At 69.3% G+C, this 46,409-nt stretch carries 43 protein-coding genes; 20 read left to right on the top strand and 23 right to left on the bottom strand.

The window, feature by feature from the left end; translation table 11 throughout:
• The first annotated feature begins 44 nt into the window (after positions 1 to 44).
• The gene (locus V6U86_RS26045) at positions 45 to 773 is read left to right on the top strand and encodes an ATP-binding protein (protein ID WP_334507541.1); all 729 of its coding nucleotides are present in this window, start codon (positions 45 to 47) and stop codon (positions 771 to 773) included.
• 125 nt (positions 774 to 898) lie between these two features.
• Positions 899 to 2,890 carry an aa3-type cytochrome oxidase subunit I gene (ctaD, locus tag V6U86_RS26050; protein ID WP_334507543.1) on the top strand — a complete coding sequence of 664 codons (1,992 nt, stop codon included), beginning with the start codon at positions 899 to 901 and terminating at the stop codon, positions 2,888 to 2,890.
• 65 nt (positions 2,891 to 2,955) lie between these two features.
• Here the strand turns inward: ctaD and V6U86_RS26055 are convergent, their stop codons facing one another.
• Positions 2,956 to 4,098 carry a SigB/SigF/SigG family RNA polymerase sigma factor gene (locus tag V6U86_RS26055; protein ID WP_334507545.1) on the bottom strand — a complete coding sequence of 381 codons (1,143 nt, stop codon included), beginning with the start codon at positions 4,096 to 4,098 and terminating at the stop codon, positions 2,956 to 2,958.
• 222 nt (positions 4,099 to 4,320) lie between these two features.
• Positions 4,321 to 5,763 carry a hypothetical protein gene (locus V6U86_RS26060; RefSeq protein WP_334507547.1) on the bottom strand — a complete coding sequence of 481 codons (1,443 nt, stop codon included), beginning with the start codon at positions 5,761 to 5,763 and terminating at the stop codon, positions 4,321 to 4,323.
• 147 nt (positions 5,764 to 5,910) lie between these two features.
• Here V6U86_RS26060 and V6U86_RS26065 point away from each other — a divergent pair, with 147 nt between their 5' ends.
• Positions 5,911 to 6,141 (top strand): CDGSH iron-sulfur domain-containing protein, encoded by a 231-nt coding sequence (locus V6U86_RS26065; RefSeq protein WP_334507550.1) that lies wholly within the window; start codon positions 5,911 to 5,913, stop codon positions 6,139 to 6,141.
• A gap of 36 nt (positions 6,142 to 6,177) precedes the next feature.
• On the opposite strand, the gene V6U86_RS26070 is transcribed toward V6U86_RS26065, so the two are convergent.
• From V6U86_RS26070 to V6U86_RS26080, 3 genes are read right to left on the bottom strand one after another with little or no spacing between them, the layout of a single operon-like run.
• Complete coding sequence (locus tag V6U86_RS26070) at positions 6,178 to 7,266, bottom strand: iron-containing redox enzyme family protein (RefSeq protein ID WP_334507552.1); 1,089 nt, start codon at positions 7,264 to 7,266, stop codon at positions 6,178 to 6,180.
• A 49-nt stretch (positions 7,267 to 7,315) separates the two neighbouring features.
• The gene (locus V6U86_RS26075) at positions 7,316 to 9,070 is read right to left on the bottom strand and encodes a thiamine pyrophosphate-binding protein (protein WP_334507554.1); all 1,755 of its coding nucleotides are present in this window, start codon (positions 9,068 to 9,070) and stop codon (positions 7,316 to 7,318) included.
• Positions 9,063 to 10,187 (bottom strand): baeRF2 domain-containing protein, encoded by a 1,125-nt coding sequence (locus tag V6U86_RS26080; protein WP_334507556.1) that lies wholly within the window; start codon positions 10,185 to 10,187, stop codon positions 9,063 to 9,065. Before V6U86_RS26080 ends, V6U86_RS26075 begins: the two co-directional genes overlap by 8 nt.
• Positions 10,188 to 10,329: 142 nt before the next feature.
• Between V6U86_RS26080 and V6U86_RS26085 the strand changes: the two genes are divergently transcribed.
• On the top strand, positions 10,330 to 10,878 hold the full coding sequence (locus V6U86_RS26085; protein ID WP_334507632.1) for a hypothetical protein: 549 nt from the start codon (positions 10,330 to 10,332) through the stop codon (positions 10,876 to 10,878).
• Between the two features lie 52 nt (positions 10,879 to 10,930).
• Here the strand turns inward: V6U86_RS26085 and V6U86_RS26090 are convergent, their stop codons facing one another.
• Positions 10,931 to 11,269, bottom strand: coding sequence for a DUF3817 domain-containing protein (locus V6U86_RS26090; RefSeq protein ID WP_334507635.1), 339 nt, complete (start codon positions 11,267 to 11,269; stop codon positions 10,931 to 10,933).
• A gap of 153 nt (positions 11,270 to 11,422) precedes the next feature.
• Here V6U86_RS26090 and V6U86_RS26095 point away from each other — a divergent pair, with 153 nt between their 5' ends.
• The gene (locus V6U86_RS26095; protein WP_334507558.1) at positions 11,423 to 12,901 is read left to right on the top strand and encodes a glutamate--cysteine ligase; all 1,479 of its coding nucleotides are present in this window, start codon (positions 11,423 to 11,425) and stop codon (positions 12,899 to 12,901) included.
• Between the two features lie 30 nt (positions 12,902 to 12,931).
• Here V6U86_RS26095 and V6U86_RS26100 read toward each other — a convergent pair whose 3' ends face one another.
• The 5 genes from V6U86_RS26100 to V6U86_RS26120 form a co-directional block, all read right to left on the bottom strand.
• Positions 12,932 to 13,318 (bottom strand): DUF2267 domain-containing protein, encoded by a 387-nt coding sequence (locus tag V6U86_RS26100; RefSeq protein WP_334507560.1) that lies wholly within the window; start codon positions 13,316 to 13,318, stop codon positions 12,932 to 12,934.
• 116 nt (positions 13,319 to 13,434) lie between these two features.
• Positions 13,435 to 14,007, bottom strand: coding sequence for a GNAT family N-acetyltransferase (locus V6U86_RS26105; RefSeq protein WP_334507563.1), 573 nt, complete (start codon positions 14,005 to 14,007; stop codon positions 13,435 to 13,437).
• A gap of 9 nt (positions 14,008 to 14,016) precedes the next feature.
• Entirely contained in the window at positions 14,017 to 14,259 is a 243-nt protein-coding gene (locus V6U86_RS26110) for a hypothetical protein (protein WP_334507566.1), read from the bottom strand.
• Positions 14,260 to 14,509: 250 nt separating this feature from the next.
• On the bottom strand, positions 14,510 to 15,682 hold the full coding sequence (locus tag V6U86_RS26115) for a zinc-dependent alcohol dehydrogenase (protein ID WP_334507568.1): 1,173 nt from the start codon (positions 15,680 to 15,682) through the stop codon (positions 14,510 to 14,512).
• A 27-nt stretch (positions 15,683 to 15,709) separates the two neighbouring features.
• Entirely contained in the window at positions 15,710 to 16,660 is a 951-nt protein-coding gene (locus V6U86_RS26120) for an SRPBCC family protein (protein ID WP_334507570.1), read from the bottom strand.
• Between the two features lie 237 nt (positions 16,661 to 16,897).
• Here V6U86_RS26120 and V6U86_RS26125 point away from each other — a divergent pair, with 237 nt between their 5' ends.
• The 3 genes from V6U86_RS26125 to V6U86_RS26135 all read left to right on the top strand — a co-directional run bounded on the left by V6U86_RS26125 (position 16,898) and on the right by V6U86_RS26135 (position 20,428).
• Positions 16,898 to 17,908, top strand: coding sequence for a carboxypeptidase regulatory-like domain-containing protein (locus V6U86_RS26125; RefSeq protein WP_334507572.1), 1,011 nt, complete (start codon positions 16,898 to 16,900; stop codon positions 17,906 to 17,908).
• 102 nt (positions 17,909 to 18,010) lie between these two features.
• Positions 18,011 to 18,373 carry an SCP2 sterol-binding domain-containing protein gene (locus V6U86_RS26130; protein WP_334507574.1) on the top strand — a complete coding sequence of 121 codons (363 nt, stop codon included), beginning with the start codon at positions 18,011 to 18,013 and terminating at the stop codon, positions 18,371 to 18,373.
• A gap of 3 nt (positions 18,374 to 18,376) precedes the next feature.
• Entirely contained in the window at positions 18,377 to 20,428 is a 2,052-nt protein-coding gene (locus tag V6U86_RS26135) for an amylo-alpha-1,6-glucosidase (protein WP_334507576.1), read from the top strand.
• A 3-nt stretch (positions 20,429 to 20,431) separates the two neighbouring features.
• Here V6U86_RS26135 and V6U86_RS26140 read toward each other — a convergent pair whose 3' ends face one another.
• On the bottom strand, positions 20,432 to 21,373 hold the full coding sequence (locus V6U86_RS26140) for a helix-turn-helix domain-containing protein (protein ID WP_334507578.1): 942 nt from the start codon (positions 21,371 to 21,373) through the stop codon (positions 20,432 to 20,434).
• Positions 21,374 to 21,467: 94 nt separating this feature from the next.
• On the opposite strand from V6U86_RS26140, the gene V6U86_RS26145 reads away from it, so the two are divergent.
• On the top strand, positions 21,468 to 22,487 hold the full coding sequence (locus V6U86_RS26145) for an NAD(P)H-binding protein (RefSeq protein WP_334507580.1): 1,020 nt from the start codon (positions 21,468 to 21,470) through the stop codon (positions 22,485 to 22,487).
• A gap of 46 nt (positions 22,488 to 22,533) precedes the next feature.
• Here V6U86_RS26145 and V6U86_RS26150 read toward each other — a convergent pair whose 3' ends face one another.
• A complete protein-coding gene (locus tag V6U86_RS26150; RefSeq protein ID WP_334507582.1) occupies positions 22,534 to 23,010 on the bottom strand; it encodes a hypothetical protein in 477 nt (158 codons plus the stop codon).
• A 270-nt stretch (positions 23,011 to 23,280) separates the two neighbouring features.
• On the opposite strand from V6U86_RS26150, the gene V6U86_RS26155 reads away from it, so the two are divergent.
• From V6U86_RS26155 to V6U86_RS26175, 5 genes are all read left to right on the top strand, one after another.
• Entirely contained in the window at positions 23,281 to 23,967 is a 687-nt protein-coding gene (locus V6U86_RS26155) for a DUF4396 domain-containing protein (RefSeq protein ID WP_334507584.1), read from the top strand.
• A 138-nt stretch (positions 23,968 to 24,105) separates the two neighbouring features.
• A complete protein-coding gene (rph, locus tag V6U86_RS26160) occupies positions 24,106 to 26,736 on the top strand; it encodes a rifamycin-inactivating phosphotransferase (protein ID WP_334507586.1) in 2,631 nt (876 codons plus the stop codon).
• Between the two features lie 27 nt (positions 26,737 to 26,763).
• Positions 26,764 to 27,723, top strand: coding sequence for a class A beta-lactamase (gene bla, locus V6U86_RS26165; RefSeq protein ID WP_334507588.1), 960 nt, complete (start codon positions 26,764 to 26,766; stop codon positions 27,721 to 27,723).
• A 107-nt stretch (positions 27,724 to 27,830) separates the two neighbouring features.
• A complete protein-coding gene (locus V6U86_RS26170; RefSeq protein WP_334507590.1) occupies positions 27,831 to 30,635 on the top strand; it encodes an AfsR/SARP family transcriptional regulator in 2,805 nt (934 codons plus the stop codon).
• Positions 30,636 to 30,884: 249 nt separating this feature from the next.
• A complete protein-coding gene (locus V6U86_RS26175; protein ID WP_334507591.1) occupies positions 30,885 to 31,250 on the top strand; it encodes a hypothetical protein in 366 nt (121 codons plus the stop codon).
• Positions 31,251 to 31,372: 122 nt separating this feature from the next.
• Here V6U86_RS26175 and V6U86_RS26180 read toward each other — a convergent pair whose 3' ends face one another.
• Positions 31,373 to 31,717: a GlsB/YeaQ/YmgE family stress response membrane protein gene (locus V6U86_RS26180; RefSeq protein ID WP_334507594.1), complete on the bottom strand. Its 345-nt coding sequence runs from the start codon at positions 31,715 to 31,717 to the stop codon at positions 31,373 to 31,375.
• Positions 31,718 to 31,857: 140 nt separating this feature from the next.
• Between V6U86_RS26180 and V6U86_RS26185 the strand changes: the two genes are divergently transcribed.
• Together V6U86_RS26185 and V6U86_RS26190 are read left to right on the top strand one after the other, a co-directional pair.
• On the top strand, positions 31,858 to 32,511 hold the full coding sequence (locus V6U86_RS26185; protein ID WP_334507596.1) for a hypothetical protein: 654 nt from the start codon (positions 31,858 to 31,860) through the stop codon (positions 32,509 to 32,511).
• Between the two features lie 4 nt (positions 32,512 to 32,515).
• Positions 32,516 to 33,193, top strand: a complete 678-nt coding sequence (locus V6U86_RS26190; RefSeq protein ID WP_334507598.1) for a DUF6357 family protein — start codon at positions 32,516 to 32,518, stop codon at positions 33,191 to 33,193.
• An 8-nt stretch (positions 33,194 to 33,201) separates the two neighbouring features.
• On the opposite strand, the gene V6U86_RS26195 is transcribed toward V6U86_RS26190, so the two are convergent.
• Positions 33,202 to 33,819 carry a TetR/AcrR family transcriptional regulator gene (locus tag V6U86_RS26195; protein WP_334507600.1) on the bottom strand — a complete coding sequence of 206 codons (618 nt, stop codon included), beginning with the start codon at positions 33,817 to 33,819 and terminating at the stop codon, positions 33,202 to 33,204.
• Positions 33,820 to 33,923: 104 nt separating this feature from the next.
• On the opposite strand from V6U86_RS26195, the gene V6U86_RS26200 reads away from it, so the two are divergent.
• Both V6U86_RS26200 and V6U86_RS26205 read left to right on the top strand, forming a co-directional pair.
• On the top strand, positions 33,924 to 34,703 hold the full coding sequence (locus V6U86_RS26200; protein WP_334507601.1) for an SDR family NAD(P)-dependent oxidoreductase: 780 nt from the start codon (positions 33,924 to 33,926) through the stop codon (positions 34,701 to 34,703).
• Positions 34,700 to 35,125 carry a nitroreductase/quinone reductase family protein gene (locus tag V6U86_RS26205; protein ID WP_334507603.1) on the top strand — a complete coding sequence of 142 codons (426 nt, stop codon included), beginning with the start codon at positions 34,700 to 34,702 and terminating at the stop codon, positions 35,123 to 35,125. Before V6U86_RS26200 ends, V6U86_RS26205 begins: the two co-directional genes overlap by 4 nt.
• Before the next feature lie 55 nt (positions 35,126 to 35,180).
• Here V6U86_RS26205 and V6U86_RS26210 read toward each other — a convergent pair whose 3' ends face one another.
• Positions 35,181 to 35,711: a VOC family protein gene (locus V6U86_RS26210; protein ID WP_334507605.1), complete on the bottom strand. Its 531-nt coding sequence runs from the start codon at positions 35,709 to 35,711 to the stop codon at positions 35,181 to 35,183.
• 46 nt (positions 35,712 to 35,757) lie between these two features.
• Positions 35,758 to 36,606, bottom strand: coding sequence for an alpha/beta fold hydrolase (locus V6U86_RS26215; protein ID WP_334507607.1), 849 nt, complete (start codon positions 36,604 to 36,606; stop codon positions 35,758 to 35,760).
• 276 nt (positions 36,607 to 36,882) lie between these two features.
• On the opposite strand from V6U86_RS26215, the gene V6U86_RS26220 reads away from it, so the two are divergent.
• Both V6U86_RS26220 and V6U86_RS26225 read left to right on the top strand, forming a co-directional pair.
• A complete protein-coding gene (locus tag V6U86_RS26220) occupies positions 36,883 to 37,011 on the top strand; it encodes a hypothetical protein (protein WP_334507609.1) in 129 nt (42 codons plus the stop codon).
• A 5-nt stretch (positions 37,012 to 37,016) separates the two neighbouring features.
• A complete protein-coding gene (locus V6U86_RS26225) occupies positions 37,017 to 38,036 on the top strand; it encodes a fatty acid desaturase family protein (RefSeq protein ID WP_334507611.1) in 1,020 nt (339 codons plus the stop codon).
• 35 nt (positions 38,037 to 38,071) lie between these two features.
• On the opposite strand, the gene V6U86_RS26230 is transcribed toward V6U86_RS26225, so the two are convergent.
• The 6 genes from V6U86_RS26230 to V6U86_RS26255 form a co-directional block, all read right to left on the bottom strand.
• On the bottom strand, positions 38,072 to 38,464 hold the full coding sequence (locus V6U86_RS26230) for a hypothetical protein (protein ID WP_334507614.1): 393 nt from the start codon (positions 38,462 to 38,464) through the stop codon (positions 38,072 to 38,074).
• Positions 38,465 to 38,597: 133 nt separating this feature from the next.
• The gene (locus V6U86_RS26235) at positions 38,598 to 39,845 is read right to left on the bottom strand and encodes a helix-turn-helix domain-containing protein (protein ID WP_334507616.1); all 1,248 of its coding nucleotides are present in this window, start codon (positions 39,843 to 39,845) and stop codon (positions 38,598 to 38,600) included.
• Positions 39,832 to 39,993: a hypothetical protein gene (locus V6U86_RS26240; RefSeq protein ID WP_334507618.1), complete on the bottom strand. Its 162-nt coding sequence runs from the start codon at positions 39,991 to 39,993 to the stop codon at positions 39,832 to 39,834. Before V6U86_RS26240 ends, V6U86_RS26235 begins: the two co-directional genes overlap by 14 nt.
• A 124-nt stretch (positions 39,994 to 40,117) precedes the next feature.
• Positions 40,118 to 41,308, bottom strand: coding sequence for a helix-turn-helix domain-containing protein (locus tag V6U86_RS26245; RefSeq protein ID WP_334507620.1), 1,191 nt, complete (start codon positions 41,306 to 41,308; stop codon positions 40,118 to 40,120).
• 580 nt (positions 41,309 to 41,888) lie between these two features.
• Positions 41,889 to 43,085, bottom strand: coding sequence for a response regulator (locus tag V6U86_RS26250; protein WP_334507622.1), 1,197 nt, complete (start codon positions 43,083 to 43,085; stop codon positions 41,889 to 41,891).
• Entirely contained in the window at positions 43,078 to 45,816 is a 2,739-nt protein-coding gene (locus V6U86_RS26255; RefSeq protein ID WP_334507624.1) for an ATP-binding protein, read from the bottom strand. Before V6U86_RS26255 ends, V6U86_RS26250 begins: the two co-directional genes overlap by 8 nt.
• Positions 45,817 to 46,409: the final 593 nt, after the last annotated feature.

Below are 46,409 nucleotides of genomic sequence, written 5' to 3' on the forward strand. Positions count from 1 at the left end.
CGGGTAGTTGGCAGATCCCGACCCAGCAGCGAAGTGAGGCGCCGATGTCGAGCCGGATCACCTGCGAGGTGCGCACCACGGCACCGGTGGCGGTCGTTCGGCTAGCCGGCACGCTGCACCTGGGCACGATGCGCTCGGTGCACCACGCGCTGACCGAGGCGCTGGTCGATCAGCCGGAGGCGCTGGTTGTCGACATGGCCGAGGTGAGTGTGGAGGACCGGTTGGCGCTGTCCGTCTTCGCCGCGACCGCCCGTCGGGCCGAGGAGTGGCCGGCCGTACCGGTGCTGCTCTGCGCCCCGTCGCCGGTCGCCGCACGGTGGCTGGCCGAGTCGACCACCTGTCGGGTGCTGCCGGTTTCGGCTGACTGCGCGGAGGCGACCCGGTTGGCCGGCGCGGCGTCCACGCCGCGGATGCGGGCCCGCCTGGAGCCGGTGGCCGAGGCCTGCCGGCGGGCCCGGGAGTTGGTCACCGACGCGTGCGCGCGGTGGAACCTGCCCGACGCGTCCGGCCCGGCCGCGTTGGTGCTCAGCGAGCTGGTCGGCAACGTGGTGCGCCACGCTGGCACGCCCATGCAGGTGACGGTGACCCTGCGCCCGCCGTACCTGCACCTGGCGGTGGTGGACGGCAGCAGCGCCGAGGCGCGTGCGGGCGACACCGACCTGCGTGCCGAGGGCGGGCGCGGGCTGATGCTGGTCCGGGAGCTGGCCCAGCGGTGGGGCAGCGTGCCGGCCGGTCAGGGCAAGGCCGTCTGGGCGATGCTGCCGGCGACCTGAGGGTTCGGGGCGCTTGCACCCGGTACCGGCGTTCTGACCGAATTTACCGCTCTGGCCTGGTTACATGGTTCGAGGGTCGGGTAGGCACGCCCGTCCTTTCTGCCGTAACGACGGGGTGAGCAGCCATGCCCAAGCGGGTAACCACGGAACCCGGTCGCGATCGAGGCCCGGCGATCCTGGCACCGGCCCGGTTCGGAGGGTTCCCGGGAGCGGTGCGGACACCGATCCCCGGCAACTCCCTGATCAAGTTCCTCGCCACCACCGACCACAAGCAGATCGGCCTGCTGTATCTGCTGACCTCCTTCGGCTTCTACGTGTTGGCCGGCCTGGAGGCGATGTTGATGCGGGCCGAGCTGGCCCGCCCGGGGATGCAGTTCCTCTCCCCCGAGCAGTACAACCAACTCTTCACCTCGCACGGCGCGGTGATGCTGCTGCTGTTCGCCACGCCCGCGGCCTTCGGGTTCGCCAACTACATCGTGCCGATCCAGATCGGCGCGCCGGACGTGTCGTTCCCCCGCCTCAACGCGCTGGCCTACTGGTTGTACCTGTTCGGTGGGCTGATGGTGATCGGCGGGTTGATCACACCGCAGGGGTCGGCCGACTTCGGCTGGACCGCCTACACCCCACTGAGCAGCGTCGAGAACTCCCCCGGGGTGGGCGCGAACATGTGGGTGCTCGGCCTTGTCGTCTCCGGGCTGGGCACCATCCTCGGCGCGGTCAACCTGATCACCACGATCCTCACCCTGCGCGCGCCCGGCATGACCATGTTCCGGATGCCCCTCTTCACCTGGAACATGCTGTTCACCAGCCTGCTCGTGATTCTCGTCTTCCCGCTGCTGGCCGCCGCCCTGCTGGCGCTCTCCGCCGACCGGTTGCTCAACGCGCACGTGTACGACGCGACCACCGGCGGCCCGATGCTCTGGCAGCACCTGTTCTGGTTCTTCGGCCACCCCGAGGTCTACATCATCGCGTTGCCGTTCTTCGGCATCATCACCGAGATCATTCCGGTGTTCTCCCGCAAGCCGCTCTTCGGCTACACCGGGATCGTGCTGGCCACCGCCGGCATCACCGTGCTGTCCATGACGGTGTGGGCGCACCACATGTTCGCCACCGGTCAGGTGCTCCTGCCGTTCTTCAGCATCCTGAGTTACCTGATCGCGGTGCCGACCGGTGTGAAGTTCTTCAACTGGATCGGCACCATGTGGAAGGGGCAGCTCACCTTCGAGACGCCGATGCTGTTCGCCATCGGCTTCCTGGTCACCTTCCTGCTCGGCGGGCTCACCGGGGTGCTGCTGGCCAGCCCGCCGGTCGACTGGCACACCCACGACAGCTACTTCGTGGTGGCGCACTTCCACTACGTGGTGTTCGGCACCGTGGTCTTCGCCCTCTTCGGCGGCTACTACTTCTGGTGGCCGAAGATGACCGGGCGGCTGCTCGACGAACGGCTCGGCAAGGCGCACTTCTGGACCATGTTCATCGGCTTCCACGGCACCTTCCTGGTGCACCACTGGCTGGGTAGCGAGGGCATGCCGCGCCGGTACGCCGACTATCTACCCACCGACGGATTCACCACCCTGAACACGATTTCCACCATCTTCGCGTTCATCCTCGGCCTGTCCACCCTCTTCTTCATCTACAACGCCTGGAAGTCCTGGCGGTACGGGGCGATGGTGACGGTGGACGACCCGTGGGGCTTCGGCAACTCCCTCGAGTGGGCCACCAGTTGCCCGCCGCCGCTGCGCAACTTCGACCGGATGCCCCGGATCCGGTCCGAGCGCCCCGCCTTCGACCTGAAGTACGGCCCGCTCGTCGCCGACCTGGGCCGCGACCTGCCGCAACGCACCACGAAACCGCCGCAGCAGTTCGCCGACGAACTGCGGCTGGAACACCACTTCCCGGAGTCGCCGGCCGCCGAGGGCGCGCACGGTGCCCGCGACGCGACCGACTACCAGCCGGCGCCGCGCTCCGGCGCCCGGCCGGTGGACGTGCCGGAGCCCGAGGGCGTCCGCCGGCCGAGCTTCGAGCAGAGCGACCCGCCGAAGGACGCCGAGGACGCGCCGAAGCCGCACGAGCGCTGGCGGCACCCGCACAGCGACGGCAACCCCGAAGAGCACTGACCAGGGGTACGCGCAGAAGGGCCGACACCCAGCCGGGTGTCGGCCCTTCGCCTGTACGGGTGCGGTCAGTCCCGGGCCGGTGCGAGGCCGGCGGCGGTGAGCGAACGGCGCACGGCGGGCTGGACCCGGGTGAGCCGCAGCGGCACCCCGGTCCGCTCCGCGGCGTCCCGCCCGGCCATCAGCGCGGCGATCCCACCGGCGTCGAAGCCACCCGCGCCGACCAGGTCGACGACCACCTCGCTGGGCTGGCCGGTGACCGCCTCCAGCATGGCCCGGCGCAGCTGGTCCGCGCCGTCGCGGTCGATCTCGCCGCCCACCTCGACGACCACCGTGTCACCGTTCTGCTTGACCGAGATTCGGGTCTTGCCCGGGTCGGGTTCGGCGGTGCCGTTCTGCCACGGCGGCGGCGCGTCGGCGAGCATCGCCTGGCGCAGCCAGGTCAGCGCCCGCGACAGCAGCCGGGACACGTGCATCTGCGAGATGCCGAACCGGGCGGCGATCTCCGCCTGGGTCTGGTTGCCGTAGAAGCGCATCGCGAGGATCCGCCGCTCACGCCAGGGCAGTCGGTGCAGCAGGCCGCTCACCGTCACCCGGTCGTCGACCGACTCCAGGGCGTTGTCCGACTCGCCGACCAGGTCTCCGAACTCGGCGGAGCTCTCCCCGCCCACCGGCGCGTTGAGGGAGGCCGGGCTGTAGCCGGCCGCCGACTCCAGGGCGGCGAGGATCTCCTCCTCCGGTGTCTCCAGCCGGGCCGACAGCTCGGCCACCGACGGGGCCCGGGACAGCTCGCTGGTGAGAGCGGCGGTGGCCTGCCCCACCTCGAGGATCAGGTCCCGCAGCCGGCGGGGCACGTGCACACCCCAGGTACGGTCCCGGAAGTGCCGTTTGATCTCGCCCACGATGGTGATCGCGGCGTACGCGGTGAACGAACCCCGTTCCGGGTCATAGCGGTCGACGGCGTTGACCAGCCCCAGCCGGGCCACCTGCTCCAGGTCTTCCAGCGGCTCTCCGCGACCCCGGTACCGGCGGGCCAGCCGCCCGGCGAACGGCAGCGCGAAACGCACCAGGTCGTCCCGAGCCTCCCCCCGCCGCTCCGGCGGCAGCCCGGCGATCCGGGCCGCGTACGCCATCGCCGCCGCGTCGAGATCCTCCAGACCCCGATCGTTGGGTGGTGGTGTGGTCGTGGTCGTGCTCGTCTGTCCGAACATCCGCGCCTCCCTCAGGAAGGTCCCCCGCCCGGATCGGGAAACCGGTCGTGCGCGTGGTCGAGCCACGCACCGGGCCGGAAAGTGGGTCAGTGACTGGGATGCCAGCGGGCGACACCGCATCTACGCAGCGCAATTAGTCCGTCGCAGCCAGCGATGTTCCCGCTCCGTAGGTACTCAATCACGGGACCCCGGGTTCGCGAGGATGTTTCGGCGTGCTCCGTCTCAGGAGACCAACAACCCCTGGTGGCCGCCGCTGTCGCGGAGCACGGCCAACGCCTCGGCGACCCCCAGTGGGGGCGGCACGGGCAGGTCGTACGGCTGGGCGCGCAGCACCTCCGTGGCCCGGCGGGTGGGCACCGAGGTGACCGGGTAACCCCGGGCGGTGGTGCGGTCCAGCGCCCGACGCCGCCGACCGAACCCGGCGACGGCCAGCCACTGCGGCAACCCGGCCAGCGCGGGCGAACGCACCCCGGGCGGCTCGGGCAACACGTCCACCGAGCTGAACGCCTCGCTGCCGGCCAGCCACCACTCGGCCTCGTCGACGCTGCGGCGGGTGGCGTTCTCGCACCAGTACGGCACCAGCCCCGCCCGCATCACCTGCCACGGGTCGAGCAGTCGGCCGCATTCCACCACCAACCGGTCACCGGTCTTGCCGGCGCGGCGCAGCCACCGCCGGTACAGGTCGGCCACGCCCGCGCTCAGCGCCGCCGGCCGGGGCACCAACACCCGATGCAGCGGGTGCTGGTGCTGGGCGGACCAGTCCCGCGTGGCCAGTTCGAAGCCCGAGTCGACGCCGTGCTCGGCGTCAGCCGACGGTACGGACACCTCCGGTGGCTCCCACCGGGTCGCGTCGCCGCCGACGGAGCGCAGCACCTGCCGCAAGGCGTGGCTGTCCCGGTGGAAGTCCACCGGGTCCAGCCCGCTACTTGGGCAGCCGACCTGGAAGCTGTGCCCCGGCCCGCGCTCCAGCACCGGCCAGGTACGCGCGTCGCGGACCAGCAGGACGGGCGCACCGGGCATCAGCCGGTCGGCCAGGAACTGCGCGTACGCGGCCGGTAGGGCCCGCCACGCGGCGGTCAGCGAGACCGTCGCCCCGGTCAGCGCGCCACGGCTGGCCGGGCAGTGCACCTGGCGCAGGTGCAGGTCGGCGTTGCCGGCGAGCAACCGGCTGGCGAGGGCCGCACCGTGCTCCACGGCGTCCGCCGGGCGGTCCACCCCGCCCTCGGACCAGTGCACGGTCATCTCGAAGCCCGCCGGCAGCCACGGCACGCCGAGAGCCACCGCGAGGTGGGCCGCCGCGCCGTGCGGAGAGCCGATCAGCACCCCGGGGTAGCGCCGCCGGGGGTACTGGTCGACGAACCAGCGGGCCACCCGGGCGGCGTCGACCTCGTCGACCTGGGCCACGGTCAGCGCGACCCGACCGGCGGCGCGGGTGGCGGCCGCCCGGCGCACCGGCTCGGGGGCGCCGGGGAACCGTGACGTCGGCCCGGTGTGCCCGAGGTCGGCGCAGTCGACCCCCCGCAGCGCCCGGGCGGTGGCGGCGACCAGCACCCGGGCGGAACTGCCCACGGCCACGACCCGGTCGCCGGCGAGACCGGCGCCATCAGCCGTGAGCCCCTTGTGCACCTTGTGCACCGGCCCCACCTTGCCTCTTTCGCTCACCACGCGGCCGGGCTTCCCGTCCCGATGGGGTTCAAACGGGGCATCACCCACCCGGCGGCACATTCCGCTGGTCAGCGGGGTGCCCCGGTCATCACTGCCGTTCGGGCGGCTCGGGGTTTCGGCGGGGCCAGGAGGGGCACTTCCGGGGCCATGCGCACCGACGACACCAGCGAGCCAGCCGCCGCCACGATCACCCCGTACGAGGACGGACCGCTGCTGGTCCGTGGCGATTTCGCGCTGGTCACCCCGAACGGCGAGCGCATCGACGCGCGCAGGGGCACGGTGGCGCTGTGCCGGTGCGGCAAGTCGGCGCTCAAGCCGTTCTGCGACGGCACCCACAAGGTGGTCGACTTCCGCGCGGGCACCGCCCGCGAGGGCTGACCCCACGTCGCCGTCACGCAGCGAGAGCGGTCCGGATCAGACGAGCGCGGGCGGGGCCACCGCGGGCAGCACGACGAGCGGAACCGTCGGTGGCGGGGCCGGCGGGGCCGGCGCGCGCAGCGAGCTACGGCCGGCGGCCCAGCTGTCCAACAGGTGCGCGGCGAACAACCGGTCCACGGCGAGCGCGGCCGCCGCGCCGAAGAGCACGTCGCAGGCGAGGGCCGGCTCGACGCCGACCAGACCACCGCACATGTCGTGCGCGGCGATCTGCTCGTGCACCGCGTCGGCCTCGACGTGCTCGTCGAAGAAGCGGGTAGCCACCTCGTCGAAGCCGAGCCGGCGCAGCCCGTTGCCGTAGCGGCGATTGGGCAGTGAGGAGGTCATCTCGAACGCGGCCAGGTGTCCGAGCAGCGCGCCACGCAGCCGTCGGTGCAGCCCGAACAGCGACATCAGATTGTTGGTCGCCAACGTGACCGCCGGCGCCACCTCGACGTGGGCGCCGTAACTGGTGTCCACGCCCAGCCGGTCGAGGGTGCGCCGGAACAACTCGGCGTGCATCCGGTCCAGCCGCCCGTTGCCGTACTCGTCGGTCTGGATCTCCACGAGCGCGGCCTTGGCCGGACCGCCGAGGCGGGGCAGCGCCCAGCTGTGCGGGTCCGCCTCACGCAGGTGGTAGACGGAACGGTGGGCGACGAACTCGCGGAACTGTGCGAGGTCGGCGCGCCGTTGCAGCCACGCGGCCAGTGCTGGTCCGTCGTCGGCCGCCACCAGTTCGGCCAGGCCGGCTGGCACCCCGGCGGCGGGCACCGACGGCACCCCGACCAGTCTGCGCAATGCCGCCTCGAAGATCCGTTCGCAGCGGGCGCGCAGCGCCAGCAGGCTCGGCTGCCACTCCCACGACTCGTCCACCCCGAGCCAACCCCGGTAGTGCAGCTCGTAGCAGAGGAACAGCGTCAGCTGAAGGTCCTCGTCGACGATCGGGTCCGCCGGGTCGAGGTCGATGCCGAGATCGGCCGGCAGGTCGTACGGCGGACGTCGCAGCGCCTCGACCACCGCCGCGGAGAGCGGGCCGCGCGACCTCGGCAGGGTCGCGGGACCGTAGCGGCGGTCGGCGGGCTCGGACATGGGACCTCCAGCGTCGTCGGGCCGCTACTGATGCCCTGGCCGGCTACGGCTAAACGAGATCTTCGGCGCTCACGGTGACCTCCACCTGCTCGCGGACCTTCCGGGCCGGAGCGCCCTCGGCGTACAGGCTCCGCAGGTCGGCGAACGCGGGCTCCGGCGGCGCCAGCGACACCGCCGGGTCGACGACCGCCTCCAGTACGCAGGGGCGGTCCGCGGCGAGGGCCTCGTCCCAGGCCGCGCCGACCAGCTCCGGGCGATCCACCCGCACCCCGTGCAGCCCCAGCAGGCGGGCCCAGCCCGCGTACGGCACGTCGGGACGGCGATGCGTCGGGTCGGACGACGGCTCTCGCCCGCCACCCATACCGTTCTGGTCCCGGTTGTTGAGCACCAGCACCACCAGCCGGGGGTCGCGCCACCGCTGCCAGAGGTGCGACACGGTGATCAGTTCGGCGAGCCCGTTGAGCTGCATCGCCCCGTCACCCACCAGCGCGACCACCGGTTGGTCCGGGGCGGCGAGCTTGGCCGCCACCGCGTACGGCAGCGCGCAGCCCATCGAGCCGAGCGTGCCGCACAGCTGCGCGTTGACCCCGGGTGGCAGGGTGAGGTGCCGGGCGTACCAGTAGAGGACCGAGCCGACGTCGACCGCGACCGCGCCGGTGCCGGGCATCCGGGCGGACAACTCCTGCAGGACGAGCTGCGGGTTGACCGGGTCCGCGGCGGCGGCGACCCGCTCGGCGGCGACCTCCCGCCACCGGTCCACCGAACTCTCCACCGTGGCGCGCCACTGCTGCTCGGGTCGACCGCGCACCCGGCTCAGCAGCGCCCGCAGGGTCTCGGCGGCGTCACCGACCAGCGGCACGTCGGCCGGGTAGCGGGTGCCGATCCGGCGGCCGTCGATGTCGATCTGCACCGTGCGCGCCTGCTCCGGCATCGGGAAGTAGTCGGTCCACGGGTCGTTGGTGCCGACCATCAGCAGGGTGTCGCAGCCACCCATCAGCTCGGCCGCCGCCGGGGTGCCGACCTCGCCGAGCACGCCGGTGTGAAATGGCAGCCGCTCGTCGAGCACCGGCTTGCCCAGCAGAGAGGTGGCCACCCCGGCGCCGAGCCGGTCGGCGATCTCGATGATCTCGGCGGCCGCGTCCCGACCACCCTGGCCCACCAGGATCGCGGTCCGTTGGCCGCCGCTGAGCAGTTGCGCGGCGGCGTCCAGGTCCGCGTCGTGCGGCAGGACCCGGGCCAACGGCTCGCCGGGGGTCGCGGTGATCACCCCGGCGGCGTACGTCTGCAGGTCGGGTACCAGGGCCTCCTGCAACTGCCGGGGCAGCACCACGCAGGTCGGGCTGCGGGTCGCCGCCGCCGTCCGGAACGCCTGGTCCAGCAACGCCCCCACGTCCTCGGGGCTGCGGCCGTACCGGACGAACTGGTTGCACACGTCCCCGAAGAGCCGGCTCAGCCCGATCTCCTGGTGCGCGCCGCCGAGCGGCCCGGAGATGTCCTCCCCGACGATCGCCACGACCGGCTTGCTGTCCAGCTTGGCGTCGTAGAGACCGTTGAGCAGTTGGACGGCGCTGGGCCCCTGGGTGGCGAGGCAGACCCCGATGCCGCCGGTGAACTTGGCGTGCCCGGTGGCCATGAACGAGGCGGTCTCCTCGTGCCGGGCCGGGATGAACGCCGGCTCGCCGCCGGTGTGGTCCAGCGCGTCGACCAGTGGAGCGATCGCCTCACCGGGGTACCCGAAGGCGCGGGGCACCCGCCAGGCCAGGAGTCGCTCCACCACGACGTCCGCCACCGAGCGGTCAACCATTGCCCCGCCCCGGTGTGCTGGGGTCGACGTAGCGCAGTACCGCGCCCACGCCGTCGGTCAGGTCGGGCGCCTCGTCGGCGCCGAGCACGGTCAGTGCCGCGTCGGTGCCGCAGAGCGCCCGGACCAGCGCCGCGTCGGCGCGTACCCGCTGCGGGTCGGCCACCGACATGGCGGCCAGCTGCCCCGGGTCGACGGCGATCTCGGTGGGTTCCGGGCCGATCCACAGCTCGCCGTTGGCCGACGGGTCGTCCACGATGAGCATCATGTCGACCTGGTTGCGTTGCAGGGCCGAGACGACCGCGTCGAGGCCGCCGCCCACGTCCTCCTGCACGCCGAACTTGTCCAGCGCGGCGGTGATCCGCTGGTCGGCGACCTCCGCGATGGTCTGCACGGTGAGGTCGTCCAGCATCGTCTGGTCGGCCCCGCCGCCCCGGGACCCGGCGTCGGTACGGACCACCAGGTCCTGCCAGCGCTCCGGCATCTGGGCGGCGATCATTCCGGTGGCCCGGACGTCACCGGCGACCACCACCACGTCCGCGCCGACCCGGTCGGCCAGCTGCACCGTCGCCGCGGTGACGTCGCCGGCATTCTGGTGCCACGCCTCCATGGCCGCCCGCTGGTAGCGCGACTGGGACCAGCCGCCGGGCTTCGCCCGCCGCAGCGGGTACTCGTCGCGGCCGGCGACGTGGGCCCGCCGGGGCACCCCGCCGGCGCTGACCGCCATCGCATCGGCACCGACCCGGTCGGCGACCACCCGTACCCAGGCCACCTGTTCGCCGCGCTGGGCGAGCAGCGGCATCACGTGCGGCAGCGGGCTGTAGCTAGCCAGATCGCGCAGTGGCGGCGCGGAGAGGTACTCGGAGAGCACCACCCGGCCGTGACTGGCGAAGACCGCCAGGCCGTAGTCCCCGACCATCGGATCATGGCCTCGGATCACCCGGTCCAGCGCGGCGATGCTCGCCTCGTCCGCCCCCTGTTCGGCCAGGCTGCGTTCCAGGGCACGCCAGCGCAGATCCAAGGCGGGGTGGGCGTCCTCCGTGTCCGCGGAGGCGTCCAGATACACCGAGCACCACGGCCCGGGACGGTCGTAGAGCGGGCGCAGGAAGGACAGCTGCATGCTCGACCCCTTTCCAGCTCGGCCCCCCGCTTACCCGGGTCGCCGGGGATGTCACCTCGCGGCCGTGAGCCCGTGACCAGGTTTCATTCACGTCGTTCAACCGGAGACGTCGATACGATCTGTGAACACAAGCGGACTCTCGGTGGTGGAGATGGACAGCGGACTCGATACCCGACGGATCGTGCACCCGACGGAACGAATCGTCACAGGGCGGCTGATCCGCCTGCTCGACGGCTACACCCGCGAGGTACGCGTCGGTCAGCCGGTGCTGGTGGCGGTGCTCGCCGCGGCGGCCTTCGCCCGGTTGCCCGCCCTACTGTTGCGCTCGCTCTTCTCCTTCGGCGGTGGTGGCACCCGGCGTCGCTGGAAGGAGCTGAAGCAGGGCCCTGAATACCTGGTCACCCCGGTGCGGCTCCGTAACACCGCCGGTCAGCTCTGCGAGGTGGAGCTGCACGGCCACCTGCCGCAGAGCGCCCTGCACCCGGCGGATCAGGTGCAGCTCACCCTGCGCCAGCAACGCGATCCGGAGTTGCCGCCCCGGATCGAGCGGATCGTCAACCTCACCACCGGGCAGTTGCTGACCCCGCGTACCGCGACGCTCTGGTCGCACCTCGGGCCACCGCTGCTGTTGCAGGCGTTCCTGGGCGCGCTGCTGCTGGCCGGCATCGCGGCCTGCTCGGCGCTCACCTGACCCCGTCGCGGCCCGATCAGGGCCGGACGGCCGGCCCTGGCGGGCTCGCGCCTCAGCCGACCGGGGCGGGCTCGCGAGCCGGTTGCTGGTCGACGCCGAGCATTCCCCGGCGGCGGGCCCACCGCTCGAAGGCCAGGGTGGCGAACGGTGGCACCGCGCTGACCAGGGCCACCGCCGTGGCCAGCAGACTCCACCGGTGCAGCCGGGCGACGGCCAGCACCAGCAGGACGTACGCGACGAACAGGCCGCCATGGATCGGCCCGAAGATCTTGACGCCCAGTTCGTTGTCCGGCGGGCCGTACTTGACCAGCATGCCGACCAGCAGGGCCAGCCAGGAGCAGGCCTCGGCGATCGCCGCCGCGACGAACAGCCGGGTCACCTTCTCGCGCATTCGCACGCCACCACCTCTCGGCCCGCAATGCTATCGGTGCGGTCTGGCCGGGGTGGCGGGGCGGGGCGCTGGGTAGGAAAGGACCATCGGGTCTTCCCTCACCCGCCGATCACGTGCGAGGTTAGGGGGACCAGCGGTGACGGGGTGGTGACCATGGGCGAGGACGTCGGCGTGCGAACCTTCAGTCGAGAGGATCGGGCCCGCTATCGCGAGAAGGTCCGCCGCTGCCTGGATGTTTTCGCGGAGATGCTGCGCGAGTCCCGTTTCGACCTCGACCGGCCGATGACCGGCGTGGAGATCGAGCTGAATCTGGTCGACGAGGCGTCGAATCCGGCGATGCGCAACGCCGACGTGTTGGCGGCCATCGCCGATGAGAGCTTCCAGACCGAGCTGGGCCAGTTCAACGTCGAGATCAACGTGCCGCCGCGCCGGCTGACCGGCTCCGGCACGGCCGAGTTCGAGGAGTACGTGCGGGCGAGCCTCAACGCCGCCGAGGTGAAGGCCCGGGCGGTCGGCGCCCACATGGTCATGATCGGCATCCTGCCGACGCTGCGCCCCGAGCACCTGACCGCCGAGACGCTGTCGGCCAACCCCCGCTACAAGCTGCTCAACGAGCAGATCTTCGCGGCCCGCGGCGAGGATCTGCCGATCGCCATCAGCGGGGTGGAACGCTTGGCGGTCACCGCCGACACGATCACCCCGGAGGCGGCCTGCACCAGCACCCAGTTCCATCTCCAGGTCAGCCCGTCGCAGTTCGCCGACTACTGGAACGCCGCCCAGGCGGTGGCGGGCATCCAGGTCGCGGTCGGCGCGAACTCGCCGCTGTTCTTCGGCCGGGAGTTGTGGCGCGAGACCCGCATTCCGCTGTTCCAGCAGGCCACCGACACCCGGTCGGAAGAGATAAAGGCCCAGGGGGTACGCCCCCGCGTCTGGTTCGGCGAACGCTGGATCACCAGCGTGTTCGACCTGTTCGAGGAGAACGTGCGCTACTTCCCGGCGCTGCTGCCGGTCTGCGACCCGGAGGACCCGGCGCAGGCGCTCGCGGCCGGCGAGGTGCCCAACCTGGCCGAGTTGCGCCTGCACAACGGCACCGTCTACCGGTGGAACCGCCCGGTGTACGACGTCTCGCGTGGCCGACCGCACCTGCGGGTGGAAAATCGGGTGCTGCCCGCCGGCCCGACCGTGCTGGACACCATCGCCAACGGCGCCTTCTACTTCGGACTGGTTCGCGCCCTCGCCGAATCGGACCGGCCACTGTGGTCGCAGATGTCGTTCAGCGCCGCCGAGGAGAACTTCACCAGCTGCGCCCGGCACGGCATCGACGCGCAGGTCTTCTGGCCCGGTCTGGGCTACCTGCCGGTCACCGAGTTGGTGTTGCGCCGGTTGCTGCCGATGGCGCATCACGGCCTGGACCGGTGGGGTCTCGACGCGGCCGAGCGGGACCGACTGCTCGGCATCATCGAGCAGCGCTGCCTGACCGGCCGTAACGGCGCGACCTGGCAGGTGGAGACGCTGCACCGGCTGGAGACCGCCGACCACCTGGACCGGCCGGCGGCGCTGCGCGAGGTGGTCCGGCACTACGTGGACCTGATGCACAGCAACCGGCCGGTGCACGAGTGGCCGATCCCGTGAACGCCCCGGGTGGCCCGATCGGCGCGGGGCTCAGCCGCGCGGGGTGGGCACTCCGAAGAGGTCGATGATGCCGCCGGGCAGCTGGGCGAGCAGGTCGTGCCGCTCGTCGTCGTTGAGCGCCTCGGCGACAGTACGCAGCACCGCCTGGGCATGTTCCCGCACCTGGTCCGCGTTCGCGACCTGCTCCCGGTCGCCGACGTGCTTGAGAAACTCACCGACGTCCCACCGGCGACCCTGTGGATTGCGGGTGACGGACGCGTCCAGCCGATCCGGTAGCTGCGCTGCCAGGTTGTCGGCCTCCTGGCCGGCGAGCCGTTCACCGAGCACCGACAGGACGGCCTGCACGGACCGCACGGCCTCGTTCTCCCCGAGACCCGCGCGCTGTCGTACCGTGGCGATCATCTGGTCGTACTCCATGCCCTGCTCCTTCCGTCTCCTCGACGGGCCGTGCGGCCTGCCGGCGGACGAACGGGGCGAGTTCCCCGGGTCTCCGGTCACAAACGGGGTGGCCCACCGAACCGGACGCTCCGCCATCAAACGGTCAGGCCCCGCGGGGGCGGCGGGTCGTCGCGCAGCCGGCTGTAGAGGTACCCGTCGCGCCACTGACCGGCCCGGAACTCGCTGGCCCGGATGACGCCTTCGAGCCGAAAGCCGGCCTTTTCCAGCGACCGCTGCTCGGCCACGTTCTCCGGGTGGGTGCCGGCCTGGATGCGCTGCGCCGGGGTGTGCTGGAAGAGGTAGTCGCAGAGCAGCGCCTGCGCGCGCCAGCCGATGCCCCGCCCCCGCCACGGTGGCAGCAGGACGATGCCGATCGACCAGTACGACGCCCGACCGGCGTAGCGCCCCGCGCTGTAGCTGACGATGCCAGCGGCGGCCCGTTCCTGTTCGACCTCGACGATGAGCCGACCGTCGTCCTCGCCGAGGTAGCCGTCGACGGCGAACCGCCGCGCCGGCGCGCCGGCGTCCGTGAAGCCGGCCCAGTCCAAACCGATCAGGCCCGGCTCGGTGCGTAACCGTCGGAACATCGCCAGGTCGGGCTCGGCAACCGGCCGCAGGCGGATAGTAAGGTCGGCCGAGGCCGGCAGCGACCTGCCACCACTGTCCATGGCGACACGCTAGCTGCCGGACGTTGGGAGGCGCGCCCCGCGTTTGCGCCGTGTGCCCGCGGTGGTGGCCGCGGTGGCGGCCAACGCGGTGGCCGCGGTGGCGGCCAACGTGGTGGCCGCGGTGGCGGCCAACGTGGTGGCCGCGGTGGCGGCCAACGTGGTGGCCGCGGTGGCGGCCAACGTGGTGGCCGCGGTGGCGGCCAACGTGGTGGCCGCGGTGGCGGCCAACGTGGTGGCCGCGGTGGCGGCCAACGTGGTGGTCGGGTCCTTTGGAGCTGAATCGTCTGCGACATCACCCGGCCGGACCGTTACGACATCACGGATCCGGCCGCTCGACTCCCCGGCAGGGGGGGGCACCCCAAACCAGCCGGGCCGAATCGTTTACGACATCAGCTCCAAAGGCAACGCGCAAGGCACTCCCCGCCGGCAGCCCTGGCCGCCAGTCAGGCAGACCCGGCCGCCAGTCAGGCAGACCCGGCCGCCAGTCAGCCCTGGCCGCCAGTCAGACCTTGAGCAGCACCTTCGTGCAGTCGTCCTGCTTCTTTTGGAAGATCTTGTAGCCCTTCGGGGCGTCGCGCAGCGGCATCCGGTGGCTGACGATGAAGCTCGGGTCGATCTCGCCGCGCTGGATGCGTTCCAGCAGCGGTCGGGTGTAGCGCTGGACGTGGCACTGACCCGTGCGCATGACCAGCGACCGGTTCATGAACGCGCCCATCGGGAACTTGTCGACGAAACCGCCGTACGCGCCGACGACCGAGACCACCCCGCCTGAGCGGCAGGCCAGGATCGCCTGCCGCAGCGCGAACGGCCGTTCCGTCTCGACCCGCGCGGCCTGCTTGGCCCGGTCGTACGCGTACATGGCGGTGTTGCCGTGGTGGCTCTCCAGGCCCACCGCGTCGATGCACGCGTCAGGACCCCGGCCGGCGGTCATCTCGTTGAGCGTGTCCAGCACGTCGACCTCGGAATAGTTGATCGTCTCGGCGTCGATGTGCTCCTCGGCCAGCCGCAGCCGGTACGGGTACCGGTCGATGACGATCACCCGTTCCGCGCCGAGCAGCCGGGCGCTGGCCGCGGCGAGCAGCCCGACCGGCCCGGCGCCCCAGATGGCGATCACCTGCCCGGGTTTGATGTCGCACATCTCGGCGCCCATGTAGCCGGTGGGGAACACGTCGGCCAGCATGACCGCCTGGTCGTCACTGATCTCGTCGGGCACCTTGATCGGGCCGACGTCGGCGAACGGCACCCGGGCATACTCGGCCTGACCACCGGCGTACCCGCCGAGCAGGTGGGAGTAGCCGAAGATGCCGGCCGGCGAGTGCCCCATGATCTTCTCGGCGATGCCGGCGTTGGGGTTGGAGTTCTCGCAGACCGAGTAGAGGCCGCGCTGGCAGGACGAGCAGTGCCCGCAGGCGATCGGGAAGGGCACCACCACCCGGTCGCCGGGGGCGAGGTTGCGGACCTGCGGGCCCACCTCCACCACCTCGCCCATGAACTCGTGGCCGAGGATGTCGCCCTTGCGCATCGCGGGGATGTAGCCGTGGTAGAGGTGCAGGTCGGAGCCGCAGATCGCAGTGGTGCTGATCCGGACGATCGCGTCCCGGGCGTTCATGATCTTCGGGTCGGGTACGTCGATGACCTTGACGCTGTCGGCGCCCATCCAGGCGGTGGCCTTCATTCTCGGTCCCTTTCGGAGCTCGGACGATCAGCGACGGGACGCCGGCAGCGGCTGGGCGGGACGCTGCATGGCCTGTTGGCGTACGGAGATGCCGTTGGGGCTGCCCTCGGAGCGGACGACCTCGCCGGTCTCCAGCACCTGCTTGAACCGGCGCAGGTCGTCGCGGACCTGCTGCTCGGGTTCCTCGCCGAAGAGCTTCGCCACCGCCCGACCGAGCGCGCCGGCTGGCGGCGCGTAACGCAGTTCCACCCGCACCTCGGTGCCCCGGTCGCCGGGTCCGGGCACGAACCGGACCCGGCCGGCGTTGGGTACGCCGCTGCCGGGCAGCGACCGCCAGGTGATCGACTTGTTCGGCTGGTCGTCGATGATCTCGGCGTCCCATTCGACGCGACGCCCGGCTGGACCACGGGCGATCCAGTGCGAACGGCGCAGGTCGTCGGCGCGTACGGACTCCAGGTGCGCCATGAACCGGGGCAGGTTCTCCATGTCGCGCCAGAACCGGTACGCCTCGGCGGGCGATCGGTTCACCGTCACCGCGATCTCCATTCGGATCACCCGGGCGCGGGCCCGTCGAGCCCGGCCGACGCGTACGGCGGCGAGCAGGTCGACGGCGGTGATGCCGGCGATGGCGAGGGTGGTCAGCGCTACCCGGTGGCGGCGTTCACCGCTGCGGTCGGCGAGGGCCCGCCCGAGCAGGGTGAGGTCCATCGCGTCGCCGGCGACCCGGCTCCAGGCCCAGCCGGACGGGCGGCGGCCGCTGAGCAGGCCGGCGGCGCTGCCCAGCTCCCGCAGGCCGATGGCGGAGAGCACGGACCGCGCGGCCGGGGAGTCGTCCACGCCGGTGAGTCGCGCGACGGGGCCGGGGGCGACGAGCGCGCCCACCCCCAGGGCCAGGCTCAGCAGGCCGAGCGCACCCGGCAGCGTCGCCGGCACCGGCCCGTCCAGCTCCGGCAGGAGCACAGTGTCGACACGACTCATGTCCGGTCCCTTCCGGTGGGCGTCGCCGTCGGTGCGGCGGGGCGGCGGTGGTTCCGCCCCGTGACGCTATGCGGTACCCGTGGCCTATGCGTCACTTTCGGGCATAACGCGGTATTCGCGCGGCACGAGCGGGTTGTCGGTCCTCCGCAGTCAGGAACACGACATTGACCGATTTGGATCATCTACTGACCGTTAGCGTCTGGTCACCACCGCCACGACACCGGAGGGACCACGCCCGTGAGCCGCACACTCCTGCGCCACCTCACCGCGACCATCGCCGTCGCCCTGCTCGTCGTCGATGCCGCCGCGCCGGCCGCCGCGCGTACCCCCGGATCGGTGTCCTCCGGCGCCGTCCGCACCGTGGTGCGGGACGCGGCGACCGGCGCACCGGTCCCCCGGGTCTGCGCCGCGCTCGTCCCGGTGGACGCCGAGGCCCTGGCCGCGGTCACCCTCGGTGAGGACCAGCTCGGCCGGGGTGGGGGTTGCTCCGACGACCAGGGCGTTCTGGTGACCAGCGAGGTCGCCCCCGGCGGGTACCGGCTGCTGGTCAACGCCATCTACCCGCCGGGGTACGGCTGGCAGTGGGTCGGCCGGCACGGCGGCACCGGTGAGCGCGAGCGGGCGCACGTGGTCCAGGTCCGCCCCGGTGCGGTGGCCAGTGCGCCGACCGTCCGACTCGACCCGGCGGGCGCCGTCGTCGGGGTGGTGACCGACGCGGCGACCGGCGCGCCGGTGCCGCGCGCGCGGGTCATGGTCGTGCCCTACGTAACGGACCCGAAGAACGACGACCACGGCCCGATGACCGACGAGGAAGGGCGCTACACGATCACCGGCCTCGGCCCGTACCACTGGCCGGTGCAGTTCGCCGCAGCCGGTCTGGCGACCGTCTGGTCGGGTGGGGTGGGCAGCCGGCAGCAGGCGCGGCCGGTGCGGGTCCGCGCCCAGCAGACGGCGACCCTGAATCAGGCGCTGCCCTCCGGGACTCCGCTCAGTGGTGCGGTGGTGGTCGACGAGCTGCTCACCTACGCCCAGGTGATCGCGTTCGACGCGGCTACCGGGGACCTGGCCGGCGTGGCGGACGTGGGCAGCGGTTACGTCCTGCGCCTGCTCCCCGGGCAGCGGGTGAAGCTGCGCTGCGACTGCGCGTACGCCCCGCCGGTCTGGCACCGCGACGCCGCCGGCTTCGACGCCGCGACTCCCGTGCGGGTCCGGCGGGCGCCGGTCGTGGTGGATTTCAACCTCGGCTGACCCGGCTGCTCGTCGCCCTCGAAACGGGGGCGCCGCCCGGCGTTAGGAGTTGCCCGGATCGGGTAGCCGGCATCCGCTCTTACCAGCGCCCGAGGAGGTGGGATGTCGGAGGCCAGCGCCTTCTTCGAGCGGTTGGCGGTCGCCGGCCCGGATCCGCGGTTCAGCAAGGTCTGTGGGAGCGTGCGATTCGACATCCGCGACGGCGGCCACCTGGAGCAGTGGCGGCTGGACATCGATCATGGCCAGCTGCGGGTGGCCAGAGGCGATGGTCCCGCCACCACGGTGGTCAAGGTGTCCGCGCAGTTCGCGGACGCGATGGCGCGGGGTGAGGTGAATGGGCTGGCGGCGATCGCCCGGGGCGAGATCATGGTCGACGGTGATCTCGCTCTGGCGTTGCGCATCGGGCGGCTGTTTCCGCGAGAGTCCGGGCCGCCTCAGCGCAACGATCCCGACAGTGGGGCGTGATCGATGAGGGACATCGTGGGCACCACGGCGTGCATCGACGGGAACACCTTCATGGTGTCCGACGCCAGCGGGGACGTCGAGTCGTCCCCGAGCACGCCGGTCGGCCTCTTCGCCGCCGACACGCGCTTCCTGTCCCGCTGGAGGCTCACCGTCGACGGCGAGTGCATGACCGCGCTGTCGGTGGACGACAGTCAGTACTTCGAGGTCACGTTCTTCGCGGTGCCGGGCCGGGCGGTGGACTACGTGGAGGCCGACGTGTCGGCCATTCGGCGCAGGCGCATCGGCCCGGACCTCACCGAGTCGGTCACGATCTTCAACTACGGCGAGCGGGACATGACCCTCGACGTGCGGCTGGAGGTGGAGGCGGACTTCGCCGACATCTTCGAAATCAAGTTCGACGTCGGCGACAAGGCCGGCGCCTACTACACCCACGTCGGCTCGGACGAGTTGCGCCTGGGCTACCGGCGGGGCACCTACCGACGTGAGGTCGTCGTGTCGGCGAGTGAGCCCGCCACGTTCGACCCGGGCGGCCTTCGGTTCGCGGTCCGGCTGCGCCCGGGGCAGCAGTGGTCGACCCGGTTGCAGGCCGTCATGCTGGCGCTGCGTCCGGACGGCGTCGACCTGCGCGCCGCCCTGCGCGCCCAACGGCCGGACGACTCCACCCTGCCCACGAGCGTGCGGGACTGGGTCGCGGCGGCCCCGACCCTGGACACCGATAGCGTCAGCCTGCAGCAGGTCTACCACCGCAGCCTGGTGGATCTGGCGGCGCTGCGCTTCGCCCCGCTCTCGCTCGGCGGCGCGAGCGTGCCCGCGGCGGGGTTGCCCTGGTTCATGACCCTCTTCGGCCGCGACAGCCTGTTGACCTGCTTGCAAACCCTGCCGGTCACTCCGTCGCTGACCCCACCGACACTGCGGATCCTCGCGTCGCTGCAGGGCGTCCGGATCGACGACGTGCTGGAGGAGGACCCGGGCCGGATCCTGCACGAGCTGCGTTACGGGGAGTCGGCCGCGTTCGAGGAGCAGCCGCACTCCCCCTATTACGGCACTGTGGACGCCTCGCCGCTGTTCGTGGTGCTGCTCGACGAGTACGAGCGGTGGAGCGGCGACACCGCGCTGGTGCTGGAGTTGGAGCAGGAGGCTCGCGCGGCGCTGGCCTGGATCGACAGGTACGCGGACCTGACCTCGACCGGCTACGTGTGGTACCAGCGACGCAACCAGGCCACCGGTCTGGACAACCAGTGCTGGAAGGACTCCTGGGACAGCATCTCCTACGCCGACGGCCGGCTGCCGGGCTTCCCGAGGGCCACCTGCGAAACCCAGGGGTACGCCTACGACGCCAAGATCCGAGGCGCTCGCCTGGCCCGTACCGTCTGGGGTGACAGTGCCTACGCCGAGCAGCTGGAGAGCGAGGCGGCGGCGTTGTACGACCGGTTCAACCGGGACTTCTGGCTTGAGGACCGCGGTTTCTACGCTCTCGCGCTCGACCACGACGGCACACCCGTGGACAGCCTGTCGTCCAACATCGGGCACCTTTTGTGGAGCGGCATCGTGCCGCCGGAGCGGGCTCCCCGGGTGGTCGAGCACCTGATGGGTCCGGAGCTCTTCTCCGGCTGGGGGGTGCGGACGTTCGCCGAGGGGCAGCGCCGCTACAACCCGCTCGGCTACCACAACGGCACAGTCTGGCCGTTCGACAACTCGTTCATCGCCTGGGGTCTGCGCCGTTACGGGTTCGCCAACGAGGCGGCCCGCATCGCCGAGGGCATTCTCTCGGCCGCCACCTACTTCGAGGGTCGGCTACCCGAGGCGTTCGGCGGGTTCGACCGCGAGACCACTCGGTTTCCGATCCGGTACCCGACCGCCGGCAGTCCACAGGCGTGGTCCAGCGGCGCCACCATGCTGCTGATCCGCACCATGCTCGGTATCAACCCGCACGAGGACCACCTGGCCGTCGATCCGGCGCTGCCCACCACCTTCGGGCGGATCGCGCTGCTGGACATCCCCGGCCGGTGGGGCATGCGCGACGCGTTCGCCCGGCAACGCCCCGACCAGCGCTGACGATCACCGGATGGCGCGGAACGTGCGCCGGTAGGCATCCGGCGGCACGCCGACGGTGCGGTGGAAGTGTCGGCGCAGCGTCGCGGCGGTGCCCATGCCGGCCGCCTCGGCGATGGCGTCGATGCTGTCGTCGGTGTTCTCCAACAGCTCCTGCGCACGGCGGATCCGCTGCGTCGACAGCCACAGCAGTGGGGTGGTGCCGGTGGCCGACCGGAAGTGGCGGGCCAGGTTGCGTGAGCTCATGTTCGCCTGCCGGGCCAGGTCCTCGACGGTCAGCGGCCGGTCCAGGCGGGCCAGCGCCCAGGGGAACAGTGCGGCGAGCGGGTGGTCGTCGCGGGCCGGCACCGGGGTGGTGACGTACTGGGCCTGACCGCCGGCGCGGTGCGGTGGCACGACCAGGCGGCGGGCGACGGCGTTGGCGACTGTCGAGCCGTGGTCGCGGCGGATCAGGTGCAGGCACAGGTCGATCGCGGCGGCCTTGCCGGCGGAGGCGAGCACGGTGCCGTTGTCGACGTAGAGCACGTCCGGGTCGACCCGTACCCGGGGGTAGCGGGCGGCCAACACCTCGGTGTGGGCCCAGTGGGTGGTGGCCCGCAGCCCGTCGAGCACCCCGGCGGCGGCCAGCACGAACGCCCCGGTGCACAGCGAGACCATCCGGGCGCCCGCCCGGTGCGCCGCGCGGACCGCGTCGAGCAGGTCGGGGGGTACGTCCGCGTCGACGTCCTCAATCGACGGGACGATCACGGTGTCGGCGCGGGCGAGGCGGTCCAACCCGTCGTCGGGTTCCAGCAGGAATCGGCCGACCCGGGCCGGGCCGGGGCCGCAGACCACCAGGTCGTACCAGGGGTCGGCCAGGCCGGAGGGGTCGCGGGCGAAGACTTCGCAGGTCAGGGCCAGCTCGAAGTGCAGCATTCCGTCGGTGGCGGCGATCGCGACAAGAGCCATGTCCGAAACTGTACGGGGGTTGGCGTTCCCGACACTGGTCGGTCGTCGACCGCTACGGGAGGCTGGTCCCAGTCGATCTTCCGAGGGGGCAGTGATGGGCCAGAGCGTGGCGGTATTCGGGGCGTACGGGCACACCGGACGGTTCGTGGTGACGGAGTTGTGCGAGCGCGGGTTCGGTGCGCTGCCGGTGGGCCGTGACCCGCACAAGCTGGAGGCCTTGGCACTCCCCTACCGGGTGGCGTCGGTCGACGATCCGGCCTCACTCGACGCGGCGCTGAGCGGCGTGGACGCGGTCATCAACTGCGCCGGCCCGTTCGCGTCGACCGCCGCCGGCGTGATCGAGGCCGCGCTGCGCGCCCGGATCCCGTACGTCGACGTGGCGGCCGAGATCGAGGCCAACGTCGACACGTTCACGCAGTTCACCGGCCGCGCCCGATTGACAGGTGTCGCGGTGGTCCCGGCGATGGCCTTCTTCGGTGGGCTCGGCGACCTGCTCGCGACGACGGCCATGGGCGACTGGACGTCGGCCGACGAGGCACACGTCGCGTACGGACTGAGCAGCTGGCACCCGACGGCCGGGACGGTCGCCGCGGGCGCCGTCTCCCGCGAGCGTCGTGATGGCCGCCGGGTCCGCTACACCGGCGGCCGGCTGGAGTACCACACCGGTGACCGGGAGCTGCCGAGAGTGGACTGGGACTTCCCCGCGCCGCTGGGCCGCCGCAGCGTCCTCGGCGAGTTCACCATGGCCGATGTCGTCACGATCCCCCGGCACCTGGACATCCCCGAGGTACGCACGTACATGAGCGTCGACGCCGCCACCGACCTGGCCGCCGCTGCGGCAGCGCCGGTCGCCGTCGACGAGCGGGGCCGGTCGGCGCAGACGTTCACTGTCGACGTTGTCGTGCGTCGCGGCGACACGCACCGCCGAGTCGTGGCCAGTGGTCGGGACATCTACGCCGTCAGCGCTCCCCTGGCCGTGGAGGCGGTCGGACGCATCCTCGATGGTCGGACGAGGACGAGCGGCGTCGCCTCCGCGGGCGAGATGTTTGACGCTCCCGACTTCCTGCGCGCGCTGTCGCCGGCCATCTCCGTCACCCATGGCCCCCTCGCCTGAGCGAGGGGGCCACTGTCGTCACACCCGACTCGGGTGCGCCACGAGGTCAGACAACCACGTTGATGCCGGCCGCCTTGCACGCGGTGGTGATGTCCTCGCCGGCCTTCTCGAAGGCCGGGTTGTCGGCGGCGGTCGCCGGGTCCGCCGAGCTTGCGGCCTTGGCCGCCTCGGCACCGAACGTCCGCAGGGCGGCCGCGACCTTGCCATCACCGGTCGCGGCGGCGGTGGTCACCCTCTTCTCCAGCTCGGTCAGGATCTTCTTGAAGTCCTCGGCCGACGGCTCGCCAGCCGTGGCGACCTTCACCAGTTCCGCCTTCATCTCGGTGCTGGCCTTCTTCACCGCCTCGCAGAGCTCCTTGTCGCTCGCGGCGCCCGCCGCGGGTGAGGAGGGCGTGGCGGCGGCGGAGGTGGCCACCGCTGACGGGGCTGCGGACGTGGGAGCGGGCGTGGCGGAGCCGGCGGTCGTCGCCTTGTCGCTGTCGCCACAGGCGGCGAGGGCCGTCGAAACGGCAACGATCAACATGGCGGAAGCAAAACGGGAAGATTTCACGGAGGCGGACGATAGCCGAACTCCACACGATGATCAATTTGTTCGGCGACTCGCCCACCTGCGAGGCCGTCACCCGATCCTGGGCCACCTCGACCGCGGCGGCCGGCCGGAGCGCCGATCTGCCGGTGCGTCCGAGTACGGCATGAAAGACTGTGGGCGCCCTCGGCCGTCGACACCAGTCCGAGCCCCCCTCCACGTTCGGCCGTGACAAGCACCGGTGCCCGGCGCGTGGAAGGGACAGGGATGCAGCCAACCTGGCTCGTGGCACTCTCCTGGGCCTCACTCGCGGTCGGCGTCGTCAGCTTCACGATCGTTTTCGCTGACACCTATCTGCGCGGGCACCGTCAGCCGGTCAAGGTCATGGAGATCGTCTGGTTGGTGACCGTCCTCTACGTCGGTCCGGCGGCCGTCCGCCTCTACTGGCGCTGGGGTAGACCCGAGGCCCTCTCGCGACGGCGGCCGGAGGGTCGGCCTCGACGACCCCGCAAGAGCCACATCGTCACCCAGCTGTGCCGTTGCGGCTCGCACTGCGCCCTCGGTTTCGTCGTCGCCGAGGTCGCCCTGTACGTCGTCGGCTTCGACGCGGCCCACCACGCGCTCTGGGTCGCTTACGCCGGCGACTATCTGATGGCGGTGGCGATCGCTGTTCTCTTTCGGGTCTTCGACGGGCCTCGTCGCGGCGTCGCACGGATCGGGCCGGCACTGGCGACCGTCGTCAAGGTCGAACTGCTGACCATCACCGTGTTCGAGGTGGTGCTGTTCGTGTGGCTGACGCTCGCGCATGACATGGTCTTTCCGGGGCCACCCCTAGGGCCCGACAGCCCCACGTTCTGGTTTGCTGGCCAGATCGGGCTTGTCGCCGGCTTCGTCGCGGCCGCGCCCGTCGCCGCCTGGCAAATCGGCCGAGGACTGAGGGGCGCGCAGCGCTGATGTCGCCAGCGGATGAACGGGGAGATCCACTCCCTGCCGCTTCTAACGTATATCGCACCCGGGGGCTTGCCGCAAGGCCCGGGTCCGGGCGCAGAATCAGCGGCCGGACCAGCACAAACGAGGTAACGGGGGCGCGACGTGGGTGTGTTGTCGGTGGACGAGGGCCACAGCGACCGGGAGCTGTTGTGGGATCTTCGGGAGGTCGACGGGTCGCAGGTGCCAAGCGTCGGCGGCAAGGCCGCGCACCTGGGCGACCTGACCCGAATCGACGGGGTCCGGGTGCCGCCCGGGTTCTGCCTGACGACGGCCGCCTTCCGGCGGGTCATGGCGCGGGTGCCGTCGATCGACGATCGGCTCGACCGGCTGTCGCGGCTGAGCCCGGATGACCGGGAGGCGATCGGCACCCTCAGCGCGGAGATCCGCCGCAGCATCGAGGAGACCGCGATTCCGGCCGACCTGGCCGCCGCGATCACCGGCGCGCTCGCCTGCTTCGGGGAGCAGGCCGCCTACGCCGTGCGCTCCAGCGCGACGGCCGAGGACACGCCCACGGCCTCCTTCGCGGGCCAGCAGGACACCTACCTGAACGTCGTGGGGTCGCAGGCGATCCTGCGGCATGTAAGCCAATGCTGGGCGTCGCTGTTCACCGAGCGGGCCGTCAGCTACCGCCTGCGCAACAGCATCGACCACCGCACGGCCCAGATGGCTGTCGTCGTACAGCAGATGGTTTTTCCGGATGCCTCCGGCATCCTGTTCACGGCCGACCCGGTCACGGGCAACCGGAAGGTCGCGACCGTGGATGCCAGCTTCGGCCTCGGCGAGGCCCTGGTCTCCGGCCTGGTGAACCCGGACGTCTTCACGGTGCGCGACGGCGAGGTAGTCACCGGGGAGGTCGCCGCCAAACAGCGTGCCGTCGCTGCCCTGCCGGGCGGCGGGACGCGGGAGGTGGCGATCGACGCGCAGCGGCAGGACCAGCCGGCGCTGACGCACGCACAGGTCATCCGGCTGGTGCGGCTCGGGCGACGGATCGAGGCGCACTTCGGCCGCCCGCAGGACATCGAATGGTGCCTGGTCGACGACGACTTCCACATCGTGCAGAGCCGACCGATCACCACGCTCTTCCCCATTCCCGCAGCGGCTGACCAGGAGAACCACGTCTACCTGTCGGTCGGCCACCAGCAGATGATGACCGACGCCATGAGGCCGCTGGGGCTGTCGATGTGGACATTGACCGCCATCGCGTCGATGCGGGAGGCCGGCGGGAGGTTGTTCGTCGACGCCACCCGGTTGCTGGCCGCACCCGCGAGCCGCGCCAGCTTCCTGGAGATGGCGGGCCGGACGGATCCGCTGACGAAGGACGCGCTGGAGAGCCTCCTCGACGGCCGGGACTTCATCCCGACGCTGCCGAACGGCGGCGGTCCCGGCACGCCGACAACCGGCGGTGCGCCCGCCCCGATCGAGAACGACCCGGCCATCGTGACCGAGTTGATCGCGCGCAGCGAGGCGTCCATCGCCGCCCTGCGGCGCGACATCGCGACGGTGACCGGCCCGGCGTTGTTCGACTTCCTGCTGGCGGCCTTCCAGGAGCACAAACGGGCCGTCAGTGACCCGCTGAGCATGCAGGCGATCATGGCTGGCATGGAGGCCACCTGGTGGCTCAACGACCGGCTGCACGAGTGGCTGGGCGAGCGCAACGCCGCGGACACCCTCACCCTCTCCGCCCCCGGCAACATCACGGCGGAGATGGGGTTGGCGCTACTCGACGTCGCCGACGTGATCCGTCCGTATCCGGAGGTGGTGGCATTCCTGGAGGGCGTCGAGGACGACGGCTTCCTCGACGGGTTGCCGGCACTGCCGGGCGGGACGGAGGCGCGCGCCGCCATCGAGGGATACCTCGACCGGTACGGCATGCGGTGCGTCGGCGAGATCGACATCACCAGGCCACGGTGGAGCGAACGCCCCAGCACCCTCGTACCCGTGATCCTCGACAACGTCCGGCTCTTCGAGCCGGGCGCGGCCCGGCGACGCTTCGCGCAGGGACGGCAGCAGGCGCAGCACAAGGCGCAGGAGGTGCTGTCGCGCCTGCGGGCCCTGCCGGACGGGCAGCGCAAGGCCGAGGAAACCGAGCGGATGATCGACCGGGTACGGACCTTCGTCGGCTATCGGGAGTACCCGAAGTACGGCATCATCAGCCGCTACTTCGTCTACAAGCACGCCCTGCTGGCAGAGGCCGAACGCCTGGTGCGTGCCGGCGTGCTCGCCGAGACCGACGACGTCTTCTACCTCACGTTCGAGGAGTTCCACGAGGTGGCGCGCTCACACCAGGTGGACCACGAGCTGATCCGGCAGCGCAGGGACGCGTTCCGGTGGCACCAGGCGCTCACACCACCCCGGGTGCTGACCTCGGACGGGGAAGCCATCACCGGGGCGTACCGGCGCGACGACGTGCCGGCTGGCGCGCTGGTCGGTGTGCCGGTGTCCGCCGGAACGGTCGACGGACGCGCCCGCGTCATCCTGGACATCGCACAGGCCGATCTCGAAGCCGGTGACATCCTCGTCACCGCCCACACCGACCCGAGCTGGACGCCTCTGTTCGTCGGCATCGCCGGCCTGGTGACGGAGGTCGGCGGGGCGATGACCCACGGCGCGGTGATTGCCCGGGAGTACGGTTTGCCGGCGGTCGTCAGCGTGCTCGACGCCACCCGGCTGATCCAAGATGGGCAACGCATCCGCGTGCACGGCAGCGACGGGTACGTCGAGATCCTGCCCTGACCGACGGCACTGGAGGAGGAACAACAGATGGGTGCCTCTGTCCGAGGTCTGGCGACCCTGGTGGTCACGGCGTCGACCCTTGTCTCGTTGGTGGGGTGCAGCAGCAGCAGCAGCAGCAGCAACAGCAACAGCAGCAGCGGCGACGGCGACGCGACCGAGGCGCGACCGACGCCGAGCCCGGAGGTGACGCTCACCCCGTCACCGGCCGCCGACCGGGAGTTCCAGCGGTTGGAGCAGCAGTTCGGGGCGCGGCTGGGGGTCTACGCCGTCGACACGGGCAGCGGCCGCACTGTCGAGTTCCGCGCCGACGAGCGGTTCGCGTACGCCTCGACCTGGAAGGCGTTGGCCGCCGCTGAGGTGCTCGACGGCGCCACCGACGCCCAACTGGATCGGGTGGTGCGGTATTCGGCGCAGGATCTGGTGACGCACTCCCCGATCACCGAGAAGCACGTCGGCGAGGGCATGAGCCTGCGCGCCCTCGCCGACGCCGCGGTGCGCTACAGCGACAACACGGCCGGCAACCTGCTGCTGCGTCACCTCGGCGGGCCGGCGGGGTTCGAGTCGAAGCTGCGCGCGCTCGGCGACACGGTCACCGACGCCGCCCGCTACGAGACCGCGATGAACGAGGGAAAGCCTGGTGACAGGCGGGACACCAGCACCGCGCGGGCACTCGCCGGCGATCTCCGGGCGTACACCGTGGGGGTTGCGCTGGAACCGGCGGACCGTGACGTGCTGCGCGGCTGGCTGCGGGGCAACACCACCGGCGCGACGCTGGTCCGGGCCGGGGTGCCGGCCGGCTGGGTGGTCGGCGACAAGACCGGCACCGGCGGGTACGGCACCCGCAACGACATCGCGGTGATCTGGCCGCCCGGCAGGGCTCCGATCGTGCTCGCGGTGCTGTCCAGCCGTGGCAAGAAGGACGCCACGCCGGACGACGCCCTCATCGCCCAGGCCACCAGGGTGGTCGTCGCCCAGCTGCGGGCATGAGGCCGTCAGGTTGCGGCGCAGCTGTCGTACGCCGTCTACCCTCCGGATGAGGCCGTCGTGCCGCGATCGGGCATGGTCCTTCACCGGTCACGGCCAAGGAAGGAATCATGCGGTTCGAAGTCCTGGGGCCACTGCGGGCCGTCGACAGCTCCGGATCGGTGGTGCCCGCCGGCAGGCATCAGCACGAGGTCGTCCTCGCCTGCCTCCTGGCCGCCGGCGGGCAGGCGGTCGCCGACAGCACGTTGCTGGAGGCCCTGTGGGGTCGCGACCCGAGCGACAGCAAGCAGGTGGCACTGCGGGTCCTCGTCCATCATCTGCGCCGCACCCTGGGCACCGGATCGATCATTCGCGCGGCCGGCGGCTACCGGATCAGCCTGGCCGGCCATCAGGTTGACGCCGACGAGTTCGTCGCGCTGGTCGACGCGGCCGCACGCGACGAGGCGCAGGGCCGACTCGCCGAGGCGCGTGACCGCTACCGGGCGGCACTGCGACTGTGGCGGGGTACGGACGCCTACCAGGGCACCGCCGACACCGATCAGGTGCGGGCGGTCTCCCACCACCTGGGCGAGCAGCGTCTGACCGCCTACGAGAGCTGCGTCGACATCGAACTCAGCCTCGGCCGGCACCGGGAACTGTGCGCCGAACTGTCGGCCGTGGCCACGGAGAACGCGCTGCGCGAGCGCCTCCAGGCGCAACTGATGCTCGCGCTCGTACGCAGTGACCGCCGGGCGGAGGCGTTGCTCGTCTACGAGCGGACCAGGCGCATCCTCTCCGACGAGCTTGGGACGGATCCGGGCACCCGCCTCCAGCAGCTGCACACCGCGATCCTGCGCGGCCCCGCCCCCGCGGCCGTACCGACCGCCGCTCCACCCACCGCGGCGCGGCCGGCGCAGTTGCCCGCGCCACCCAGCGATTTTGTCGGGCGCGACGACGAGCTCGCGGCCCTCGATGCCCTGCTCGCGCCATCCCGACCCGGTCAGCGTCCCGGTGGCGCGGTGGTCGTGACCGGGTCCGGTGGCATGGGCAAGACAGCCCTGGTCACGCACTGGGCCGACCAGCACCGGCAGCGTTTCCCCGACGGGCAGCTCTATCTGGATCTCGACGATGACGTCCCGGCGACGGTGGCGCTGGCCAGGGCCCTGGTCGATCTCGGCGTCGCCCCCGACGACGTGCCACAGCAGGCCGAGACACGCGCCGCGCAGCTGCGATCGCTGCTGTCGCGCAGCACGGTGCTGGTGGTCCTGGACAATGTGAGCAGTGCCCAGCAGGCCCGGCCGTTCTTCCCCGGCACCGGCGACAGCCGCCTGGTGATCATTAGTCGGAATCGGTTGGACGGGCTCATCGCCCGCGAGGGCGCTCGCCTGCTCGTCCTCAACCCGCTCCACGTCGACTCGGCCACCCGTCTGCTCGGCGCGATCGCCGGGATGCCCGGCGGCGCGGACGACGACATTCGTACCCTCGTGATGTTGTGCCACGGGATGCCGTTGGCAATTCGGATCGTGGGCGCCCACCTGCGGCTGGGAGCCGGGCCGGGCACCCTCGTCGTCGCCCTGCACGACGAGCGCACCCGACTGGCCCGGCTCAGCACCACCGACGGCGATGTGAGCGTGCGCGCGGTCATCGCGGTGTCGTACCGGCGGCTGGCCGCACCGGCACGTCGGCTGTTGCGCCGTCTCGGCCTGTCGGATGCCCACACGATCCCGCCCGGCGCCGCGGCCGCACTCGCCGGCATCGTCGCCGGCACCGTCCTGACGGACCTGGTCGACCGGCTCGCCGAGGTCAATGTCGTCACGATCGAAGCGGACAGCCGGATCAGCCTCCACCAGCTGACCCACATGTTCGCCCACGAGCAGGGCCAGCTCGAAGACACCTCGGCCGATCGGCGGGCCGCCGAACGCCAACTGCTCCGCTGGTACGGGCACGTGGCCCGCCACGCGCAGCAGCGCATCAGGCCGACGGCCGGCGAGGCCCACAGCGCTGGGGTCTCTGACCCGGAGCATCTCTTCCTGCCTGACCTGCCCGACACGCTCACGGCGGTGGAGTGGATCGACACCGAGGCGGACACGATCATCAGGTTGATCGCCCAGCACGGCGGGACCCACAGTGATCTCGTCTGGCCTCTTGCCGTCAACATCCGTGGCTGGTTGCAACGCCGCGCACCCCGCGACACCTGGATCAGCGTGGTCGAGCACGGCATCCGGGCCGCCGCCCTGGCCGGCAGCAGGACCGGCGAGGCCACCCTGCACGGGAGCCTGGGCGTGGCACACAGCCTGCTGCTGCAACGCGCTGAGGCCCGCGCGGCGTTCCAGCACGCCAGCGCGCTCTTCGCACAGGGCGGCGACGACGCCGGCAGGGCCGACGTGGAGGCGAGCCTGGGTGCGATGCTCGCCGACAGCGGGGCGCTCGACGAGGCGCTCCCGCCACTGCTGCGGGCACGACACCTCGCGACCCAGCTGAACGACCCCGACCTCACCTTCAAGGTCGAACTCAACCTCGGCTACCTGCATCGACGGGCCGACCGTCAACAGGAGGCCCGTGACGCGTACACGGCGGCGTTGTCGGCCGCCCAACGGTCCAGCAACCGGGACTGGTTGTCGGCGAGCGTGCACACCAATCTCGGCCGGCTGCATCTCCTTCAGGGTGACCTCGATCAGGCCGGGCACCACTACGACGAAGCGGTCCGGCTCGCGCGGAGCACGGGTGACCGGATGCGGGAAGCCTGGGCGCTGCACGGATGTTCCGACGTCTTCGCAGCCCGACGGAACCTCCCGGCCGCCGTCGCGGCCCTGCACGAGGCGGTCACGATCCTCGAAACTCTGGGCGATCGTCGGCTCCCCGAGATGCGCGCCCGGCTGTCGGAGCTGCTCTCGGACAGCCCGGCCGGGCAGCCGCTGCCGCAGACGCAGACGTAGCCCACCCGTCGTCTCGACAGTTTCCGGCACCCCCGCGTGGTGGCCCTCGATCCGCCAACCGCACGTTGGCGTCTCCACCTCGTAGCCAACATCGAGCCAACACGCTGTTGGGAGACTGCGCCCTGGTAGTCAGTCAGCGCCCGTACGAAACAGACGGGGGTGGTCGGCGCGGTCGCACCGGTCACGGCGTACGGCTCTGGTCGTGCTACCTACCGCCCGATTCGTACGCGAAGTGGAAGGGACCCTGTCTTGTCTCTGTCGAAGAAGGTTGTCGCGGTGGGCGCGGCCCTCAGCACGGCCGCGACGCTCGGCGTGGCTACCCCGGCCAGCGCCGCCTCCAACTACATCCACAACGCCACCAACCTCGGCCTGGGGGTCATCCACGTCCAGGACGGCAACTACACGCACGGCAACTACGACGTGATCCTCCCTGCGGGCCGCAAGACGACCGATTTCTGGCCGACCGCCGCCGGCTACTACATCGGCCCCGGCTACTGCGGGTACGAATGGACCCTCACCGGCGGCAGTTGGCTCCTGACCAACGACAACGTGGCTCCCGGGAAGCACTTCATCCCCACCACCCGCACCATCCAGGTGCGCGTGGAGCGCTGCTGACCCCGGGCCCCCGCCGCGTTCGCCCTGAAGATTCACTCGGGTTTCAGGAAGTTGGGGTGTCCCCGGCACCGGGACACCCCGACTTCCGTAAAGGCGAGTAAATCACGCGCGGCGGGGGCCTTTCAGCTCTTGGCCTTGCTGCGACGGGTCCGCCGACGGGAGGCGTCGTCGCCGCCGCCGGCCAGCCGGGTGAAGGTGAGCATGTTCGCCAGCGCCACGGCGATGATCGCGAGGCCAACCTGGATCGCGAGCACGACCCAGTCCCAGCGCAGCACCCACACCTGCACGTTGGCTCCGTCGTCAATGTGGAGCGCCCTGGCGACCACGGTGCCCAGCACCGCCGAGCCGACGCCGATGACGAACGTGGCGAAGAAGCCGATCCGCTGCCTCCCCGGCAGGATGAGTCGACCGAGCAGGCCGACGAGCGCGCCGATGAGCACCGCGCCGAGATAACCAGTTACCAGCATTGCCGTCTCCCCTCCAGCAGTGCCCAGATACATGCCCGAATCTCACGTTGCCGGAAACCCCGCCCCGCTCAGGGGCCGCGGGCATGTCACCCCGACCCACTACGCTGGCGGAGCTTTCACACCAGAACGTAAGGACGCAGATGGCCCGCCCCTACAAACCCGGACCGAAGCAGTTCGTCTTCACCGTCGGCGACGGCAACGATCAGCACGTCTCGGTGGGCGACCCGCAGGAGGCGTACGAGGCGTTCTCTGCGTTCTTCCGGGGCCAAGAGTCCGACACCTACACCATCAGGGACGAGCCGGCGGGGCAGAGTTTGGCGCTCATGCCGCGGCTGGGGGTGATCTCCCGAGTCAAGGGTGCGGACCAACCCCGGTCGGAACACCTCCAGGTCGACAGGCCCAACCGCTACCTGCCGAGCGCGATGCTGTTCTTCGAGAACGGATATGCCGGCCTCGACCACTTCGGCCAGTGGTTCTCCGACCTCTCCGACCTCAACGCGTCACCGGAGACCCGCGGTGCCGCCCGCGCCGCCACGTTCACCACGGAAGCAGCGGCGATCACAGAGGTCGGCCGGATCTGGGCCGATTCCGGCATCGTCGACCCGAGCGACACGTACTACGTCTTCTTCGACTCTCATGATGTCGACGACGACCGGGCCGAACGAGCCGAACTGCTCCAGTTGACCGCGTTCCTCGGTCTCGAACGAGTCGACGCCCCGGCCCAGGCCGCCGGGGGCGAAGTCTGGGTGCGCACCGACCCGCGCCTTGAGGTCGAATGTGCACGGTGGGCGTGAACGGATGAGGGACGTCGTCTTCGCGCGTAGCGGCAGTGCCTGGATCCCGAACGTGATCCGGGACGGCGGCGAACTGAAGCTGATGCTCGCCGCCGGTGCCGACGCCAACCACGACCCTCGCCCGTTCACGTTCCCGATCTCCGAAGCCCATCTTGCGGTGATCCGGGAGGACCTGGCCAGACACCTGCTGCTCTGGAGTGCGGTCCTTCCGCTGTGCGACGCGGCCGGCACCCAGGGCTCGCTCGACGAGAACGCCGCCGTCGCACTCCTGGACCCGGTCCTGCTCTCCCCGCCCGCCGACGTCGACGCGCTCTTTCGGCGCATCCGGTGGGACCGGACCCGGCTCGTCGCCCACAGCGCCGACATCGATCTGCTAGAGCGCGGTCAGGTCTGCGAGGCGATGCGCGCGGCGACGGAGCTGTCGAACGAGAAACGTGCGCAGGAGGATCACGCGAACCGCCGTCGCACCGAACGCGGCGTAGCCCTCGGGCCGCTCGACGCTGAGATTCTGAAGTACACGGGCCAGTATCTGCATGGCGCGACCGTTCCCCGGCGGAACCCCGACGCCGTCGACCCCGCGCTGCTGCCCCAGGTCATGCGGGTGATCGCCACCGCCGAGCAGGCGTCCGCCGGGATGCGGATCGGCCTCGATCCGCGGGTCGGTGCCGGTGCAGCTGCCTGATCCATCTTCTATCGGTTTCCGTGCCGGCCGTACCGCGCGACCATGGTGCGGACGGCGTCGTCCACCACCGCGATCACGCGGTCCGGGGTCACCGTCCATCCCGGGATCAGCAGGCTCGGCCAGAACAGGTAGTTGGAGATCATCCCGAGGAACTGCGTCGTGGCCATCTGCGGGTCCGTGATGTCCGCCGTCCCCGCGTCGCGCTCGGCCATGAGGTAGGCCCGAACTGTCTCGAAGTACGGCAGCTTGCCCTCCGCGAAGTGCGCCTTGGCCAACTCCGGGAAGCGGGGCAACTCGGCGATGACGATGCGGAACAGATCCGCCATCCCCGGTCGGCCCAACAGCGCCGCATAATGCCGCCCGAGCGTGGTCAGGCCGGCTACCAGGTCGCCCGCTGACGGCATTTCGGCGTCATCACCACCGGCCCAGGAGTCGATGACGATGGCATCGAACAGGGCCGCTTTCGTCGGGAACTGCTTGAACAGCGTCGCCTTCGACACCCCGGCTTCCTCGGCGATGCGGGCCAGCGACGCCCGGTCGTAGCCCAACTCGAGGAACAGCTGCGTGGCGGCCTGCACGATCAGCGCGCGCTTCTCCCGAGCCACCCGCTGGTGATAGGTCGTCATGCGGCCATCATAGCGAGGTGAGTGGGTTGACTCACCACTCACGGCGGCGTACCGTTGCCATGGTGAGTCGCCCGACTCACCATCTGCCTCTCACGGAGGACCGCATGTCCCGCTTCATCGCTCAAACAGCTCTCGTCACCGGGGGCACGGGTGGGCAGGGCGCCAGCCACGTACGGGCCTTCCACGCCGAGGGTGCCAACGTCGTCATCGCCGACATCGACGTTGAGCGCGGTGCCGCCCTCGCCGCCGAACTGGGTGACAGAGCACTTTTCGTACGCCTCGACGTCTCCGACGAGAAGTCGTGGGCCGACGCCGTCGCGGCGACCGAGGAGACGTTCGGCGCGCTCACCATCTTGGTCAACAACGCCGGAGTGCAGAACCCGCCAGCCCTGATCGAGTCCACCGATCAGTCCACGTGGGCGCGCATCCTCGACATCAACCTCACCGGCACGTTCCTCGGCATCAAGACCGCCACACCAGCGCTGCGACGAGCGGGCGGTGGGGTGATCGTCAACATCGCCTCCGTCATGGGCACCGGAGGCACCGCCTTCTACGCGCCCTACGTCGCCAGCAAGTGGGCCATCCGCGGGCTCACCCAGACCGCCGCCCTCGAACTGGGACGCGACAACATCCGCGTCAACACCATCCACCCCGGCGTCGTCGCCACCAAGTTCATCACCCAACCAGCTGCCGGGGCCGACGCGCCGATCGCCGACTTCTACACCCCCGAGCCGTTCGCCGTTCCCCGGTGCGGGCAACCCGCCGACATCACCGCAACGCTGCTGTTCCTCGCCTCGCCCGACGCCGCGTTCATCACCGGCGCCGAGCACATCGTCGACGGCGGGCTGCTCCTCGGACCCGCCCTGAAGAACGAGGCCGCATGACGTCGCTGTCGCACCTACCGCCGGAGATGAGGCGAGCCATCGAGATCACGCCCGCGGCCGGCACCCGCGAACGGATCGTGGACATCACGACCACCGGCCGGCGCACCGGACGACCCCGCCGCATCGAGATCTTCTTCTACCGCGCCCACGGCGCCACGTACCTCTGCAGCGGCGCGGGCGGAGGCCCCACCGACTGGAGCGCGAACCTCCGCGCGAACCCCGCCTTCACCTTCCACCTGAAGAACGGTGTCAGAGCCGACCTACCGGCTCACGCCATCCCCGTCACCGATCCGGCCGAACGAGCGGCGGTCCTCGCCGCCATCGTCGACGACCTCAACCAGCCTCACGATCCCGGCACGATTCGGCCGACACGGTTGGCGGACTGGGCCGACAGCAGACTGATGCGCATCCATTTCGACTGAGGTCGCAGGTCGCCGGATGTCACCCGCGCGGATGCGGATCCTTTTGGCGCCCCGTTCAGTCCTCGTCCTGCCACCTGCGCACATCAGTCTGGTCGTGATAGGGCATCCGGTCCGGCGTGGTGATGAATTCCATCGTCGTGCCCCACGGCGTGCGGCAGTAGCAGACTCTGTTTCCCGGACCTTGTTCAGTTGTATAAGGAATAGGGCGAGGCTCCGTGAGGGGGGTGCCTCCGGCCCTTCTGAGGCGCTCAACCGATGCATCGATGTCGTCGGTGTAGAGGCCGAAGTGCGTGATGCCGAAGTCGCTCGGTCGGACCGGCTGGGCTTGTTCGGGGCCGTGCATTTCGAAGAGCTCGAAGTCGGGTCCGGTTCCGATCTTGACCATCGCCTGCGCGCGCACGACCGTTCCAGGGTAGGCGCCGACGGCCCGCTCGAATTCGGGTCCCTGCCTCGGCGGATCCTGCGGTCCGAAGGACTGATAGATCACCTGGGCGCCGAAAGCTTCCACGAAGAACGTTTTTGCGGCTTCGATGTCCGGCACTGTGATGCCGATATGATTGACGCCGCGAATGACAGGTGCGCTCATGACAGCTTTCCCTTCTTATTTAACCGATCGGCGCGGTCGCAGAGTGTCACTTTGCCTTGAGGAAATTGGTCAGAGCGGCCGCGACGTCATCCGGCCGTTCCTCCGCGAGATAGTGGCTGGACCGCGCAACCGGGCCGCCCTTCACGTTGCCGGCGAACTCTTTGAGCATCGGCACCATCTGCGCGCCGAAGCGCTGCTCCCCGCCGAGACCCAGCACCGGAATCTCGAGCGGCTTCTTCTTGTACTCGAGCGCAGCGGCATGGTCGGCGGTGAGGGTCCGATACCATTCCAGGCCGCCGCGGGTGCGGCCAGGAAGCGCCATCGCTTTCGCGTAGATGTCGATGTCCGCCGGGTCGAAGGTGCTGTGATCGTAGAACCGCTCAGCCATGAAGGTTGACACATAGTCGTACTCACGGCCGTGGATCAGGCGCTCGGGTAGATCCCGGTTCATATGAAAGCTGAAGTGCCAGAGGCTCGCGGTCGCCGCCTCCCATCCGGTCCAGCCGGGCAGCGGAACGTCGAGGACGGCCAGGTGGGTAACAGCCTGCCGATGGATGGCGGCCTGCGGCAGGGCGACCATCCCGCCGATGTCATGTCCACACACGGCGTAGCGCTCATGCCCAAGGGCAACCATGACGTCGTGCGCGTCGCCCGCCATCGTCGCCTTGTCATAGCCGTCGAGGGGGCAGTCGGAGAAGCCCGCGCCGCGCAGATCGATGGCCACCACGCTGAAACGCTCAGCCAGCAGCGGCATCACACTGTGCCAACCCCACCACGTTTCCGGCCATCCGTGCAGCAGAAGGACCGGCGGGCCCGAGCCTCCCGTGACGGCGTTGATCTTGATGCCATTCGCCGGCACCAGTTGCTGGGTAAACCCCTTCAAAGCTGCGATCATGATCGCTTCCCAGTGAGATGTTGACGTTCGAAAGAGCTCGCGGCCAATGCTCAGGGCTGGTCGAAATCGGTGGCGATCGTGATGTCGCGCCAGGCGTCGATATCGCTGCTGCCGCCGCCACGAACCGTCACTTCGGCCATGATTGAGCGGTTCTCAGGCGTCTCAGACCAAGCTACCGCGACCAGGTAGTACTAGGGTCGAACCATCCGGGACAGCTCAACAACCCGGCCGGATTCGCCCTGCGCCGACGTCAGCCCCTGAATCCAACGTGACTGCATGATGCTGATTGTCGGACTCGACGAACGAAGCCCGCAGCCGATCGGCAGACTTACCCGAGAGGGCGAGCGCCTGGCCATGGCTGACGGCGGAGCCGGCGAGCTGATCGGCGTGGTTGACAAGGAGTAGCGACGTTGAGTGACACCGATCTGAGCGCCCGCAGCGACCGGGGCAGTGAGTACGCCAACCTGTCCCGCCTGGTCCGAAACGCCGGACTCCTCGACCGACGACCCCGCCGCTACACGGTGCGGGTGACGGTGGTGCTGGGTGGTCTCGTACTGCTGGGCGTGCTGTTCGTGCGGCTCGGGTCGTCGTGGTGGCAGACGGCTACCGCGGCCGGCCTCGCGGTGCTCCTCGCGCAGCTGGCGTTTCTCGGTCACGACGCCGGACATCAGCAGATCTTCCGCTCCCGCCGGGCGAACGACATGGTCGGCCTGGTGTGCGCCAACCTGGTGACCGGGATCAGTTACGGGTGGTGGGTCGACAAGCACAACCGCCACCATGCGAATCCGAACACCGAAGACCGCGACCCCGACCTCGCGGTGGCTCCGCTGTCCTTCACCCCCGGTCAGGCCGCGGCACAGCGCGGCCTGCGGGCGCTGTTCGTCCGGCACCAGGCGGCGCTGTTCTTCCCTCTGCTGCTGGCGGAGGGTCTGCACCTGCACGCCGCCAGCGTCCGGGCGATCGTGCGCCGCAGCGGGCTCAGGCGCCGACGAACCGAGGCTGCACTGCTCGTCCTGCATTTCGCCGGCTATTTCGGGGCCGTGTTCCTGGTCCTGAGCGTTCCGCAGGCGATCGTGTTCATCCTGGTCAACCAGGCCCTCTTCGGGCTCTACCTGGGCAGCTCCTTCGCCCCCAACCACAAGGGCATGCCCATCCTGACCAAGGCCGACAACCTCGACTACCTACGCCGACAGGTCCTCACCTCCCGCAACGTGCGCGGTGGCCCGCTCATCGATGCACTACTCGGTGGGCTCAACTACCAGATCGAACATCACCTCTTCCCCAGCATGCCCCGCCCCAACCTCCACCACGCCCAGCCGCTGATCCGCCAGTTCTGCGCGGACCACGACGTCGCCTACCGCGAAACGACTCTCATTCAGTCCTGGGCGCAAGGGCTGGCACACCTACGGGCGGTGGGCCGAGCCAGCTAACCCAAGTCATCAACCTCGGAAAGCCCAGTGGAGGATCAGCAGGGGGTCAGCTGCCAAGTCACCTTCGTGACATTGACCGGCATATACAGGTCGCCCCCGGTCCCGCCGGCAGGAGCACAGGTCTTGAAAGGAATCGACGAGCCAAAAGTGAACCCGGATATCACGGCGTCGCGGCCTGTGCCGTTGTAGAAGTTGAATCCCTGGATGCTGCCGGTCCACTCGCTGTTGGTCGTCAGAGACGGCGTCTCCACGGGACCCTGCGGCGGGTGATTCCAGTTGGGCCAGATACAGAGCATGCCCTGCGGGCAGTTCCCGGACCCCCAGCCTTGTATCGACACTCCGGGTGCTGCCGCCGAGGTGGCGGGGGCGGCGGCCAGCACGCCTGTGACGGACGCGGCGATGGCGATGGCGATGGATTTCAACAGCACGGTTCACCTGCTCCTAAATAGACGCCTGTCGTTGTAGATTTACACTACTGGCGGAAATTTGACAGGTCAAGCATCTGAAGCGATATGCCGGTCGAGGAGGGCCAGGCAGGCGTCGCTCTCGGCCACAGGCCGGTCAGCGGGTGAGGCCGACCAGCGTCGCCAGTCGCGCGATACCGGCCGGCGCCGGCTGCGCGCGGGCGACATCGGCGATGACGGTACGCGCCAACGACCGGCACCGAACCTCAGCCGGCGCGACACTGTCCGCGTCGACCAGCGCGCGAGCAGCCCCGCGCAGGTCACCCACCTGGAGGTACGCCCGCGCGACATCAACCAGGTACGCACCCCGATACTCAGCCGGCAACCGCCGCCACCCCTCCCGCCGGATGACGCTTGAGTGCCGTCGCAGCGCCTCGACAGCGTCACCCCGTTGCGCCGTGACCAGCACCCGCGCCAGCTCCACGGCGGTTGCGCCGAAGCTGGTGCGGTGCGGATCGTCGTACCCCCTCAGGCTGGCGGCAACGCCCACGGCCCGGTCGATCAGCTCGTCGGCGCGACGGTGCTCCCCGCAGCCGGCGGCGGCAAGCGCGGCCTGCACCAGCAACGTCCCACCCACCGCCCACTCCCCCGCCGACCGCCGCTCGCCCTGCCCCTCGCTCTCGCTCTCGTGATCAAGAGGTTTGCGGCGTGTTTGATCTCCAAAGGTGACGCAAACCTCTTGATCACCGGAATGGGTTGACCGTGGAAGGACGCGGTTGGCGGCGGGGAGCAGCGCGGCCAGGGCCAGGCGGTCGCGGCCCTGCGCGCGGAGCGCCTCGCCCACCGAGATGCTCGCTGTCGCCGCGAGCAGCGGGTCGTCGCCGGCGGCGGACATCGCCCGGTCGGCCGCCAGCCAGGCCAGATCCGCCTCGGCCAGCTTCACCAACAACGACGACGTGATCCGGTACGCCTGCACCAGCAACTCCGCCGACCGCACGCCCTGGATGACGTCGAGCAGACCCGGCAACACCCGCACCAACTGCCCGTAATGCGCATGCTGATAGGTCAACCACGCGTGCCCGACCTGCCGTCTCAGCTCGTCCGTCCGCGGTGGAGCCTGCGGGATGTCGTAGCGGGCCAGCGCAGCCCGAATCTCGTCCACCCCATCCGGCGTACCCGTCGGGGTGCCCTTTGGCTGGCCGAGCAACACCTCCGGGTCGACCCGCAGGACGTGGGCCAACTCCTGGATCACCGAGTACCGGTCCAGGGTGCGGGCACCCCGCTCGATCTTGTCCACCCAACTCTTCGACCTACGTAACCGGTCGGCGAGCATCTGCTGTGTCATCTGCCGCCGCACCCGCCAGCTCGCCACCCGACGACCGATCGGCACGTCATCGTTGGTCACGCCGCCACCGCCGGTCCGGGACCGCACGGGTCGTGTCGTCAACGGGTACGCGCTCCGCCTCGGCCTGCGCCAGAAGGCGCTGCTTGGCAGCCTCCCGCTCGGCCGCCTCACTGTTGTTCTCCGGAGCGTTGTCGTCCTGTCCGCTCATCCCCGCCTCCTCCGGTGGAGGCCCAGCAGCTCAGGATCGACCGTTGCCGTGCTGGGCCATCAGGACGTACTCACGTCCCAAACCGGACAGTAGGGCGGATTGGTGATGTGGTGATTACTGCCAGTTATGCGGCCAGGTTGATGCCGATACGGCCGGCGAGCAGGCGCAACTCGTCGGGGATCGCCCGGCGCTGGGCGCGCTGGGCCAGGGTGACCACGGCATCCCGAGCGAGAGGGTTGATGGCGAAGGGGATCGGCGCAGCTCGCTCAGCCTGGACGAATGCGGCGAGGGCTTCGGCGTCTCGGCGACCTCCGTCCGCCAGGGCACGACCGAGGTCGAGCCAGTAGGACTGTTGGCGGATCGACGCTGCGAGCACCTGCGGTCGAACCGTCCTCGACAGCTCGATGACTCGGCCGGACTCGCCCTGCTCGGCGGCGATGGACATCTCCCACAGCCCGACGTTCGTCGGTCCGAACCCACAGCCGTTGAAGCCAGCGCCGTCGGCCGGATCGCCGAGGGTTGCCGCCTCGCGGGCCGCCGCTGCGAGGTGGTCGTGCGTGACGTCCAGTCGCCCACTCACTGCCGAGGTCAACGCAGCGGAGAGGTGGAGCTGACCGAGCATCTGTCGGACTCGTGGGTCGGCAGCGTCGGCTTGAAGCTCGGTCAGGGACCGGTCAGCAGCGCGGGCCGCTACGGGCGCAGACTCGATCGGCAGGCTCTGCGCGTAGGCGAATCGAGACGCAGCGATCCAAGCTGGATCCTCAGCGTCCTCGGCAACCGCCCCGGAGAGCCGGGCCGCGTTAAGGGCCAGGTGGCGGTATCCGAGATTCCGCAGACAGGTGGCGGTCTGGTAGGCCACCTGGACGAGCACGGTGCCGCCCACAGCGGCGGCTTCAAGTAGAAGACTGGGCAGCATACGAGCCATCGCGGGGTAGTTGCACGAGGTGCGGAGCTGCTCGGCGCGGGCGATCTCGGCAGACAGACGCTCCGCTGTGTAGGTCGACGGGCGGCGTGCGCCGTCCTCGATCTCGATCAGGGCGGACCAGATGGCCGGCACGCATTCGGCGGCGCTTTCACGGGCCGGGTCGCCGGACTCGGTGCCCTGGCCGAGCAGGTCAGCCACGGTGACCTGGAGGGCGGCAGCGAGAGCCACCAGAGTAGATCGACGGTCGATGGTCTTCCGCCCCGACTCCACCTGCGACACGTACGACTGGGTGACGCCGGCGAGCCCCGCGAGGACAGCCTGGGTCATCCCGCCACGGCGCATCCGCCAGTACCGGATCCTGGCACCGATGGTGTCCGGCTTCCTCACCATGCGGCCACCCCCAGGTGTGGAGTCGATTGCGGCGCTAAGCCGCTACCAGCGCACGGTACACCGCAGAGCATCGAAGTAGTGACGCTGAGCGGCCGCGTGCGGTTGCCCGCGTGACGCGTCGAACGAACAGCACGCTACCGCTCGTCGGTAGCTCAGCCCGCAGCCAGCACTCGCCACAGGTGAACGTGGGTGAGCGCCATGGCTGCTATGCCAGGGCGATTTGAAGTAGGGGCTCCTCGACATGGAGCCGGATCTGCCCTGATCGAGCCTGTCGACCACAGTGACCTAAAGCGCGGCAGCGAGAGCGACCAGAGTGGAGCGATGGCCAACGGTCCTCGGCTAACTCGACCTGCGACACGTAGGACTGGTTCCTATCGGCGACCCGAGCCAGGACGGCTTGCGCCAGTTTGCCACAGCGAATCCGCCAATAGCGGATCCTGACAGCGATGGAATTCGGCTTTTTCATTATGCCTCCACCCACCCAAAGGAGGACGATGAGGCAGCGTCCACGGACCCTTTCCCGCAGCTGTAAATACACGTGCAGAAGTCGGGGTGACATATCCATGCGGGACAGGCCGGATCAGTCCACCGTGCGCCGAATGTCTTCGACGACGCTGGATGAGGATATCGTTCGCTCGCCGCGCTCAAGGTCAAGGTAGCGGAGTTTTCCGGTGGACGATGCCGCCCGACTTCCGCTGCTTTGATAACTGTCAAGCACAAAGACGCTCCAACGGCCCGGCATCTCACCTTGCTCTGCAGTTATTAAGGGCCACATGTCTACCAGTGAGTTTTCCATTAGAAGGTGAACATGACCTGTGTCCAGTGGCTGGTCATGGGAGAAACGGACGGAGCCTACCGCAGAAGCATTTCCGGAGATCGTCGCGGCGTCAACATGAAAACAACCGCCGCTGTATTCCAGCGCGCCGGGCACAATTAGGCTGACATGCGGCCAATGTCGGGCTAATGCGAGGAACTGGTCAAGCCAGTCACCGACTATTGTTAGGCGCTCCTGCGCCCAGCGTCGACTAGGATCGGCACCGTGATGCAGATCGTTGCGGAGCGCAATGATCTCATCTGCGGCGCTTCGGCTAAGAAATTCAACCCATCGCCGAATTGCAGAGTCAGGTAGGTCATCTAGGAGCCGACGACACAAATGCTGCCAGGTGCCCATGCTCGGGCTTCGAAGAAATTCGACTAGAAGATCCCGGCCGGAGCGTCCGCAGGAGGCGCTTGCTGCCAAAGCGGCAAAGCGATACACGGCCTCAACGCAACTTATGGCCGCTCGCAATTTGTGAATCTCATCGGTTAGCAGCCCCATCCGGGAGAAAGGAATCGACAGCGCAGCAGGAAGTTCCGTTGTCGCAAACTGCCATCGAAGCCGAGAGGCGTCGGCAACCGCTTCTCGGACTCGGTCACACAACTCAACTTGGGCATTGTCCTTCACAACGAAATCGAGAGCGCCGAGTCGCATAGCCTTAATCGTTTCGGCTTGCCCGGCTTCGCCCGACAACACGATCGCATTCGCCGTTATCCGGTTCTCGACAAGTTTCTCCAGTAGCCAGAGACCACCCCATTCCTCTGGCGGCATGCGGAGATCCACGATGATGACATCAAACACTTCTGACTGGAGGCGACGCAGACCTGCTTCCCCGTCGTCGGCGAACCTGCATTCAACATTCAGGGGACTGAGTAGCTTGGCAAGCGTACGGACGACCTCACGCTGATCGTCGATGAACAGCAGTCGCGCTCGCCGACCTACGGGGATGGCTTCAATCACGTTGCGAGTCCTCCTCCTCGTCGCTCAGGAGAGCAAGCGGCAAGGTGACCAGCCACCCCCCTGCAGTGGTGTCGAACGGCTGCAAGTCGCCGCCAATTCGACGCAGAACGCGCAAGACGCCTGGTAGGCCTAGTCCACTTCCGTGCCGTTTACTGCTTGGGACCGAGGCTCCAGTTGCGAGGGCCTGGATTACTTGAGGCGGAAATCCTGGTCCCGTGTCCCGGACTTCCAGAAGAACGAGGTTGCCGTCAGAGACGACCGTGTAGTCGAAGGCAAGCTCACCTTCGTTATACATGGCCTCGACCGCATTCTTGACAAGGTTGTCAAGCACCCCTCGTAGGACGCTTTCACTCATCGCCACGACAGCTGGTGGCGTCGTCGGCGGTATTACCCGTACCGTTGGCGGAAGGGTCCGGATGAGGTCGCCTGCGTAACTTCGAAGGAATGAAGCCAAGTCGGCGGAGCCGCCGGCTGCGGAGCTGTACAGCATGTCGACATCGGCGAGTCGGCTCGCAATAGTCATTGCCGCATCGAGGTGCTTACTTGCGGCTAGATCCGCCGCTCGGCGTTGTGTGCGAGTTGCCGTCGAGCTGGCTAGGGCCACACGTGCTGCTGTGACTTCATTCTTTAGATTGTGGACGAGAGCACCGAGTTCGTGGTCGTAGTCGTCGACGTTCTGGCCCAGTTTGGCTGCGACCCACAGCCAGCCCGCCGAGGACGCCGGTATGTGATGACCAACATTAATTTCGACCCCGCCATCTGCGCGTGTCACAGAGATGCCTGGCGCTGCCTCGCATACCAAAGGAATAATTGGCGACTGCAAAGGATCACGTTCCCAGCCGCGCTCTAGAGAAAGGCGAATAACATGTCCTGCAGGGCCGGTAGAAAGGCTGGCGTATACGGATGCTCGCGGACCAAGAGCGGCCGCTGTAGAGTGCTGCAAGATCCGCAGGATGGCCGCTGCCGAGCGCTTGTCGAGCGGGACTACGCCCCCAGGGGTGTCGACACGTACAGCAAGGTGTTTCTTGTTCAACAGCGCCCAGTCCTGCAGGACTTCAACGAGATCAGCATCGCCATTCGGCGACAGCCAAACTCCTTGCGCAGCAGATAGCGCAAGAAGTTCACTCCACGGTAATTCCAGAAGGGCTATTCTATCGTCCTCTTCGGTCGACCGAATCCAATCAACGACCCGTGTCAGAGTCGATGAGAACTGGGGTCTAACCTGTGCGCGCCGCACCGCGTCGCCGTAATACTCGGCAAGGGTTTCTAGAATCTCCGACGACGGCGCTGAGGCTGCCGACATTATACGCAGCACCTCAAGATGCCAACGCCCAAAATAATCCCACTGGCCGGCTGCGACGTACTTAGCACCAAGCGCGTTTCGTCGCTGCAACCGTGGCCAGCGCGATCGCAGGCTGGAAAGTGCGCTTAATTGCCTTTCCAGCAGGAAAGTCGCGATATCAGCGCTGCGAGCATTCACTTCCTTGCCGATTCGCAGGTTGTCCGCATCAAGTACGATCTGCGCTGCCTGCTTACGGGCCGATTTCAGGCTTGACCCAAGGCCAATTGTTGTAACACCCGAATCCCCAGCAATCAAGCTAATTTTAACCCTGTATTCAGAACGATGGTCGGGGCCTATCTTCTCACTTTCATCTTGCCAAGTGAACTGAAGCTCGGCAGCCAGCTCCTGCATTACCGTGACTGGGTCGAGCAGCGATCGACCACTCTTCTCGAGGAGGAATTGTGAGACAACTGGAGGGAGACGGCTTTCGAAGATCAACCATTCAGATGCCTGCATAAATGCTGCCGCCAATGTGGCCTGTACGAAATTTGCAGCCATTTCGTCGCTAACGCCTACGGTCCTTTGTCCTGCGCCCAGCAATGCCGCGGCGGGCAACCTAAGCGCGACGGCAAGAGGGCGAAGGTCGCCGTCCGGCAGGGTGAGAGTCAACGAGATTTCGGGATCTGGCTTGCCGCTGGTGCTCAGCAGATGACTGGCCCTGGCGCGGGTAAAGACCGCCCCAAGGACCGCACTCCCCAGATTTGCCAATACTGCGTTACTATCCGATCGGGTGTCCCCTCGAGCAAGGTTCTCGTATACCCAAGAGGAGTGAGTGAGGGCTTTGGCGAAGAGATATGGGTCGGAGCATCCGAATTCGGTTGCCAAACGGCGGTGTTCAGCATAAACCGGGAGAGTGCGCCCGGCCAGACGGCTTATAGTGCGCCCGGCCGGACGGCTCGCAGGGGGTGATGACTGCTCAGCTCGATCAAGCAAGACCTTTGCATGGGCGGAGATATACGCCTTGCAGGCATTTTGGATCGCCTGCTTTCTGCGCTGGCTGACACCAACAGCTGATCGCCCGTCGCTTGTCGTCAGTAAGGCCTTGAAGCTACGCGCATGGTCAGGACCACCCTCAGTAACCGAATACGCTGGCGACAATTTTCCGAAGTTTTTATCGAAGATAGCTCGCCAATCACGAACGTCTCCCGCCATGGACTCTTGAGCCGCATATATCTGCTGAATTAACTGCCGGATTTGCCGGCCTGGCAGAAGGAGAGACCACCAGCCGAGCAGCTGCAACGCGACTGCCTCGTTACTGCGAGCCACCTGTCCACGGGCCAACTGCTGAAGCAAGATCTGCCGCTCGCCGGATCCAAACAATCCGTGATCGGCAACCCCGAGGCGATCGGCCAATGCGCGACGGGCCGACGAAATCACGCGAGCCTTCACAGCATCTCGCCGTGCGACGTCCCACCCTTCCGCGCGTTGCCCGATCGCCATTGTCAACTCCAGGTCCAGCACCGACTTGCCCACATTCGCTAGCAACGACAGGCAAGATGGCGACACAACCTCCGACAACTCGCGACTCTCATATAGGGCGGAGGAATGATGGCGCACGACCGTCAGCCAGCGGCGCTGATCAATAGTGAGCCTGTCCCCTTCGCTGCCGATCGCCGTCGCGAGTAACGGCCAAACGTCAGTCTCAACGACCGTGGATGGCAGCGACAAAAGTGGCGGAAGACCGTTCGTCACACGCCGAACCCTGCCACGAACGTGCCGCCGTGACAACCAGGTCGTAGTACAAAAGCTGCCAGACCCCTCGTGCGGCGTTTACACCTATAACCGTTCGACGCCCTAGAGGTGGTGGCCCTCTGATCGAGGTCTGGCATGGCACTAGCGCGAGGCAGCTCAAACACGTTAGGAGCTTCCCGTCCAAGAGAGTCCTGCTGCTACCTGCGGTGCGGTAATTCCGCAGTTGCCTAAGGGACGTCTCGTAACTGGGTGAAGGCGTTGCCCGGCCTCAGGCCGGTGGTCAGCCGGCG

Source organism: Micromonospora sp. CPCC 205558, from assembly GCF_036902955.1.
In the GTDB taxonomy this organism is placed as follows: Bacteria; Actinomycetota; Actinomycetes; order Mycobacteriales; family Micromonosporaceae; genus Micromonospora.

What these genes read in the sequence shown, in the direction of transcription:
- V6U86_RS26045 (WP_334507541.1), top strand. Translation starts at nt 45, where the DNA reads ATGTCGAGCCGGATCACCTGCGAGGTGCGCACCACGGCACCGGTGGCG.
- ctaD (WP_334507543.1), top strand. Translation starts at nt 899, where the DNA reads ATGCCCAAGCGGGTAACCACGGAACCCGGTCGCGATCGAGGCCCGGCG.
- V6U86_RS26055 (WP_334507545.1), bottom strand. Translation starts at nt 4,098, where the DNA reads ATGTTCGGACAGACGAGCACGACCACGACCACACCACCACCCAACGAT.
- V6U86_RS26065 (WP_334507550.1), top strand. Translation starts at nt 5,911, where the DNA reads ATGCGCACCGACGACACCAGCGAGCCAGCCGCCGCCACGATCACCCCG.
- V6U86_RS26070 (WP_334507552.1), bottom strand. Translation starts at nt 7,266, where the DNA reads ATGTCCGAGCCCGCCGACCGCCGCTACGGTCCCGCGACCCTGCCGAGG.
- V6U86_RS26075 (WP_334507554.1), bottom strand. Translation starts at nt 9,070, where the DNA reads ATGGTTGACCGCTCGGTGGCGGACGTCGTGGTGGAGCGACTCCTGGCC.
- V6U86_RS26080 (WP_334507556.1), bottom strand. Translation starts at nt 10,187, where the DNA reads ATGCAGCTGTCCTTCCTGCGCCCGCTCTACGACCGTCCCGGGCCGTGG.
- V6U86_RS26090 (WP_334507635.1), bottom strand. Translation starts at nt 11,269, where the DNA reads ATGCGCGAGAAGGTGACCCGGCTGTTCGTCGCGGCGGCGATCGCCGAG.
- V6U86_RS26095 (WP_334507558.1), top strand. Translation starts at nt 11,423, where the DNA reads ATGGGCGAGGACGTCGGCGTGCGAACCTTCAGTCGAGAGGATCGGGCC.
- V6U86_RS26100 (WP_334507560.1), bottom strand. Translation starts at nt 13,318, where the DNA reads ATGGAGTACGACCAGATGATCGCCACGGTACGACAGCGCGCGGGTCTC.
- V6U86_RS26105 (WP_334507563.1), bottom strand. Translation starts at nt 14,007, where the DNA reads ATGGACAGTGGTGGCAGGTCGCTGCCGGCCTCGGCCGACCTTACTATC.
- V6U86_RS26115 (WP_334507568.1), bottom strand. Translation starts at nt 15,682, where the DNA reads ATGAAGGCCACCGCCTGGATGGGCGCCGACAGCGTCAAGGTCATCGAC.
- V6U86_RS26120 (WP_334507570.1), bottom strand. Translation starts at nt 16,660, where the DNA reads ATGAGTCGTGTCGACACTGTGCTCCTGCCGGAGCTGGACGGGCCGGTG.
- V6U86_RS26130 (WP_334507574.1), top strand. Translation starts at nt 18,011, where the DNA reads ATGTCGGAGGCCAGCGCCTTCTTCGAGCGGTTGGCGGTCGCCGGCCCG.
- V6U86_RS26135 (WP_334507576.1), top strand. Translation starts at nt 18,377, where the DNA reads ATGAGGGACATCGTGGGCACCACGGCGTGCATCGACGGGAACACCTTC.
- V6U86_RS26140 (WP_334507578.1), bottom strand. Translation starts at nt 21,373, where the DNA reads ATGGCTCTTGTCGCGATCGCCGCCACCGACGGAATGCTGCACTTCGAG.
- V6U86_RS26145 (WP_334507580.1), top strand. Translation starts at nt 21,468, where the DNA reads ATGGGCCAGAGCGTGGCGGTATTCGGGGCGTACGGGCACACCGGACGG.
- V6U86_RS26150 (WP_334507582.1), bottom strand. Translation starts at nt 23,010, where the DNA reads ATGTTGATCGTTGCCGTTTCGACGGCCCTCGCCGCCTGTGGCGACAGC.
- V6U86_RS26155 (WP_334507584.1), top strand. Translation starts at nt 23,281, where the DNA reads ATGCAGCCAACCTGGCTCGTGGCACTCTCCTGGGCCTCACTCGCGGTC.
- bla (WP_334507588.1), top strand. Translation starts at nt 26,764, where the DNA reads ATGGGTGCCTCTGTCCGAGGTCTGGCGACCCTGGTGGTCACGGCGTCG.
- V6U86_RS26170 (WP_334507590.1), top strand. Translation starts at nt 27,831, where the DNA reads ATGCGGTTCGAAGTCCTGGGGCCACTGCGGGCCGTCGACAGCTCCGGA.
- V6U86_RS26180 (WP_334507594.1), bottom strand. Translation starts at nt 31,717, where the DNA reads ATGCTGGTAACTGGTTATCTCGGCGCGGTGCTCATCGGCGCGCTCGTC.
- V6U86_RS26185 (WP_334507596.1), top strand. Translation starts at nt 31,858, where the DNA reads ATGGCCCGCCCCTACAAACCCGGACCGAAGCAGTTCGTCTTCACCGTC.
- V6U86_RS26190 (WP_334507598.1), top strand. Translation starts at nt 32,516, where the DNA reads ATGAGGGACGTCGTCTTCGCGCGTAGCGGCAGTGCCTGGATCCCGAAC.
- V6U86_RS26195 (WP_334507600.1), bottom strand. Translation starts at nt 33,819, where the DNA reads ATGACGACCTATCACCAGCGGGTGGCTCGGGAGAAGCGCGCGCTGATC.
- V6U86_RS26200 (WP_334507601.1), top strand. Translation starts at nt 33,924, where the DNA reads ATGTCCCGCTTCATCGCTCAAACAGCTCTCGTCACCGGGGGCACGGGT.
- V6U86_RS26205 (WP_334507603.1), top strand. Translation starts at nt 34,700, where the DNA reads ATGACGTCGCTGTCGCACCTACCGCCGGAGATGAGGCGAGCCATCGAG.
- V6U86_RS26210 (WP_334507605.1), bottom strand. Translation starts at nt 35,711, where the DNA reads ATGAGCGCACCTGTCATTCGCGGCGTCAATCATATCGGCATCACAGTG.
- V6U86_RS26215 (WP_334507607.1), bottom strand. Translation starts at nt 36,606, where the DNA reads ATGATCGCAGCTTTGAAGGGGTTTACCCAGCAACTGGTGCCGGCGAAT.
- V6U86_RS26220 (WP_334507609.1), top strand. Translation starts at nt 36,883, where the DNA reads ATGATGCTGATTGTCGGACTCGACGAACGAAGCCCGCAGCCGATCGGC.
- V6U86_RS26240 (WP_334507618.1), bottom strand. Translation starts at nt 39,993, where the DNA reads ATGAGCGGACAGGACGACAACGCTCCGGAGAACAACAGTGAGGCGGCC.
- V6U86_RS26245 (WP_334507620.1), bottom strand. Translation starts at nt 41,308, where the DNA reads ATGGTGAGGAAGCCGGACACCATCGGTGCCAGGATCCGGTACTGGCGG.